Source organism: Litchfieldella qijiaojingensis (genome assembly GCF_014651875.1).
In the GTDB taxonomy this organism is placed as follows: domain Bacteria; phylum Pseudomonadota; class Gammaproteobacteria; order Pseudomonadales; family Halomonadaceae; genus Litchfieldella; species Litchfieldella qijiaojingensis.
Genome location: NZ_BMXS01000028.1, coordinates 1 through 54,664, shown reverse-complemented (window position 1 = coordinate 54,664; position 54,664 = coordinate 1). Strand labels below are relative to the sequence as shown.

General features: G+C 62.6%; 52 protein-coding genes. 25 read left to right on the top strand and 27 right to left on the bottom strand.

Annotation, left to right across the window (positions count from 1 at the left end; translation table 11 throughout):
* Window positions 1-247: 247 nt before the first annotated feature.
* A complete protein-coding gene (locus IE093_RS19685; protein WP_189472218.1) occupies window positions 248-847 on the bottom strand; it encodes a dimethylsulfonioproprionate lyase family protein in 600 nt (199 codons plus the stop codon).
* 46 nt (window positions 848-893) lie between these two features.
* Window positions 894-2,945, bottom strand: coding sequence for an NADH:flavin oxidoreductase (locus IE093_RS19680; protein ID WP_189472216.1), 2,052 nt, complete (start codon window positions 2,943-2,945; stop codon window positions 894-896).
* A gap of 180 nt (window positions 2,946-3,125) precedes the next feature.
* On the opposite strand from IE093_RS19680, the gene IE093_RS19675 reads away from it, so the two are divergent.
* The 6 genes from IE093_RS19675 to hepT all read left to right on the top strand — a co-directional run bounded on the left by IE093_RS19675 (window position 3,126) and on the right by hepT (window position 8,185).
* Complete coding sequence (locus tag IE093_RS19675; protein WP_189472215.1) at window positions 3,126-3,920, top strand: pyrroline-5-carboxylate reductase family protein; 795 nt, start codon at window positions 3,126-3,128, stop codon at window positions 3,918-3,920.
* A gap of 64 nt (window positions 3,921-3,984) precedes the next feature.
* Window positions 3,985-4,749: an electron transfer flavoprotein subunit beta/FixA family protein gene (locus IE093_RS19670; RefSeq protein WP_189472212.1), complete on the top strand. Its 765-nt coding sequence runs from the start codon at window positions 3,985-3,987 to the stop codon at window positions 4,747-4,749.
* A complete protein-coding gene (locus IE093_RS19665; protein WP_189472210.1) occupies window positions 4,746-5,684 on the top strand; it encodes an electron transfer flavoprotein subunit alpha/FixB family protein in 939 nt (312 codons plus the stop codon). Before IE093_RS19670 ends, IE093_RS19665 begins: the two co-directional genes overlap by 4 nt.
* A gap of 145 nt (window positions 5,685-5,829) precedes the next feature.
* Window positions 5,830-7,173 (top strand): exodeoxyribonuclease VII large subunit, encoded by a 1,344-nt coding sequence (gene xseA, locus IE093_RS19660; protein WP_189472208.1) that lies wholly within the window; start codon window positions 5,830-5,832, stop codon window positions 7,171-7,173.
* Between the two features lie 159 nt (window positions 7,174-7,332).
* Window positions 7,333-7,731: a type VII toxin-antitoxin system MntA family adenylyltransferase antitoxin gene (gene mntA / locus IE093_RS19655; protein ID WP_189472206.1), complete on the top strand. Its 399-nt coding sequence runs from the start codon at window positions 7,333-7,335 to the stop codon at window positions 7,729-7,731.
* Window positions 7,724-8,185, top strand: coding sequence for a type VII toxin-antitoxin system HepT family RNase toxin (gene hepT / locus IE093_RS19650; protein WP_189472204.1), 462 nt, complete (start codon window positions 7,724-7,726; stop codon window positions 8,183-8,185). The genes mntA and hepT overlap by 8 nt, the downstream gene beginning before the upstream one ends.
* 35 nt (window positions 8,186-8,220) lie before the next feature.
* Here the strand turns inward: hepT and IE093_RS19645 are convergent, their stop codons facing one another.
* From IE093_RS19645 to IE093_RS19615, 7 genes are all read right to left on the bottom strand, one after another.
* A complete protein-coding gene (locus IE093_RS19645; protein WP_189472202.1) occupies window positions 8,221-8,892 on the bottom strand; it encodes a TetR/AcrR family transcriptional regulator in 672 nt (223 codons plus the stop codon).
* Between the two features lie 172 nt (window positions 8,893-9,064).
* Window positions 9,065-10,444, bottom strand: coding sequence for a two-component system response regulator GlrR (gene glrR / locus IE093_RS19640; RefSeq protein WP_189472200.1), 1,380 nt, complete (start codon window positions 10,442-10,444; stop codon window positions 9,065-9,067).
* A 19-nt stretch (window positions 10,445-10,463) separates the two neighbouring features.
* On the bottom strand, window positions 10,464-10,997 hold the full coding sequence (locus IE093_RS19635) for a hypothetical protein (protein WP_189472198.1): 534 nt from the start codon (window positions 10,995-10,997) through the stop codon (window positions 10,464-10,466).
* Between the two features lie 6 nt (window positions 10,998-11,003).
* Window positions 11,004-12,542, bottom strand: coding sequence for a sensor histidine kinase (locus IE093_RS19630; RefSeq protein WP_229803771.1), 1,539 nt, complete (start codon window positions 12,540-12,542; stop codon window positions 11,004-11,006).
* An 804-nt stretch (window positions 12,543-13,346) separates the two neighbouring features.
* The gene (gene argA, locus IE093_RS19625) at window positions 13,347-14,660 is read right to left on the bottom strand and encodes an amino-acid N-acetyltransferase (protein ID WP_189472196.1); all 1,314 of its coding nucleotides are present in this window, start codon (window positions 14,658-14,660) and stop codon (window positions 13,347-13,349) included.
* 282 nt (window positions 14,661-14,942) lie between these two features.
* Complete coding sequence (locus IE093_RS19620; protein WP_189472194.1) at window positions 14,943-16,208, bottom strand: inorganic phosphate transporter; 1,266 nt, start codon at window positions 16,206-16,208, stop codon at window positions 14,943-14,945.
* Between the two features lie 72 nt (window positions 16,209-16,280).
* Window positions 16,281-16,961 carry a TIGR00153 family protein gene (locus IE093_RS19615; RefSeq protein WP_189472192.1) on the bottom strand — a complete coding sequence of 227 codons (681 nt, stop codon included), beginning with the start codon at window positions 16,959-16,961 and terminating at the stop codon, window positions 16,281-16,283.
* A gap of 102 nt (window positions 16,962-17,063) precedes the next feature.
* On the opposite strand from IE093_RS19615, the gene IE093_RS19610 reads away from it, so the two are divergent.
* Window positions 17,064-17,939, top strand: a complete 876-nt coding sequence (locus tag IE093_RS19610; RefSeq protein WP_189472190.1) for a CYTH domain-containing protein — start codon at window positions 17,064-17,066, stop codon at window positions 17,937-17,939.
* Between the two features lie 23 nt (window positions 17,940-17,962).
* Entirely contained in the window at window positions 17,963-18,832 is an 870-nt protein-coding gene (locus IE093_RS19605; RefSeq protein ID WP_189472188.1) for an ion transporter, read from the top strand.
* 143 nt (window positions 18,833-18,975) lie between these two features.
* On the opposite strand, the gene IE093_RS19600 is transcribed toward IE093_RS19605, so the two are convergent.
* The 3 genes from IE093_RS19600 to IE093_RS19590 all read right to left on the bottom strand — a co-directional run bounded on the left by IE093_RS19600 (window position 18,976) and on the right by IE093_RS19590 (window position 21,559).
* Window positions 18,976-19,773: a 5'-nucleotidase, lipoprotein e(P4) family gene (locus IE093_RS19600; protein WP_189472186.1), complete on the bottom strand. Its 798-nt coding sequence runs from the start codon at window positions 19,771-19,773 to the stop codon at window positions 18,976-18,978.
* Window positions 19,774-19,962: 189 nt separating this feature from the next.
* Window positions 19,963-20,586, bottom strand: a complete 624-nt coding sequence (locus IE093_RS19595; protein WP_189472184.1) for an L-threonylcarbamoyladenylate synthase — start codon at window positions 20,584-20,586, stop codon at window positions 19,963-19,965.
* Between the two features lie 67 nt (window positions 20,587-20,653).
* Entirely contained in the window at window positions 20,654-21,559 is a 906-nt protein-coding gene (locus IE093_RS19590; protein ID WP_189472226.1) for a PHP domain-containing protein, read from the bottom strand.
* A 92-nt stretch (window positions 21,560-21,651) separates the two neighbouring features.
* Here IE093_RS19590 and IE093_RS19585 point away from each other — a divergent pair, with 92 nt between their 5' ends.
* From IE093_RS19585 to IE093_RS19560, 6 genes are all read left to right on the top strand, one after another.
* The gene (locus tag IE093_RS19585; protein WP_189472182.1) at window positions 21,652-21,951 is read left to right on the top strand and encodes a YciI family protein; all 300 of its coding nucleotides are present in this window, start codon (window positions 21,652-21,654) and stop codon (window positions 21,949-21,951) included.
* Between the two features lie 138 nt (window positions 21,952-22,089).
* Window positions 22,090-24,117, top strand: a complete 2,028-nt coding sequence (mnmC, locus tag IE093_RS19580; protein WP_229803770.1) for a bifunctional tRNA (5-methylaminomethyl-2-thiouridine)(34)-methyltransferase MnmC2/FAD-dependent 5-carboxymethylaminomethyl-2-thiouridine(34) oxidoreductase MnmC1 — start codon at window positions 22,090-22,092, stop codon at window positions 24,115-24,117.
* Between the two features lie 129 nt (window positions 24,118-24,246).
* Window positions 24,247-24,930: a TetR/AcrR family transcriptional regulator gene (locus tag IE093_RS19575; protein ID WP_189472178.1), complete on the top strand. Its 684-nt coding sequence runs from the start codon at window positions 24,247-24,249 to the stop codon at window positions 24,928-24,930.
* Window positions 24,920-25,885 (top strand): HlyD family secretion protein, encoded by a 966-nt coding sequence (locus IE093_RS19570; RefSeq protein WP_189472176.1) that lies wholly within the window; start codon window positions 24,920-24,922, stop codon window positions 25,883-25,885. The genes IE093_RS19575 and IE093_RS19570 overlap by 11 nt, the downstream gene beginning before the upstream one ends.
* On the top strand, window positions 25,875-26,831 hold the full coding sequence (locus IE093_RS19565) for an ABC transporter ATP-binding protein (RefSeq protein ID WP_189472174.1): 957 nt from the start codon (window positions 25,875-25,877) through the stop codon (window positions 26,829-26,831). The genes IE093_RS19570 and IE093_RS19565 overlap by 11 nt, the downstream gene beginning before the upstream one ends.
* Window positions 26,828-27,919: an ABC transporter permease gene (locus IE093_RS19560; protein WP_189472172.1), complete on the top strand. Its 1,092-nt coding sequence runs from the start codon at window positions 26,828-26,830 to the stop codon at window positions 27,917-27,919. The genes IE093_RS19565 and IE093_RS19560 overlap by 4 nt, the downstream gene beginning before the upstream one ends.
* 340 nt (window positions 27,920-28,259) lie before the next feature.
* On the opposite strand, the gene IE093_RS19555 is transcribed toward IE093_RS19560, so the two are convergent.
* From IE093_RS19555 to ccmA, 13 genes are all read right to left on the bottom strand, one after another.
* Window positions 28,260-28,526: a YheU family protein gene (locus tag IE093_RS19555; RefSeq protein ID WP_189472170.1), complete on the bottom strand. Its 267-nt coding sequence runs from the start codon at window positions 28,524-28,526 to the stop codon at window positions 28,260-28,262.
* Entirely contained in the window at window positions 28,523-30,568 is a 2,046-nt protein-coding gene (gene ligA / locus IE093_RS19550; RefSeq protein ID WP_189472168.1) for an NAD-dependent DNA ligase LigA, read from the bottom strand. Before ligA ends, IE093_RS19555 begins: the two co-directional genes overlap by 4 nt.
* Before the next feature lie 229 nt (window positions 30,569-30,797).
* Complete coding sequence (gene zipA / locus IE093_RS19545; RefSeq protein WP_189472166.1) at window positions 30,798-32,393, bottom strand: cell division protein ZipA; 1,596 nt, start codon at window positions 32,391-32,393, stop codon at window positions 30,798-30,800.
* Between the two features lie 198 nt (window positions 32,394-32,591).
* Window positions 32,592-36,092, bottom strand: coding sequence for a chromosome segregation protein SMC (gene smc, locus IE093_RS19540; protein ID WP_189472164.1), 3,501 nt, complete (start codon window positions 36,090-36,092; stop codon window positions 32,592-32,594).
* A 2-nt stretch (window positions 36,093-36,094) separates the two neighbouring features.
* Window positions 36,095-37,339, bottom strand: a complete 1,245-nt coding sequence (ccmI, locus tag IE093_RS19535) for a c-type cytochrome biogenesis protein CcmI (protein WP_189472162.1) — start codon at window positions 37,337-37,339, stop codon at window positions 36,095-36,097.
* Complete coding sequence (locus IE093_RS19530; RefSeq protein ID WP_189472160.1) at window positions 37,336-37,806, bottom strand: cytochrome c-type biogenesis protein; 471 nt, start codon at window positions 37,804-37,806, stop codon at window positions 37,336-37,338. The genes ccmI and IE093_RS19530 overlap by 4 nt, the downstream gene beginning before the upstream one ends.
* On the bottom strand, window positions 37,797-38,324 hold the full coding sequence (locus IE093_RS19525) for a DsbE family thiol:disulfide interchange protein (RefSeq protein ID WP_189472158.1): 528 nt from the start codon (window positions 38,322-38,324) through the stop codon (window positions 37,797-37,799). Before IE093_RS19525 ends, IE093_RS19530 begins: the two co-directional genes overlap by 10 nt.
* Window positions 38,321-40,318, bottom strand: coding sequence for a heme lyase CcmF/NrfE family subunit (locus tag IE093_RS19520; protein ID WP_308427216.1), 1,998 nt, complete (start codon window positions 40,316-40,318; stop codon window positions 38,321-38,323). Before IE093_RS19520 ends, IE093_RS19525 begins: the two co-directional genes overlap by 4 nt.
* A gap of 12 nt (window positions 40,319-40,330) precedes the next feature.
* A complete protein-coding gene (ccmE, locus tag IE093_RS19515; RefSeq protein WP_189472156.1) occupies window positions 40,331-40,813 on the bottom strand; it encodes a cytochrome c maturation protein CcmE in 483 nt (160 codons plus the stop codon).
* Window positions 40,803-41,009 (bottom strand): heme exporter protein CcmD, encoded by a 207-nt coding sequence (gene ccmD, locus IE093_RS19510; RefSeq protein ID WP_308427215.1) that lies wholly within the window; start codon window positions 41,007-41,009, stop codon window positions 40,803-40,805. The genes ccmE and ccmD overlap by 11 nt, the downstream gene beginning before the upstream one ends.
* Window positions 41,006-41,746 carry a heme ABC transporter permease gene (locus IE093_RS19505; protein WP_189472154.1) on the bottom strand — a complete coding sequence of 247 codons (741 nt, stop codon included), beginning with the start codon at window positions 41,744-41,746 and terminating at the stop codon, window positions 41,006-41,008. Before IE093_RS19505 ends, ccmD begins: the two co-directional genes overlap by 4 nt.
* A gap of 15 nt (window positions 41,747-41,761) precedes the next feature.
* Window positions 41,762-42,478 carry a heme exporter protein CcmB gene (gene ccmB, locus IE093_RS19500; protein ID WP_189472152.1) on the bottom strand — a complete coding sequence of 239 codons (717 nt, stop codon included), beginning with the start codon at window positions 42,476-42,478 and terminating at the stop codon, window positions 41,762-41,764.
* Window positions 42,465-43,115, bottom strand: a complete 651-nt coding sequence (ccmA, locus tag IE093_RS19495) for a cytochrome c biogenesis heme-transporting ATPase CcmA (RefSeq protein WP_422731004.1) — start codon at window positions 43,113-43,115, stop codon at window positions 42,465-42,467. The genes ccmB and ccmA overlap by 14 nt, the downstream gene beginning before the upstream one ends.
* A 244-nt stretch (window positions 43,116-43,359) precedes the next feature.
* Here ccmA and lexA point away from each other — a divergent pair, with 244 nt between their 5' ends.
* The gene (gene lexA / locus IE093_RS19490) at window positions 43,360-43,830 is read left to right on the top strand and encodes a transcriptional repressor LexA (RefSeq protein ID WP_189472149.1); all 471 of its coding nucleotides are present in this window, start codon (window positions 43,360-43,362) and stop codon (window positions 43,828-43,830) included.
* Complete coding sequence (locus IE093_RS19485; protein ID WP_189472147.1) at window positions 43,830-44,447, top strand: IMPACT family protein; 618 nt, start codon at window positions 43,830-43,832, stop codon at window positions 44,445-44,447. Before lexA ends, IE093_RS19485 begins: the two co-directional genes overlap by 1 nt.
* Window positions 44,448-44,454: 7 nt before the next feature.
* Here IE093_RS19485 and IE093_RS19480 read toward each other — a convergent pair whose 3' ends face one another.
* Window positions 44,455-45,129: a GntR family transcriptional regulator gene (locus IE093_RS19480; protein ID WP_189472146.1), complete on the bottom strand. Its 675-nt coding sequence runs from the start codon at window positions 45,127-45,129 to the stop codon at window positions 44,455-44,457.
* Window positions 45,130-45,341: 212 nt separating this feature from the next.
* Here IE093_RS19480 and IE093_RS19475 point away from each other — a divergent pair, with 212 nt between their 5' ends.
* The 9 genes from IE093_RS19475 (at window position 45,342) to IE093_RS19435 (ending at window position 54,387) form a co-directional block, all read left to right on the top strand.
* Window positions 45,342-45,905, top strand: coding sequence for a chromate transporter (locus IE093_RS19475; RefSeq protein ID WP_189472144.1), 564 nt, complete (start codon window positions 45,342-45,344; stop codon window positions 45,903-45,905).
* Window positions 45,902-46,432, top strand: coding sequence for a chromate transporter (locus IE093_RS19470; protein ID WP_189472142.1), 531 nt, complete (start codon window positions 45,902-45,904; stop codon window positions 46,430-46,432). Before IE093_RS19475 ends, IE093_RS19470 begins: the two co-directional genes overlap by 4 nt.
* 115 nt (window positions 46,433-46,547) lie before the next feature.
* The gene (locus tag IE093_RS19465) at window positions 46,548-47,528 is read left to right on the top strand and encodes a Bug family tripartite tricarboxylate transporter substrate binding protein (RefSeq protein ID WP_189472140.1); all 981 of its coding nucleotides are present in this window, start codon (window positions 46,548-46,550) and stop codon (window positions 47,526-47,528) included.
* A gap of 70 nt (window positions 47,529-47,598) precedes the next feature.
* The gene (locus IE093_RS19460) at window positions 47,599-48,069 is read left to right on the top strand and encodes a tripartite tricarboxylate transporter TctB family protein (RefSeq protein ID WP_189472138.1); all 471 of its coding nucleotides are present in this window, start codon (window positions 47,599-47,601) and stop codon (window positions 48,067-48,069) included.
* A gap of 20 nt (window positions 48,070-48,089) precedes the next feature.
* A complete protein-coding gene (locus tag IE093_RS19455) occupies window positions 48,090-49,601 on the top strand; it encodes a tripartite tricarboxylate transporter permease (RefSeq protein ID WP_189472136.1) in 1,512 nt (503 codons plus the stop codon).
* 20 nt (window positions 49,602-49,621) lie between these two features.
* The gene (locus IE093_RS19450; RefSeq protein WP_189472134.1) at window positions 49,622-51,229 is read left to right on the top strand and encodes a gamma-glutamyltransferase family protein; all 1,608 of its coding nucleotides are present in this window, start codon (window positions 49,622-49,624) and stop codon (window positions 51,227-51,229) included.
* A gap of 65 nt (window positions 51,230-51,294) precedes the next feature.
* Window positions 51,295-52,305 (top strand): tripartite tricarboxylate transporter substrate binding protein, encoded by a 1,011-nt coding sequence (locus IE093_RS19445; protein WP_189472133.1) that lies wholly within the window; start codon window positions 51,295-51,297, stop codon window positions 52,303-52,305.
* On the top strand, window positions 52,302-52,841 hold the full coding sequence (locus IE093_RS19440) for a tripartite tricarboxylate transporter TctB family protein (protein WP_189472131.1): 540 nt from the start codon (window positions 52,302-52,304) through the stop codon (window positions 52,839-52,841). Before IE093_RS19445 ends, IE093_RS19440 begins: the two co-directional genes overlap by 4 nt.
* 40 nt (window positions 52,842-52,881) lie before the next feature.
* Window positions 52,882-54,387 carry a tripartite tricarboxylate transporter permease gene (locus IE093_RS19435; RefSeq protein WP_229803768.1) on the top strand — a complete coding sequence of 502 codons (1,506 nt, stop codon included), beginning with the start codon at window positions 52,882-52,884 and terminating at the stop codon, window positions 54,385-54,387.
* A gap of 83 nt (window positions 54,388-54,470) precedes the next feature.
* Here the strand turns inward: IE093_RS19435 and IE093_RS19430 are convergent.
* The coding region (locus IE093_RS19430; protein ID WP_189471660.1) for a sodium ion-translocating decarboxylase subunit beta at window positions 54,471-54,664 on the bottom strand (194 nt) is incomplete at its 5' end.

Below are 54,664 nucleotides of genomic sequence, written 5' to 3'. Positions count from 1 at the left end.
GCGACGCTTTCGAGGCGCCTCCCATACGCTTAACTCACTCATGGTAGGTGTCCACTAAGGAATAGGTGGACACCTACCGTCATCGAAGTCGGGGCTCAGCGGAAGGTGTGTTTACCGGACGCATACGGTCATCGTAGTCTTGCCTCAGGCCCAAGCGCAGGCCGGTGTGCTGAAAGGTCAAAATCACAGATTGCGTCGGTCGGGATAGAATGCGATGTGGATTCCATTGAGATGGATTGACAGCTGCCTACTCAGCGACCCACAAGCACCAGATTGCAAACAGAGGCGCCTCGCAAGACTTCATGGCATGCGTGATTCCAGGTTCGTTATACAGAATTCCGCCCATTCCAGGCTCGAACCAAGATCCCTCCCCCTGACGAAAATATCCGGATGACAGGACGAGATAAACTTCCTCGGGACTGTGCCTATGATCCGGATATCGAACATGCGGCGCCATCAACGTGGCCCCCACCCACACATCATTCCGATCCTCGAAGCCGCCCGGACCGGCAATCATCGTATTCGCATGGCCATCCGCGAAGTTGTCACTTGCAGACAGTCCGACCGTGCTGCGACGGCGCCAAGTGAGTGATGGTTCGAGAGCCTCGAAGGCATTGGCGACCCGGGCAAGGGAGGGCGACGCCGAACGAACCTCTGCCAGGGCGTCGCCAAGATAGCCCGAAACGGGAAGTCTCGCCCCCTCGCCGGTTTTACACCTGGCGGGTCTTTCCAAGGCGGTGAAGATTTTCTCGATGGACCGGGATGCCGCTGGAATCGAACGGTCCGCCGCCATTACCTCATGAACGCTATCGAGGTAGTTCTGCAAAGCATAGGGGCGAGTTTCCATGGGAGTCGTCTCTTTTCCAGCGGTCTGTACCAGTCTGTTTTCGGCGTTACAGGTCCTTGACCAGCCGCAAAGCATCGTAAATGGCGGCATGGGTGTTCCGGGACTCGACGGCATCGCCGATCCGGAATAACTGGAACCCACCGTCCGTATTGCGGATGACGGCCTGGGGCCTGCCCACGATCAGGTCTTCGTAGTTCACCTCGCCACCATTGCTGGAATGCGGCTTCAGCTCGAAATAGATGTCGGCCATCGGCGTGATACCGTAATTGACCACCACCTGGTCGATACGCCGCTCATGATCCAGGTCCAGCTGATCTTGAGATACATAGTCACTGGTGATCTTGGCCAGCAGCTCGCTGCCATCCCGCTGCACGGACTTCAGCCGGTAGGTGGGCGTGAAGGTGACGTTGGGGCGCTGCAGGGAACGCATGTACGGCACGAGATTCATGGCCATGATCTCCGCCGAGAAGGTACGGTCCGGTGTCATGATCTCGAGCTGTGCCCCGGTGGCGGCAATGATCTCCGATGCCTGCATGGCGGCATGATCGCCGGCATCGTCGAACACCAGCACCCGATTGCCCGGGGGCACGTGTCCGGAAAGGATATCCCAGGTGTTGACCACCAGGTCGTGCCCCACCTCGGGCCGGTCTTCCAAGGGGTAGCCGCCGGTGGCCACGATCACCACATCCGGCTTCTCGGCGAGCACGTCCTCGACCTCGGCCCAGACGTTGTAGCGGATCTCGACGCCAAGTGCCTCGCAGCGCGCCAGGCGCCAATCGATGATGCCCATCATCTCGCGGCGGCGCTCACTCTGCGCCGTGAGACGCACTTGCCCGCCGGCATCGCTGGCGGCTTCCAGCACCACCACCTCATGCCCCCGCTCGCCGGCGACGCGGGCGGCCTCCAGCCCCGCGGGCCCGGCACCGATGATCACTACGCGACGCTTCTGTGCCGCCTTGGGGATGGTGTGGGGCATGGTGGTTTCCCGCCCGGTGGCGGCGTTGTGGATGCAATAGGCGGCACCGCCCTGGTAGATGCGATCGAGACAGTAGTTGGCACCGACGCAGGGACGGATCTCTTCCTCGCGCCCCTCCATGATCTTGCGCACGATGTGCGGGTCGGCCATGTGGGCGCGGGTCATGCCGATCATGTCGACCTTACCCGACGCGATGGCATAACGGGCCGTGGCGACATCCTGGATCTTGGCGCCATGGAAGGTGGGGAAATCCACCTGGCGACGGATCTCTCCGGCAAAGTCGAGGTGCGGGGCGCTGGGCATGCCCTGGATGGGGATCAGGTCGGTGAGCCCCGGGTCGGTGTCGATATGACCGCGGACCACGTTGAGGAAATCGACCAGGCCGCTGTCTTTCAGGCGCTGTGAGATCTGCATCCCGTCGCTGGCCGTCAGCCCGCCCGGCAGCATCTCATCGCCGGTATAGCGCACGCCGACGATGAACTCCTCACCGACCCGCTGGCGAATGGCGCGCAGCACGTCGAAGGTGAAACGCAGCCGGTTGTCGAGATCCCCACCATAAGGCGCCTCGAGGGTATTGGTCAGCGGTGACCAGAACTGATCCATCAGGTGGCCGTAGGCCTGCAGCTCGATGCCATCGAGGCCAGCCGCGTACATGCGTTCGGCGGCATCGGCATAGTCGCGGATCAAGCGCTCGATATCCCAATCCTCGACCTGCTTGGGAAAGGCGCGGTGGGACGCTTCGCGGTGGTGCGAGGGCGACACCGCCGGCAGCCAGTCGCCCTTGTCCCAGCGGGTGCGCCGGCCCAGATGGGTCAACTGGATCATCACCGCGGTGCCATGCTCATGGCAGGCATCGGTCAGCTCACGCATCCAGGGCACCACCTCGTCCTTGTAGGCCAGGATATTGTTGAACACCGGCGGGCTGTCCTTGGCCACCGCCGCCGAACCGGCCGTCATGGTCAGGCCAAGGCCGGCCTTGGCCCGCTCGACGTGGTAGGCACGGTAGAGCTCCTTGGGCATCCCGTCCTCGGGGTAGGCAGGCTCGTGGGACGTCATCATGAGCCTGTTCTTCAAGGTCAGGTGCTTGAGTTGAAAGGGTTGCAACAGCGGGTCGTTAGCCATGGTCGGGCCTCAATCTTGTTGTGGACTTGACAAAGTTAGCGATAGGTGTACACACTTGTCAAGCAGATGTACATCAGTGTACATATAAGCCAAACAAAAATCAGATAGGGCAGGCCGTCATGAGGCGGTGAAACCGGCTATCGGCGAGATGTCGGTTTATGGCAAGAGGAGGTTGAACGCATGTCGCAAGGCGCAGTGATCGGCATCATTGGTGGTCATGGGTGGATGGGGCGAGCACTCGGCCTTTCCCTGCTGGAACAGGGCGTCGTGTCCGCCGGCCAACTCGTGGTCTCATCGCGTTCCGGGAGCGGCAACGCTTACCGCGACTGGCCCGACGTCCGTTGCGTCAAGGATAACCGTGAGCTGGTCGACCTGGCGGATGTCATCGTGCTGTCCGTGCGCCCGGAGGATCTCGCCAGCATCAATATCGAGGCACATGACAAATTGGTCATTTCCCTGTTGGCGATGGCCTCCTTGCAGGAGGTCTCCAGCCAGGTAGGAAGCCGCCGGGTGGTGCGTGCCATGCCGAACGCAGCGGCGGAAATCCGTCGCGCCTATTTTCCGTGGTATGCCTCACAACAGGTTACCGAAGCCGACAAACGGCTCGTTCAGGCGTTGCTGGAGAGTTGTGGAACGGCACGGGAACTTTCCACAGAGGACGATCTCGATTACCTGACAGCCCTGAGCGGTGCCGGGCCAGCCTACCCCGCCTTGCTGGCCCAGTCGATGCTGGAGCACGCCAGGCAGATGGGCATCGCCGACGATATCGCCCTCGAGGCCGTCATGCAGACCCTGGTGGGCGGCAGCCTGTTGCTGGAAAGGCTAGGCAGCGACCCCGGCGACATGGTGGAGCGGCTGATTTCCTATGACGGCACCACGGCCAAGGGGCTGAGAACGATGATCGATGAGGGTATCGGCCAGGCGATTCATCGTGGCCTCGATGCGGCTCATCGGGCAGCAAGCGGCTCACGATAAGACGCCAGCCATAAGCTCTACAACCTACTGAAAACAATCAATCCAAAGTCCGGGAGAGTATGGAATGAAGATCCTCGTCGCGGTCAAACGCGTCATCGACTACAACGTCAAGATCCGGGTCAAGCCGGATAATTCCGACGTCGACCTCACCAACGTCAAAATGGCCATGAACCCCTTCTGCGAGATCGCCGTGGAAGAGGCGGTGCGCCTGAAGGAGCGTGGCGTGGCCAGCGAAGTGGTCGCGGTCACCGTCGGCCCCAAGGCCGCCCAGGAGCAGTTGCGCACCGCGCTGGCCTTGGGCGCCGACCGCGCCATCCATATTAATACCTCAGCCGAGACCGATGAGAAGGTCGAGTCGCTGGCCGTGGCCAAGCTACTGCAGAAGGTCGTCGAGGAAGAGCAACCGCAACTGGTGATCCTCGGCAAGCAGGCCATCGACACCGACAACAACCAGACCGGGCAGATGCTCGCCGCACTGACCGGGTTGCCGCAGGGCACCTTCGCCTCCGAAGTTAAGGTCGAGGGCGACAAGCTACAGGTCACCCGCGAGATCGACGGCGGGTTGCAGACCGTCGCCCTGAGCCTGCCGGCCATCGTCACCACCGACCTGCGCCTCAACGAGCCGCGCTACGCCAAGCTGCCCGACATCATGAAGGCCAAGAAGAAGCCGCTGGCGACCCAGACGCCGGCGGAACTGGGCGTCGAGGTGGCCTCCAAGGTCACGCTGCTCAAGGTCGAGTCACCGGCCGAGCGCCAGGGCGGCATCAAGGTGGGCTCGGTGGACGAGCTGGTCGAGAAACTGAAGAACGAAGCAAAGGTGATTTCATGAGCATCTTGGTTCTGGCCGACCATCACGATGGTCAACTCGGTTCTGCCACCGCCCATGTGGTGGCCGCGGCCCAGCAGATGGCCAAAGAGAGTGGCGGCGATATCGACGTGCTGGTCGCCGGGGAGAATGTCTCGGCGGTGGCCGAGACCGCCGCCCAGCTCGATGGCGTGACCCGGGTGCGCGTGGCGGATAATGCCGTCTACGCCCATCAACTGGCCGAGCCGCTGGGCGACCTGCTCGCCGCGCTGGCCGATGACTATTCTCACGTGCTGGCCAGCGCCTCGACCACCGGCAAGAACGTGCTGCCGCGGTTGGCCGCGCTGAAAGACGTGTCGCAGCTCTCCGACATCATCGGCGTCGCGAGCGCCGATACCTTCCAGCGCCCGATCTACGCCGGCAACGCCATCGCCACGGTGCAGAGCGCGGACCGCCTCAAGGTGATCACCGTGCGCACCTCCGCCTTCGAGGCGGTGAGCGAGAGCGGCAGTGCCGCGATCGAGACCGTCGACACCGTGGTCGACAACGCCCTGTCGGCGTTCGTCGGCGAGGAGCTGGCGCAGAGCGAGCGCCCCGAGCTGGGCGCGGCCAAGGTGGTGATCTCCGGCGGGCGCGGCATGGGCAGCGGCGAGAACTTCAAGCTGCTCGACGGCATCGCCGACAAGCTGGGTGCCGCCATCGGCGCCTCGCGCGCCGCGGTGGACGCCGGCTTCGTGCCCAACGACATGCAAGTGGGGCAGACCGGCAAGATCGTCGCCCCCGAGCTCTACATCGCCGTGGGCATCAGCGGGGCGATCCAGCACCTGGCCGGCATGAAGGACTCCAAGGTGATCGTGGCGATCAACAAGGACGAGGAGGCGCCGATCTTCCAGATCGCCGACTATGGCTTGGTCGCCGACCTGTTCGAGGCGCTGCCGGAGCTCGAAAGCAAGCTGTAAACAACCCCGAGCTTGCCGATGCCATATGGCATGACAGCATGGATCGTACCGAGACCGGCTAGGAGGCGGGGTTTCGTATACCCCGCCTCCTGAGCAGCCACAAGATGTTAGGCTAGGCGGCACCACTACCGAGGATGCCTGGTCCATGCCCCAACCTATCGAACCCGCCCTTTCCGTCAGCGAGCTCAACCGCCGCGCGCGCCTGTTGCTGGAGCGCGACTTCGGCCAATGCTGGGTGGAGGGAGAGCTGTCGGGAGTGTCGCGGCCGGCCTCGGGGCATGTCTATTTCACCTTGAAGGACGACCGCGCCCAGTTGCGCTGTGCCTTGTTCCGCAACCGCGCTCGCTTCGTGGCCACGCCGCTCAAGGATGGCGACCGGGTGCGGCTGCTTGGCAAGCTGTCGATCTTCGAGCCGCGCGGCGACTACCAGTTGATCGTCGATGCGGTGCAGCCGGCCGGCCAGGGCGATCTGCTGGTGGCCTTCGAACAGCTCAAGCAGCGCCTCGCCGCCGAGGGGGTGTTCGCCAATGCCCGCCCCCTACCCTTCCCGCCGCGTCACCTGCTGGTGATGACCTCCCCTACCGGCGCGGCGATTCGCGATGTGTTGGCGGTGCTCGCGACGCGTTGGCCACTGTCCCGGGTCAGCGTGATCCCGGTGCCGGTACAGGGCCGCGAGGCGGCGCCGGCAATGATCCGCTCCTTGGCACTGATCAACCGCGACGGGCGCTTCGATCCCGACCGCGACGCGCTGTTGATCACGCGCGGCGGTGGCAGCCTGGAAGATCTGTGGGCATTCAACGACGAGCACCTGGCACGGGCGATCTTCCATTCGCGCTTGCCGGTGATGTCGGCGGTGGGTCACGAGGTGGACGTGACACTGGCCGATTTCGCCGCCGACGTACGCGCGCCCACGCCATCGGCGGCGGCCGAACAACTGGTGCCCGACCGGCGCGACCTCGCGCACCGTTTGAGCCAGCTTGGGGCGCGCCTGCTGCGTGCCCAACGCGGCCGCCTCGATATCGAGGCACAACGTCTCGATCACCTGCGTGCACGGCTGCGCCATCCCGGTGAGCGCCTGGTCCAGCAACGCCAGCACCTCGATCAGCTCGAAGGGCGATTACAACGCGCCATGTACGCCAGGCTGGCATTGAATCGCCAGCGCCAGCAGCATGCCCAGGCGCGCCTGCTGGCCTTCGATCCCCGCCAACCCCTGCGCCAGGCCCAGCAGCGCTTGGCACATGCCCAGACGCGGCTGCATGCCGCCATGCCACGCCAGTTGGAGAACCACCGGGCACGACTTTCGGCCGTGGTACGGGAACTCCAGGCGGTGAGCCCACTGGCAGTGCTGAGCCGCGGCTATGCGATCCTAGAGGACGATCAGGGCCAGGTCATTCGCCGCGCCCTGGATACCCAGCCCGGCCAAGGTCTGACTGCCCGCCTGGGTGAAGGTCGCCTCAGAGTGGAAGTGAAGCGGCGGTTTTCCCGCTGAGCACGGCGACCGCCAAAATTACCGAGCGGTAATTTCAGATGACAGACCTCTCAATACGAACCTTAAAATTACCGAGCAGTAATTCGATGGGCCCCTGCCTTTCCCCTCGCGCGCTGGCAGCGCCATAATGGCGAGTACCTTCAGCACAAGGGCATCTCTATGCCGGAAGATCCCACTCTACAACGCCTCATCGACCTTGCCAGGCAGCACGACGATGTGGCCGCGTTGTGGTTGTATGGCTCGCGAGCCAGGGGGAGCCACCATGCAGGGAGCGATTACGACCTGGCTGTCGTGTTTACCGACTGGATGGAGCCAGCACTGGATCGAAGGCTTCGTCCGGAATTGCTTGCCTTGGACTGGCAGGAAGCATTGGGGTTGCCCGAAGGTCGACTGAGCGTCGTCGACCTAGCCATCGCGCCGATTCCGCTGGCCTGGACCGTCCTGAGCGAGGGCCGCCTGATTCTGGATCTGCATCCGCAACTACGCATGCAGCAGGAAACCCGTATCATGTCCCGATGGGAACTGGATTATCTGCACCAACGGAAACGATATGAATGAAACACATCCTGGCACGGCTTACCTCGACGCCTTGGACAATCACCTGAAAGAATGTCAGGCCGATGTCGAGATCCTACGCGACATTTTGAGTCAGCGCCCATGGTCTCGCCTGGAACAGCATGCCGCGGAGAGAACCCTTCAGGTCCTTATCGAGAGCTGCATTGGAGTTGCCAAACACTGGGCGAGACAGGAAACGGGCTACACAAGCGGCGAAGCCATGGCTGCGTTCCAACGCTTGATGGATAAAGGGGTCATCGATACGAGCACGCCCTGGCGCAAGATCATCGGGCTTCGCAACGTACTGGTGCACGATTACCTGGAGGTCGACGACGAAATCGTGCGTGATGTTATCGAGCAGGATCACTATCAGGAGCTGTTGCGTTTCTCCCATGATGCCATTGTGGCTTTGCGACAGTCGCCAAGCGGCTCCACTCCCCCAACGCCGCAGTCTTGATGGGTCCTTGTCGATGGCACCGTGAGAATTCGAGCTCACATCTCCTTGCCGATAATCTCCCCTTCCTGGATATCACCTTCCGGCTCATAGCCATGCCGGGCATGGAAGCGTTTCAGCTCGCGCGGTTGCGGCGCCCGGCCAGTGAATATCTCTACATAGGCGGGAATACGCCGCATGCGAACCTCGAGCGCTTCCTGGGTTTTCATCGAGATATAGCCGATCTGGGTAAGGTAGATGGTGCGGGCCCGCACGTTGGCCGCCAGCGTTTCGTACTCGTGATGCACGAACATTCGTGTCAGTGCCTCGATGCGCGTTTCGTCGGCGGCATCGATTTCCCTTGACACCTCGACAGACTGTAGCGCCCAACTGCGCATCGCGAATTCCAACTGCGAGTCGAACAGCCCGGGATCCAGCCAGCAGTCGAAGACGTTGAGAATCGCCTCGGCGATGCTTTCGGCATAAGCCTCGGTCTGCCGCACCAGGCCTTGAGTATTCTTCTCGCGCCAGCGTTCGATCAAGGCGCTCAATAATGCCTCACGATCCTTGAAGAACCAGTAGAAGCTGGTTCTCGAGACATTGAGTCGTTTGGCCAGCGGCAAGATCTTTACGCTATCCACGCCGGATTCAAGCAGCAACTCGAAGGCCGCATCAAGCCAGGCGTCGCGGGAACCTCTCCATTTGGTGTCATGGTTGTCGGCGGGTTGCATCAAGAGGGTCTCTTCGGTCAGGGAACGCAGCGCGGCAGAAAAGCGCTGGCTACAAAACCGTAGTGTACATTAGTGTCTATTTCATGTACACAAAGGAACACCGTCATCATTGGTCAACGATTCCGGCGATCTACGACGACTTGAGACTGGTCAAGGACCTGTGGCGGTATCCTTATGATGACATGTGATACGCCCTGCCCATGGGGGCTTCGCCACCGGGCTTGAAGGCACCGGGTTCGAGTTCATGCCGGGCCAGCAACTTGTAGAAGTCGGTACGGTTGCGCCCGGCGATACGCGCTGCCTGGGTCACGTTGCCCTCGGTGATCTTGAGCACCTTAATCAGATAGCTGCGTTCGAAACTGGCACGGGCTTCGTTGAACGACGGCAGTGCGTTCTCCTCGGCGGTCAGCGCCTGGGCGACCAACGCCTCGGGGATGATCGGCGAACTGGTCAATGCCACGCACTGTTCCACCACGTTCACCAGTTGGCGGACATTGCCCGGCCAGGCCGAGGAAGCCAACAAGTTGAGCGCTTCCGGCGAAAACCCTTTGACGAAGGGCTTATGACGCTCGGCCGCGTGGCCAACCAGATATTTGGCCAGCAGCGGCACGTCCTCGGCACGCTCCTTGAGCGCCGGCAGCTTGAGGTTGACCACGTTGAGGCGGTAGTAGAGATCCTCACGGAAATCGCCCTCGCGCATGGCGCGGTCCAGGTCGCGGTGGGTGGCCGAGATGATGCGCACGTCGATGGGCACCGAGGTGGTCGAGCCCAAGGGGCGAATCTGGCGCTCCTGCAGGGCGCGCAGCAGCTTGACCTGCAGGGTGAGCGGCATGTCACCGATCTCGTCAAGGAACAGGCTGCCACCGTCGGCGGCCTGGAATAGCCCCTGGTGCTGACTGATCGCGCCGGTGAAGGCACCCTTGGCATGACCGAACAGTTCGCTTTCCAGCAGTTGTTCCGGCAAGGCACCGCAGTTGATGGCCACGAACGGCTTGGATGAGCGCGGACTGGCCCGATGGATGGCCTTGGCCAGCAGTTCCTTGCCCGACCCCGAAGGCCCGGTGACCAGCACACTGACATCCGAGGCGGCGACCATGCGCGCCTGCTCTAGGATACGTTCCATCTGCGGGCTGCGAGTGATGATGTCGGCACGCCAATCACTATCGGCATCGCTCGCCCCAGGGGCCTGACTCAATGCCTCGTCAATGGCGGCGAACAGTTCGTCGCGATCAACGGGTTTGGTCAGGAAACTGAACACCCCCTGACGGGTAGCGCTTACGGCGTCGGGAATCGAGCCATGCGCGGTGAGGATGATTACCGGCAGACCGGGTGCACGGCGCTGGACCTCCTGAAACAGCGCCAGGCCGTCCATTTCGTCCATGCGTAGATCCGATAGCACCAGATCGGGACGTACCTGCCCCAGGCATTCCAGCGCCTGGCGGCCACTCTCGGCAGTGGTGACGCGAAACCCCCGGCTCTCCAGGCGCATGCCCAACAATTTCAACAGGCTGGTATCATCGTCCACCAGCAGAATATGGGCGACTTGCTTCACGTTCCAACTCCAACATTGCTCAGGGTGATTGCTGGCGCAAATTAATGCTCTGCTCGATGGCCGTCAGCGCCTCGAGCTTGTCGGCCAGCTCCTCGTTATCCGCGGCCAATTGGCGACGCTCCGCCTCGCTGCTGACGAGACGCTCGGTCATCGCCCTCCGGCCTTCCAATTCATTGAGCCAATAGCGCAGCAGCGGCTGCAGGTCACTGGGTGCCGCATGCAGGTCGGCCCGCAGGATTTCCGCGGCCTGATCCCACTGGCGCTCGCTACCCCATGACAGCACCACCGCACGCGCCAAACGCGAATGACTGTCTTCGCCCTGCAACTTCTCGAGCGTCTGCTCGCGCCATTCGCGGTCCCCGCGCTGCGAGGCCAGCCCGTAGCCAACCCAGGCATCGACCAGGCAATCACTTTCCTTCAAGGTCGGAATGGCTTCCTCGCATGCCATCTCTTCCATTGATTCCTGCTCAGCCATGTCGGACGTCTGGGGTAGCCACTGACAACCTGCCAACAGGGCTACTGCCAACAGGCCCATCGGAATACGGTAATGCATAGGACATCAATTCCTTGCGTTGACGCTCTCGTCCGCTGTCAGCGATAGCGCCTTATTCGTATCATCTGCCTTGAGTCGCGGCGGGTGCCAAGGGAGAGTCAAGCGGAAACACACAGGCAACGGATCGTCGTCGGCCAACTCCAGGCAACCGTGCTGCGCTCGTGCACAGTCGGCCGCCACCGACAACCCGATGCCGGAGCCCTTCAGCGGCCCCTTGCGCTGCGCCCGCCCTTGATAGAATGCCTCGAAAAGCCGCGACTGGTCCTCTGGCCGAATCGGTTCGCCGCTGTTGGCCACCTCGAGTATCAACGAGGTACCGAAACGACGTCCGCGTATCTCCAGCCGTCCGCCATCTTCACCGTAAGCAATGGCATTGGACAGCAGGTTATCCACGATGCGCCCCGTCGCGGTGCGATCCGCCTGCCACTCCAGCGGCCCGTCGAACCACCTCACCTGCATGCCCTTGTGCTCGAGCGCCAGCTGATGTTTGGCCAGCATCTCCTTGACCACCGTGGCGACATCGAAGCGTTCGACTTCGATGCCACGATTGTGCTGGAGCAGGTTGTAGTCCAGCAATTGTTCGATCAGTCTCTGCAACTCCTCGCCACTGGCATCGATCAGTTCGACGATCTCGCGCTGGTGTGGCGTCAATTCGCCCGCGACCCCATCGCTGAGCAAGGCCGTCCCCTCCCTGACACTGGCCAGCGGGGTCTTCAATTCATGCGACATGTGACGCAGGAACTGCTGCTTCTGGGCCTCTAGTTCGGACAAGCGCGACGACAACCAGTCCAGCCGGTCGCCCAGGCTGACCAGCTCTGCCGGCCCTTGGATGTGCTGTTGGGTCGTCGTCTTCGTCGCGCTGCCCAAGCTCAGGATGCGGTACTCGAGCTGGCGAATCGGGCGAATGATCAGCCATGTAAATAGCAGCATCAGCACTAGACTCGCCGAGACTAGCGCCGCGGTCTGCAACCACAAGCGGGTCTGCACGTTGCCGGCTCGCTCGCGAATGCCGTCGATCCGGCTGTCGATCTGGCGATTGGTGGCGTCGCGCATGGCATTGGTATGCGCGGAGAAAGTGGCAAAAACCGGCAACTGCTCGCGGAACTCCTCCAGGGGCAGTTCGGGCAACGCCTTGAGTTCCTCGAGTTGGTCGATCAGCGCCAGTACATGAGGGTCATCGGGCAATAGGCGACGTTGCTGCATCAGCAGCTCGCCGAATTCGTCGGCACGTTCGAGGTAGATGTTGAGCAGGTCTTCTTGCTCGACCACGGCATATTGGCGGGCGCTGCGCTCCATCTCGAGTGCCAGCGAGGACAACGCGCGGGCGCGGCGAGTTTCTTCCATCGCCTGACGGGCACTGACATCGGCCAGACGCGTCAGTTCGGAAAGCGCCTGACCAGCCTGAAACATCAACACGCCCAGCGGCAACATGACGACAATGAACGCCAACAGAACCAGTTGCAGCAAGGATCGTGGGCGCCAGCGGCGCGAGGCCTGAGTGGTCATGACCAGTGTTCTATGCAGTAGTGACAGAGGCAAAGTCATGCAAGTTACCACTCAGAATAACAGAGTTGTCTCGTGTGCCCGAGCTTTTCCCTCTTGCCGTCCTGAAATCGGCAGAAAAAAAGAGGGCCGGCATGGCCGGCCCAAGGTACGCAGGGAACTGAAGGGTATGAGAATGCCTAGAACTGTCTGCCTGGCCAGACACTTATCGGCATTCACAATGGGCCCGAGGCCCCGAAGCCATGTCCATGACGTTACGCCTGCCAGGGGCTGTCATCGACATGCGGGCAGCGAACCACCCGGCTTCGTCCTGTGAAGCGTCGCCTCAGCCGAAATTGACGGCGGCGCTTGCTGAATTCGATCCCCCGAAGGGGAGAGGCGTCCTTGCCAGGGCATCCTTGCCCTTCTGGTACTCTTCCTTGCCTGTCGGCGGTACCCGTCTCATCGCAACCTAAGTCACACATCGCGTGGAGCAGACGCAGATCGACTCTTCTGACCAGGTTGCACAGGGTGGTGGCCTGTCCCGTCCGAGTCGATCAGGAAGTGATTCGAGCCGTTTTGAATCGCTTCCCGTTGCTCATCCTATATATTGCGAAGGGCATGCCATCTTTTTTCAAAAACCATGAAAAACAATTAGTTATTAAACAAAAAAATGGCACGCAAAAGACAGAACGTGCCAGAGCCCTATCAAACGGGGGTTTACGGAGGCAAAAATGTCGCCAAACGCCAACACGCTTTTAGGATAAAACTAAAACATGTTTAAAAACAGTAAGTTACATCGTTGCCATTTGGAGACACTCACAATGGCATGTATATCGCCGGCAACAGTGCCCCACCAATGGCATCTCAGGCCAAGGTCTTGATGAGGATCTTCGACTTGCGCGCATGATTGTAGGTATCGCGCTTGAGCGGTGGCAGTGCCTTGATCTCGGCCAGGCGAAAGCCATGTTCGAAGAACCAGTGGGTGGTATGGGTGGTGAGCACGAAAAGACTGGTCAGCCCCCGGCGCCGCGCGCGACGCTCGACTTCCGCCAGCAACAATTCGCCACGCGCGCCGCCGCGGTAGTCGGCATGCACGGCGACGCAGGCTAGCTCGCCCATGGTATCGTCGGCGAAGACATGCAGGGCGGCGCACCCGATGACCATGCCATCGCGCTCGATCACCAGATAGTCGTCGATCTCGTGCTCCAGGCGTTCACGGGAGCGCGCCACCAGCATGCCGCGCCGCTCCAAGGGCTCGAGCAATTCGAGCAAGCCGGCGATGTCGCCGAGTTCGGCCGGACGGAGCTGTTCGTAGCGATGTTGGGTGATCATGGTACCCACCCCATCGCGGGTGAACAGTTCCCCCAGCAAGGCATCGTGGTCGTGCCAGGAGAGCAGATGGGTACGCGCCACGCCATGCCGGGCGGCTGCACAGGCAGCCCCCAGGTGGCGCGCCAGCTCGCTTCCCGGTATTGCCTGGTGGCGCAGCGGTTCGGCTTCGGCGGGCGTAAGCTGGCGTTGCAGCGCGCCGCTTTCGTCGTGCAGACCATCGGCCTCGCCGAGCAGAATCAGTTTGTCGGCGGATAACGCCACTGCGGCCTGTTGCGCGACCTCGGCGGCGTCCAGGTCGAATACTTCGCCGGTACTGGAGAAGCCCAGCGGGGGTAGTAGCACCAGGGATCCCTGCTCGAGCAGCCCCTGGATGGCATTGGCCCGCACCCGGCGCACCTCGCCGCTATGATCGAAATCGATGCCCTGCCGCACGCCCAGCGGCTTGGCCATCACCAGGTTGCCGGACACCGCCGTCAACTCGACGCCATGCAACGGCGTGTTGGGCAGGCCCAGCGACAGCCGTGCTTCCAACCACAGGCGTTGCTCGGCGGCAATCCGCTCGACGTGACTCATGATGGCCGTATCGGCCACCCAGCGTCCGTCATGGCGGGTCGGTTCGATGCCCGCCACGGTCAGCGCCTCCAACACCTGCGGGCGAATGCCGAACACCACTACCAGCCGCACGCCCAGGGTATGCAACAACGCCAGATCCTGGATCAACTGCTCGCCTCGACCCTGCGCCATGGCCTCACCCTCGATCAGGATCACGAAGGTTCGCCCACGGTGTGCATTGATGTAAGGCGATGAATTACGAAACCAGTCGACGAAAGGAAAGCGAGTCTTCAAGGGCCGCACTCCGGCAGCAGTGGTGAATGAAACGTCATGTAAGTGTATCGCTAACGACTATAACAGAGGCCACAAAAAGGCGGCACCACCCGAAGGTGGTGCCGCCTTTCGGGCTCCGGGCTCCGGGCTTTGGGCTTCGGGCTTCGGGCTTCGGGCTTCGGGCTTCGGGCTTCGGGCTTCGGGCTTCGGGCTTCGGGCAGAAGTCTCGCTCGTAGCCCGTTGCTCGTGGCTCGTGGCTCGTGGCTCGTGGCTCGTAGCCCGTTGCTCGCCGCTCGTGGCCCGTTACCCAAACATCCCCTTGAACATGAAGAAGAACAGGATCGCCAGGGTAGCACCGGCCGGCAGCGTGATCAGCCATGACATGACGATGGTGCCGATCACGCGCATGTTGAGTGCCGCCATACCACGTGCCAGTCCCACGCCGAGCACCGCGCCGACCAGGGTGTGGGTGGTGGAGATCGGCAAGCCGGTGCCCGAAGCCAGCACTACGGTGGTGGCGGCGGCCAAGGTGGCGGCAAAGCCACGACTCGGGGTCAGTTCGGTGATGCCTGTGCCCACCGTGGCGATGACCTTGTGGCCATAGGTGACCAGGCCGACGACGATGCCGCCACCGCCCAGCACCAGCACCCACCAGGGCACCAGAGCGGTAGGATCGATCACTCCCTCGCTATAGACCACACTGATGACCGCCGCCAGCGGCCCCACTGCGTTGGCGACGTCATTGGAGCCGTGGGCGAAGGCCATGGCACAGGCAGTGAACAGCATCAACACACCGAAGACACGTTCGACACCGCCGAAGCCGAAGACATCGTCGTGACGCTTCTCGGAACTGACGCGTCTTTCAAGGAAGCCTCCCAGTCCCATCACCAGGAAGCCGAACAGGATGGCATACAGCGCACTCTCGCCGAAGCCAAGATCGAAGCCGACGTACTTGAGCCCCTTGTTGAGGGTCACCATGGCGGCGATGAAGCCGACCAGGAAGATATACATCGGCACGTAACGCTTGGCCGATGAAACCGGGTTGCGGCTCTCGAAGATCAGATACTGGATCGTCTTGAACAGCATGAAGGCGATGGTGCCGGACATCAGCGGTGACACCACCCAGCTTGCGGCGATCTGGCCGACCTTGGCCCAGCCCACGGCTTCCAGACCCAGCCCCGCCATGGCAAAGCCGACGATGGCGCCGACGATGGAGTGGGTGGTCGACACCGGCCAGCCGCGCATGGAAGCGATCAACAACCAAGTCGCGGCGGCCAGCAACGAGGCCAGCATGCCATATACCAGCAGTTGGGGATCGTCTTCGAGCAGTGAGGGATTGATGATCCCCTTACGGATGGTTTCGGTGACCTCGCCGCCGGCCAACCAGGCCCCCAGGAACTCGAAAATCACGGCGATGATAATCGCCTGCTTGATGGTGATGGCCCTGGAACCCACCGACGTGCCCATGGCGTTGGCCACGTCGTTGGCCCCCACGCCCCAGGCCATGAAGAAGCCGAAGGCACAAGCCAGGATGATGAAGGTATCAGCGTGCTGCACAATGATCGACATAGGGAATGGATCCTATGTGGGTGTAGACAAGTCGGGTGGAAAGCATTAGCCCGCTGATGTCAGCGGGCTAGTTCATCGGGCGGTCAGGATCTGCAGGCGGCTGCCGACACGCTCGGCGCGGTCGGACAGTTCGCCGACCCAGTCGATGATCTTGTAGAGGAAGATCACGTCCACTGGCGGCAACTCACTCTCCAGCTCGAATAGCAGGCGGCGAATCGCCACCTGCTGGTCGTCGGCCTGATGTTCCAGTACATGCAGCTCACGAATCAGGTTCTGCATGACATCGGAGACATTACGGCCGAAGCCGGATTCGAGCAGGTCCTTGAGCTCTTCCAGCGCTTTCCTTGCCTGGGCGACCGAGGCCACGGCCGTGTGCAGATAGTTGCGCATCGGTTGCGCCAAAGCCTCTGGCATCTGCATGCGCCGGCCCAGCATGATGCCGGTGATATCGCGGGCCTTATTGGCGATCTTGTCCTGCACACTGATCAGGTCGAGCAGATCGGAGCGCGACACGGGCAGGAACAGGGTATTGGGCAGATTGAGGCGCAACTCGGTCTTGAGTTCGTCGGCCTCGTGTTCGAGACGCGTGATGGTTTCACGATGACGGGCCGCGGCCTCCCAGTCACCGACCAGTGCCGCCTCGTAGAATGGCAGCAATTCATCGGCACATTCATTGGCCTTGACGATGTGGGCAAGCAATGGCTGGAATGGCGAGCGACCGAACATCGCCGAAAATGGGTTGGTAGTTACCATAAGACGCTTATGTGCTTGAGGAATGGCGGCGCTTAGTATAGTGACTGAGTGCACTGTCGTCATGAAAAATTCACCGAATCGTCATAAAGAGGGTCATCACCCATGAGCCAGGAAATCGAACTCAAGCTTGCCCTGGCCGATGCCAGCACCCCACGGTTGGCCGACCACCCGTTGCTGGCGAAACACATACCTACCGTCACCGTGCTGCGCAACACTTACTACGACACCCCGGAAGCAACCCTTGAGCAAGCCCGGGTAGCCTTGCGCATACGGCGCACACCGAGTGCCCGGCTGCAGACCCTGAAGACCAGTGGCCAGGGACGCGGTGGGCTGTCGATACGCGGCGAGTGGGAATGGCCTATCGATGGTGACGAGCTCGACCTCAAGGGGCTGGCCGAATTGCCGCCCATGCGGGATCTACCCTCCGGAACGTTGGTTCGCCTGGCACCACGTTTCGTCACCGATTTCCAGCGCCAGACCTGCGTGCTCGTTGTGGACGGCAGCCGCATCGAACTGGCTCTCGACCGGGGCGAGATCCGCGCCGGAGAGCGACATGCGCCGATCAACGAGTTAGAGCTGGAACTCAAGGAGGGGGAAAGCGAGGCTTTGTGGCAGTTGGCCGAGCAGCTTGCCGAGTGGGTGCCCTTGCGACCCGCCAATGCCAGCAAGGCGGCACGTGGCACGGCATTGTTGACGGGGCACTGGCCACTGGAGCGGCCAAGTTCCGCCGCAGAATATGTCGAGTACGTCATCGCTGCTCTCGACGCCTACACCGATAGCGGCGATAGCCACTTCAAGAGCGAAGCGCACCATGCCCTGATGCACCTGGCCACCCTGAGCGATGCCCAAGCCAACTCGCAAGTACGCCAACTGGCCAGGAGTCTCGCCAATCGTTTGGCACGCGCGGATTGGCTGACCCTCGCTTTCGGTCAGGAATTCCTTGCCCTCACCCGAGCCGCATCTCGGGACGCTGAATGACTCATCGAGCACAGGAGAACAGCGTGCAACAGACCCTGAAACCCGCGGCAGAAGGCTTGCGGACCCGCGTTTTCCAGATCATCTTCGAGTCCGACACGCCACTGGGCAAGGGCTTCGACGTTGCATTGATCATTGCGATCCTGGCCAGTGTCGGCGTCGTGATGCTCGACAGCGTAGCCGCTTTCCGAACGCAATACGGGACCTGGTTCTATTGGTTGGAATGGGGTTTCACCCTGCTCTTCACGCTGGAACTAGCCGTGCGTCTGTACTGTCTGGAACGGCCATTCCAGTACCTTAGAAGCTTTTACGGCATCATCGATGTGATCGCCATTTTGCCCACCTGGCTGATGCTGATCGTGCCCGGTGCGCATTCACTAGTGGTGGTGCGCCTGTTGAGGGTGTTGCGCATCTTCCGCGTGCTGCGCTTGATGCAGTTCGTCGGCGAAGGGCGGTTGTTGCTCGAAGCTCTCAGGCGCAGCGTGCGTCAGATCTTCCTGTTCTTCTTCAGCATCTTCATGCTGGTGACCATCTTCGCTTCGGTGATGTATCTGATCGAGTCACCGGAAGCCGGCTTCACCAGCATCCCGCAATCCATTTACTGGGCCATCGTTAGCCTGACCACGGTAGGCTACGGTGACGTCGTCCCCATCACACCGCTGGGTAAGGCCATCACCGTGATACTGATGCTCATCGGCTATTCGATCATCGCCGTGCCCACCGGGGTATTTTCCGCACAAGTGATCCGTTCGATCCGTGAGGAACGCTACTCCGACGAGGCCTGTCCTGGCTGCGGTCACGATCGCCACGAAAAGCGCGCGAAGTACTGCCTGCAGTGCGGCACCTGGCTCGATGAGGAAAGCGAAGATCCCAATGCCACGGGACCCCAGGGCTAACTACGACAGCGCGCCCCCCGTCGACAAGACGTGAGGGCGCGTTATTGGCATGATACCTCGCCTTGCTGGCTAAAGTTCTAAGTTTTGCCCGAAAGTCGGCGAGCGCAGCCGGTTTTCAGACAAAGCGTAGTGAATCAGGAAGGTCACTCGGTCCGCAGGGGCGCATCCCACTCCTCTAGGGTGGCATCGCTCCATTTGCCATAAGTGGCATTGGGGAAAACGATCCAGTCACTGCCGAAGCGTTCGGTGTTCTCCGTGACCCGCTGACGTTGCGTATCGAGCGGAACGCCGGCGAAATCGTGGGAGAAATCGTGCAGCGTGTCGCCTAGCTGCATGACCACGGTGTGGTTCTCTGCCACGGAGTCGCGCCGCTCCTGCTTGGGCGGTCCCAGCAACAGCACGTTCGATTCGGATACCTGTGGCAATCCCAGCGTCTGCAGGGTTTCCATGGTGGCGTTCTTGTTCTCGTCGTAACGATCAGAGACATAGTAGATCGCCACGTCGTTCTCGTCGGCGAAATCGAGGAATTCCTTGGCGCCCGGGATCAAGCGCGGCTCACCTTCCCTTTCCCAGTGTTTCCAAGTATCCCAGGTCGTGTAGTCGTGGCAGTTGGCCATATCCCGAGCCAACAAGGCACTGTTGTCCAGCACGGTCTCGTCCAGGTCGGTGATGATTGCCAGGTCGGCATCCTCACCGTGTTGGGCGATCTGCTGCTCGAGTCGTAGGGAGGCCAGAGTGAAGCCTTGACGCTGAAGGGCCGCCACTTCGGCGGACTGCTGCTGATAGCGCAGTCCCATGGTATAGGCGGCTTGCGCGCAAAGTGTCGGCTCGTCGGGATTCGTGGCCGGCTCTGCTGCCCCAGCGGTAGCGGCTGTCGAGGCCATCGCCAGACCAGCCAGGAAGACAGCAGGAAGTTTGTTGTTGCTATGACGCGTCGCCATCAAGGATCTCCTTTGAATCATCAAGGGGAAAAGACTGCCAAATGACCGTAGTTTATTTTTATTGATCATTCAAATTAATTACGACTCGACGCTTCCTCTTGACGAACATCCGGCTGACAAGCGCCATGAAAAAATGCGCCCGGCCAAAAGCCGGGCGCGAGCGATGCATGACAGCAAGTGGTTTGGGGGCTACATCTGGAAGGGGCTGATATCTCCCCGGCCTTCGCGGATGACCACCGGTGGCAACTCTCGCAGGTCGATGACGCTGGTGGGTTCGAGGTGACAGGCACCGCCGTCGATGATCAGGTCCAGGTGGGCGCCGCAGCGGTTGCGAATTTCCTGGGGGTCGGTCATCGGCAGCTCCTCGCCATCAGGAATCAAGGTCACACTCATCAGCGGCTCGCCAAGCTCCCTGAGCAAGGCAAGGGTAATGGGATGATCCGGCACCCGTACGCCGATGGAACGACGCTTGGGGTGCAGCAACAGGCGCGGCACCTCGGTGGTGGCATTGAGGATGAAGGTATAGGGCCCCGGCGTGTGAGTCTTGAGCAGACGGAAGACGGCGTTGTCGACCTTGGCGTAGGTACCGATCTCGGATAGGTCCGAACACACCAGGGTGAAGTTGTGGCGGTCATCCAATGAGCGCAACCACTTGATTTTCTCGATCGCTTTTTTCTCTCCCAAATGGCAGCCAAGGGCATAACCGGAATCGGTGGGATAGGCGATCACACCGCCCTGTCGGATAATGGCCGTGGCTTGGTCGATCAGACGCTTCTGGGGATTCTCGGGGTGCATCTGGAAGAACTGCGTCATCGTCGGTCTCTCCTTGGCGACTCTAAATCGGGAATGGCGGCCATGTTCGTTGTTATTTCGTACCAGCCTAGTTCAGTCTGGCCGCGAATGTGGACAGACGCGGATGCGTCCACACCGGCGCCACCGCGGTGCGCGGTACCGGGCTCATGGCGCCTGGCGCCACAGGGCCGCCCGGAAAATGGAAGTCACTGCCCAGCGAGCCGTAGAGGCCTCGTTCATCGAGCTGACGAGCCAGGTCCCGAGTCGCATCGGCGTTCTGGAATCCACTGATCAACTCGGCGGCCTCGCCGCCGGCTTCGCGGAAGGCATCGAGCAGCAGACCACGCTTGCGCCGGGTCAAACCATAACGCAACGGATGCGCCAGCACGGCCACTCCGCCCGAGTCGACGATCCACTCCACCACCTCGGAAAGATACGGCCAATGCGCCTTGACGTCGCCGGGCTTGCCACTGCCCAGATGTTTCTTGAAGGCCGTGGCGATGTCCGGCACCAATCCGGCGTCGACCAGAGCTCGGGCGAAATCCGGCCGCCCCAATGGACGCTGCTCGCCGGCCTGTTCCCGGGCACGGGCCAATGCATTGCTCAACCCCACCTTCTCGAGACGCGCCGCAATCTCCTCGGCACGCGCCTCACGAGCCTGTGCCTGCGATTCGAGCCCTGTGGACAGGGCACCCTGGGCCTCGCCAGGCAGCAACCCCACTACATGGATATTGAGGCCTTGCCACTGCGACGACAGCTCGGTGGCCGGCAGCAAGCGAATCCCCAGCGCCTCGGCGGCCGACGCGGCGGCTGCGACACCGGCCACGGTGTCGTGGTCGGTGAGCGCCATATGAGTCAGACCACGCCGATGGCAAAGTGCCACCAGATCGACAGGCGACAAGGCACCATCGGAGGCGGTGGAATGCATGTGAAGGTCGACTCCCTGGCATTCGGCCAGGCTGGCAGGCAGTTCGGAGTGCAAGATCATTGGCATGACGCCGGCAAGCGTCTTTGTCAAAATAGGTTCACCATGGTGCGCGCCCAGCGCGACCCGGTCAATCCTGGCCTTAACGAGGAACCACTGCGATGCTCTATGCGATCATCAGCGAAGATGTGAAGAACAGTCTGGAAAGACGGTTGGCGGCACGTCCCGACCATTTGGCACGACTCGAGAAATTGCGCGACGAAGGCCGGCTGGTGCTGGCCGGTCCGCACCCGGCCATCGATGCCGAGAACCCGGGCGAAGCCGGCTTCAGCGGCAGCCTGGTGATCGCCGAATTCGACGACCTGAACAGTGCCCAGGCCTGGGCTGATGCCGACCCCTTCGTGATTGCCGGGGTCTACGCGAAGGTGACGGTGAAGCCGTTCAAGAAGGTTCTTCCTTAGTTTTCCACAGGCGGTTTTTTCACAGGGACTGTGGAAAACTCTGTTGAAATGGCGCGGACGACTTGCGCCAGGCGTGATGGCCTGGCGCTCCGTGCTTATCGGCCATTTTTTGATCAGTTCTCGCCCCTGGAGACACCTTTGCCTGCCTCGCCCGACCATTCCGCGTCCCTGCCACCACTGACCGCCCTCGAACCCGCCCATCTCGACTGGCGCCAGAACGATGCCGACGGCCTGGAAGCGCCCCATTCCACAGCCTTCGACGATGTCTACTTTTCGCGCCACGACGGCCGTGCCGAAACCGAACACGTATTCATCGAAGCCAACGATCTACCGCGACGGTTCGCCGCCTGGCGGGAGACACGCCCCTTCGTGATCGGCGAGACCGGCTTCGGCACCGGCCTCAACATGCTCTGCGCCTGGGCCTGCTTCGAGAGGCACGCTCCCACGTCGGCACGGCTGCACCTGGTGTCCACCGAGAAGTATCCCCTGACTCGTGAAGACCTGGTGCGTGCGCTTGCCGCCTGGCCGGACCTGACCACCAAGACACAGCGCCTGGTCGAGCAGTGGCCCGAACCGGTGGTCGGCGTGCATCGCCTATGGCTCGACGAACGGGTGACGCTGGACCTGCACTTTGGCGATAGCGCCGAGCGCCTGGCCCAGCTCGACGGGCACGTGGACGCCTGGTTCCTGGACGGCTTCGCGCCCGCCAAGAATCCCGGCATGTGGCACCCGGCACTGTTCGAAGCCATGGCCAGGGTCAGTCGCCCCGGCGCCACCTTCGCCACCTTCACTTGCGCTGGGCCGGTCAAGCGTGCACTGAAGGCCGCCGGTTTCACCTGGCGCAAGGTGCCCGGCTACGGGCGCAAACGCGAGATGCTCGCCGGGGAAATCGCCACACCGCCCGAAGACCAGGCACGTCGCCTCACCCCCTGGTTCACGCCACCTGCCGCCCACCCGGCACGGTACGTAGCGGTGATCGGTGCCGGCTTGGCTGGCGCCAGCGTAGCGGCCGCCCTGTCACGTCGTGGCCTCGACGTGACACTACTCGACCGCAAGGGGCCTGGCGCCGGTGCCTCGGGCAATCGCCAGGGAGCGCTCTACATCAAACTGGCGGTGCAGACCAATCTTCACAGCCGCGTGTATCTCGCCGGTTTGCTGCACAGCCGGCGCTGGTTGGCCACGCTCGACCCCGAGCGCCGCCTGTGGCGGGACTGCGGCGTGCTGCAACTGGCCACCAGTGACAAGGAGGCCAGCCGTCAGGCGCGCTTCCTCGATGCCCATCGCCTTCCCGTGAGCGTGGTCGAGGGTGTGGACGCCGCAGGCGCCAGCCAACGCGCCGGCATCGTGCTGGACCATGGGGGGCTCGACTATCCGCAGGCCGGCTGGGCCTGTCCTGCCGCGCTCTGCGAACGGCTCGCCACCACCCCTGGCATTCGTTTTCGACAAGCGAATGTCATGGGTCTGGAACCTAGTGGGACGGGCTGGTCGCTATGCCTCGAAGGCGGGGAAAGGTTGTCGGCCGATCAGGTGGTGGTCGCTAACGCCGAACTCGCCAACCGCTTCGCTCAAACGGCGACGCTGCCGCTACAGCCTGTCCGTGGCCAGGTCTCGGCACTGCCCTTGCCGCCAGGAGTGCCCGAACTCCGGCGCGTCATCTGCGCCGGCGGCTACGTGCCACCGGCGCTCGGCGGCGTACTCAGTTTCGGTGCCACCTTCACGCCAAACGATAACGCCAACGATATCCGCGAAGCAGACCATGCCGCCAACCTCGAAGAGTTGGAGCGCACCCTGCCCCATTTCGTGCAGGCATTGCGCGCGGCCGGAGTCGAACTCGAGCCTGCCAGGCTCGAGGGGCGCGCTGCCGTGCGTGCCGCTAGCCCGGACAAGACGCCCTATGCCGGGCCGGTCCCCGATACCGCACGCTGGCAAGTCGATTACGCCGCTCTGAGCAAGGACGCCAAGCGCATTCCGGCCATTCCCGGCGCCCATCACCGGGGGTTGTGGATCAGCGCCGCGCATGGCTCGAGAGGACTGGCCAGCGCGCCGCTATGCGCCGAATTGATCGCATCACGGATCTGCGACGAACCGCTGCCGCTGGAGCGCCAACTGGCCGACCACCTGCATCCGGGACGGCGGATTATCAGCGAGCTGATCCGCGGCAGTTAGTGTTCTCACTCGGCCAGCTCCGCCAAGGCGTCGCGCTTCCCAACTAACGACAGGCCTGCCAAGACGAGGCAGGACCCGGTGTTTTTATCCTTCTTGAAATTAATTAAATGTTGATTTAAATATTAAGACATGAAGACACCCAAACCTCGCGCTCGTCGTCAGGCCAAGCAAACGAAAGCGCGGCGGCCGGGTCGTCCCAGCGGTGACGGCAGCGATCAGCGCGAACATCTGCTCGATGCCGCCCTCGAGCACTATGCAAACCATGGCGTCGCCGCGGCCAGCCTGCGCGGTATTGCCGAGGCAGCTGGCGTGACGCCAGCCATGGTCAGCTACTATTTCGGCGGCAAGGCAGCCCTGCTCGACGCGGTGATCGAAGAGCGTTTGCTGCCGGTGGTCGGCGAGATCCGCAGCCATCTGGAAGCCCAAGGCGATGACGCTGGCGCCTTGGTGAGCGGTTTCGTCAGTGGCATGCACGCCACCATCGCGCATCACCCCTGGCTGCCCAGGCTATGGGTGCGAGAGGTGCTCAGCGAAGGCGGTACCCTGCGCGAACTGCTGGTGAACCGTATCGCGGAGCAAGTCCCCAGGCGTCTGGCCGAATCCTTCTCGCGTGCCCAACAGGCCGGCGGGCTCAACACCGATCTCGATCCTCGCCTGCTGGTGGTTTCGCTGATCGGCCTGACCCTGTTCCCACTGGCTGCCGCTCCCTTGTGGCGACAGGTGTTCGACAGCGAGGACCTCGATAGCACCGCGCTCGAACGTCATACCCTGGCCCTTCTGGCGCGCGGCCTGGAGGCCGATCATGCTCCTTGAACATCGGCATTGGCCGGCTTGGCTGCTGGCACTGCTGATACTGGCCGGTTGCAGCGATTCTCCCCCGGTCTTGCCGGGTACGCTGGAATGGGACCGCATCGCACTGCCCGCCGAAGTCTCCGAACCGGTATTGCGCTGGGCAGTCGACGAAGGCGACCGCGTGAGCGCGGGCGACGTGCTGCTCGAACTCGATGGCCGCCGCCTGGAAGCCCGTCTCGAGGCGGCACGCGGAGACCTTGCCCGGACCGAGGCACAACTGGCCGAGCTGACTCACGGCCCCCGCGAAGAAACCATCGATGCCGCCCGCGCCGATCTCGAGCGCGCCCAAACCGCCTTGGAACAGGCTGAACGAGACTACCGGAGAAGCAGTGAGCTGCGACGCCAGAATGCCATCGCGCAGGCCACCTTCGAGCAGGCCCGTGCCAGCCGCGACCAGCTCCGCGCCGAGGTCGCGGCCCTGGAGGCCCGGCTACGCGAGCTAATCCGCGGTGAGCGCCCGGAACGCATCGCTCAGGCGGCTGCCGAGGTGGCGGCTGCCAAGGCACGCCTGGAGGAGTTGCGGCTCGATCGTGAAAGGCTGATCGTACGAGCACCACGCAACGGCCGGGTCGATGCCCTGCCCTTCCATCCCGGCGACCAACCGCCGGTTGGTGCCACCTTGGCCAGTCTGTTGGTGGGCAAAACACCCTATGCGCGGATCTTCGTCCCAATTTCACAGCGCGCGACCCTGGCCCCTGGCGATCGGGTACGCATTCACGTCGAAGGCATCGAAGCACCATTCGATGCGCATCTGGAAAGCATCCGCAGCGAACCTGCCTTCACCCCCTTCTACGCGCTGGTGGGCGACGATGCCAGCCGCCTGGTGTATCGCGCCGAGGCCAGGCTGGAGGGAGAGGCGGCTCGTCGCTTGCCTGCCGGCCTGCCAATCAGCGCGGAGCTTGCCGATGACCGGTGATGATAACAGCGCACCGGTGATCCGGGTGCGCGGTCTCAGTAAGCATTTTGGCCCCGTGGTCGCTGTTGACTCGCTCGACCTGGACGTGCATCCACGTGAGGTATACGGCTTTCTCGGCCCCAATGGCTCGGGCAAGTCCACTACCTTGCGTATGCTGTGCGGTCTGCTGCATCCCACCAGCGGCGAGATCGAGGTACTCGGTATGCGTCTGCCGAAAGAGGCCGAAGGCCTCAAGCGGCGGCTCGGCTACATGACCCAGAACTTCTCGCTCTACCGCGACCTCAGTGTCGCCGAGAACCTGGGTTTCCTGGCTGCCGTCCACGGCTTGTCGCGCGAACGGACCCGCCAGCGTATCGAGGAACTGCTGGACCGCTACTGGCTAACGGAATTGCGCCACCAGCTTGCCGGCACCTTGAGCGGTGGCCAGAAACAACGCCTGGCACTGGCTGGCGCGGTGCTGCACGAGCCCGACCTGCTGCTGCTGGACGAACCTACCAGCGCGGTCGACCCGCAGTCTCGACGCGAGTTCTGGGAGTCGCTGTTCGAACTTACCGACGCCGGCACCACCATCCTGGTCTCCACCCATTACATGGACGAAGCCGAACGCTGCACGCGCCTGGCGATCCTCGACCGCGGGCATCTGGTCGCCGACGACAGCCCCCAGCGACTTATGGAAGCGTTGCCCGGCCGCCCGTTGCTGGTGGAGTGCGACCGGCCACGCCAAGCCCAACAAGTGCTCGAGAATCAACCTGGGGTAATCGCCCTAGCTCAGATCGGTGCCTCGTTGCGCATGCTGGTCGAGGATGAGGGGCTGGAGAAGCCACTGAGCGAACGACTTCGAGCGGCCGGTATCGAGGCACGACTAGTACCCGACACCGCCAACCTCGAGGACGTCTTCGTTGCCGCCACCCGACAGCCACGGCAAACGGCGGGAGAAGCGCCATGAAACTACGACGCATGCTGGCCATCGTGCTCAAGGAGTTGCGTCAGCTGCGTCGCGACCGGCTGACCTTCGCCATGATCGTCGGCATTCCGGTGATGCAACTGGTGCTGTTCGGCTACGCCATCAACCTGGACGTGCGCCACCTGAATGCCGCGGTGATGGACCAGGCCGATACCGCCCGTTCCCGGGAGTTGGTGGCTCAGCTCGAGGCCACCCAGGTGATCGACCTCAGCTACCGGGTCGCAACTCCCCAGGAGGTCGACGACCTGATGGGCCGCGGCAAGATCAATGTGGCCGTGGTGTTGCCCGTGGACTTCGAGACGCGCCTGGAGCGCGGCGACCGTCCGGCGCTGCAACTGGTGGTCGACGGCTCCGATCAGGTAGTGCAGGCCTCGGCGCGTCAGCTCGCGCGCTTCCCGGTCCCTGACGCTGAGGGTTGGACAGAACAAGTTGCGCCGATCGAGGTAGTCAACTTCTACAATCCCGAACGGCGTGCCCCGGTCAATACCGTACCCGGGTTGATCGGGGTGATCCTGACCATGACCATGGTGCTGTTCACCGCCATTGCCCTGGTGCGCGAGCGTGAGAACGGCAACCTGGAGATGCTGATCGCCACCCCCGTTTCGCCCTGGGAGCTGACGCTTGGCAAGGTGTTGCCCTTCGTCGGCATCGGTCTGATCCAAGTCACGGTGGTACTGGTCCTGGGACGCTGGCTGTTCGCGGTGCCGGTGCGCGGTTCGCTGCTCGAGCTATACCTGGCGGCACTGGTGTTCATTCTCGCCAGCCTGTCGCTGGGCATCTTCCTGTCGACGCTGGCACGCAGCCAGTTTCAGGCCATGCAGATGGCGTTCTTCACCTTTCTGCCGCAGATCTTGCTGTCGGGTTTCATGTTTCCCTTCGCTGGCATGCCCAAGGTCGCCCAGTGGCTGGCCGAGCTGCTGCCGTTGACCCACTTCCTGCGCCTGGTGCGCGGCATCATGCTGCGCGACGCCGCCCTGCTCGAACTGTGGCCGGCACTGGCCGCGCTGGGGGTGTTTACGCTGGTGATGCTGAGCGTGGCGGTGGCGCGAACGCGGAAAAGCCTGGATTGATCCCTCGGCAAAACAGCCTTCGTGGGAATGCCGGCCTGGCGGCCGGATCGCGCAGGAAACCTGCGCTCCCACGAAAGCATCGGACCATTGCAAACCCGGTGGGAGCGTAGCTCCGCTGCGCGAGGGGGTTGGTACCACCCAGGAATGCCGGCCTGGCGGCCGGATCGCGCAGAGAATCTGCGCTCCCACGAAAGCATTGGACCATTACGGACCCTGTGGGAGCGCAGCTCCGCTGCGCGATGAGTTTGGCACCGCCCGAGAATACCGGCCTGGCGGCCGGATCGCGCAGGAAACCTGCGCTCCCACGAGGGGTAGGGCCTTTGCGAGCCCCCCCCAGTGTTTAATCTTCCGCGTCATCGGCCAGGTCGCGGCCGAAGGCGCGCCACTGGGTCAGTGTCATCACCTCGGTGGTCTCGGTCTCGAGATCGTGGGCAATGACCAGTTCGCCACGTTCGAGCTGACGCTTGAGTTGAGCGACCCAGCCGCGCATGCCTTCGCCGGTGTCGGTGGTGTCATAGCCCTGGCGGGTGACGAAGACTTCGAGCAGGGCGTTCAGGGTCTCACCCGGCAGCATGCGGTAGGGAACTTCGACGAAGCGGCCGCTCATGTTGCCGCCTCGCCGCGTTCCCAGGCCGCCAGCCGCTGCAGGAATTCGGTTTCGTCAAGCACCGGCACGTTCAGTTCCTCGGCCTTGGTCAGCTTGCTGCCGGCACCAGGCCCAGCCACCACGCCAGCGGTCTTCTTCGACACGCTGCCGGCGACCTTGGCGCCCAACGCCTGCAACCGCGCCTTGCCCTCGTCGCGGGTCATTGATTCCAACGTGCCGGTGAGCACCCAAGTCTGCCCCGCAAGAGGCTGTGGCCGCTCGCCGATCTCCTCTTCTTCCCAATGCACGCCTTGGGCGATCAGGTCATCAATGGTCTCGCGGTTATGGGCCTGGCGGAAGAAGGTGTGCACATGCGCGGCAACCACTGGTCCTACGTCTTCGACGGCCTCTAGAGCTTCCATCTCGGCCTGCATCAGCGCCTCCAGGGTGCCGAAATGGCGTGCCAGGTTACTTGCGGTGGCCTCGCCCACCTCGCGTATGCCGAGCGCATAGATAAAGCGCGGCAAGGTGGTGCGTTTGGCTTTCTCCAGTGCCGCAACCAGGTTCTCGGAGGACTTCTTGCCCATCCGCGGCAGCTCGGCGAGCCGATCTGCTTCCAGACGGAACAGGTCCGCAGGTGTCTTGACCCAATCGCGTTCGATCAGTTGGTCGATCAGCTTTTCGCCTAGACCATCGATATCCAGGGCACGGCGACTGGCGAAATGCTTGAGCGCCTCCTTGCGCTGGGCAGGACAATACAGACCACCTGAACAGCGCGCCACCGCTTCACCCTCGAGGCGCTCTATCTGCGAGTCACAGACCGGACAACGGTTGGGAAACACGATCTCGCGGGCATCCGACGGTCGCTGTTCCTCGAGTACTCTCACCACCTGGGGTATCACGTCACCGGCGCGGCGGATGCTGACCATATCGCCGATCATCACTCCCAGTCGCGCGATTTCATCCTGATTGTGCAGGGTGGCATTGGATACCGTGACCCCGGCCACCGATACCGGCTCCAACCGTGCCACTGGTGTAATAGCACCGGTACGCCCGACTTGGAACTCGACGTCATTGACCCGCGTGACCTGCTCCTGGGCGGGGAACTTGAAGGCGATTGCCCAGCGTGGGGCACGGGCAACGAAGCCCAGTTCACGCTGCAAGCGCAGGTCATCGACCTTGATCACTACACCGTCGATATCGTAGCCAAGGTCATCTCGCTGCTCACCCAGCGCGTGACAGTAGTCGATCAGCCCCTGGCTGCCACGCACCACCTTGAGCTGGACGCTGGTACGAAAGCCATAATCACGCAGCCGCGCCATCAACTCGCTATGCGTCGTGGCACCGGGATCGGGCTCGGTACGCGCCACTTGGTAGGCACTGAATTCCAGCGGCCGGGTGGCGGTGATTCTTGGGTCGAGTTGGCGCAGGCTGCCGGCAGCGGCATTGCGCGGGTTGGCAAAGACCTTGCCTCCCTCTTCACGGGCCTTCTCGTTGAGTGCTTCGAACCCTTGATGACTCATGATCACCTCACCGCGCACCTCGAGCAGGGTCGGGATACGATCGCCACGCAGCTTGAGGGGGATCGAGCGCAGGGTGCGCAGGTTGGTGGTGATGCCCTCGCCGGTGCGACCGTCGCCCCGGGTGGCCCCGCTGACCAGCATGCCGTTTTCGTAGACTAATGATACCGCGGCGCCGTCCAGCTTGGGTTCGCAGCAGAATTCGAGCGACTCGCCATCACACTCCAGCCGCTCGCCAAGGCGCTTTACGAATGCGGCAAGCTCCTCCTCGTCGAAGGCGTTGTCCAGCGACAGCATGGGCACGGCATGTTGGATCTCGGGAAAGCCCTCGGCGGGTGCCGCCCCGATCCGCTGGGTGGGAGAATCAGGTGTCACCAACTCGGGGTATTCGGCTTCGATCTCCTGCAAGCGACGCAGCAGGCGATCATACTCGGCATCGGGAATCGCCGGGTCGTCGAGCACGTAGTAGCGATAGTTGGCGTCCTCGAGCGCACTGCGCAGGCGCGAGACTTCGTCGAGAGTGTCCTTGTCAGGCTGGGTCATGCGATCCTGTCCCGGTCGAATCCATAAAGGCTCGAAGCTCGAAGCTCGAAGCTCGAAGCTCGAAGCTCGAAGCTCGAAGCTCGAAGCTCGAAGCTCGAAGCTCGAAGCTCGAAGCTCGAAGCTCGAAGCTCGAAACCAATCATCGGGTCGAAGTCTACCAACAAAACAACAACCCCGTGATCTCTCACGGGGTTGTTTTTCTTACTTTCTTATCACTTCAAACTTACAGCTAGGTTGCCTGATAGCGATGCAGCCGATGGCGCCGCTCGAACTCCTGGACGCGCTGACGGGCAAACCCCACGGTCTGGGCGGTCATCACACTGTGGTTCTCATCCTTCAACTCACCACCCAGATGGCGCACTACCACCATGGCCGTCTCGACCATCGCTTCGAAAGCTGCAGCGGTATCAGCAGCACCGGGCAGCGGCATCAGCAACGTGATGCCCGGAGTGGTGAAGTCGGCCATCGTCTCGAGCGGGAAGGTCCCAGGCTTGAGGACATTGACCATCGAGAACTGCAGCTCGCTATGCGGGTCCTCGGTCTCGAAGCGGTGGAAGATTCCCATCTCGCTGCTGTAGCGCAGACCACAGGCCAGCATCAGGTCGAGCAACGCTGCGCCGGAGAAGCCTTCCTCGTCGCGCGACATCACGCTGATGACGATGACTTCCTCGGCATGGCTCAGGGTTTCGCGGGCATGTTCGGCGCTGACATCGTGGCGCAGAGCTTTCTCGACGATCGGGTGCGGCGTAACCACACCATCCTGTGGCATGGCTTCTTCTTCCTGGATTTGCCAGGTCTCGGCCGAAGTATCCTCGCGATATTCTCGATCTGTTGTCTCGGTGGTATCACTCGCCGACCGGCGAGACGGGGTGAACAAAGGATCGTCGTAGTCGTCTTCGACCAGGGAACGCTCCTTTTGGCGCTGGCGTTGTTCCGCCTCATGCGCCTCGCGTTCGGCTTTTTCCTGCTGCCGACGACTGGCCTCGCGAGCCTTGCGTTCGGCCTTCTCCTGCTCACGCTTGAGCTTATCCTTCTTGCGCTGTGCCTTGCGTTCGGCCAGGCCCTTCTGCAACGAAGCCCCGAACCGCTGCATGGAAGCCCCCATCTTGGCCGACCCGGATTTCAGGGAGTCGGTCATGCCATCCAGGTCGACGAGCCGATAGCGTTCGGCATCGAAATGTTCGTCGTGATCATGCGGATCGGCCGATAGGCCGGAAACCACCGGCTCTCCATTTCGCCGTGCCTCGTCATCGGCCAGCGCCGACAGCGTCGGTTCGCTGCGCTCGGTATGCAGTGGCTCGCTCGGCTGCGGTTGTGCCTCATCCGCCGAAGGTTTGGGCACCGACTCGGCGGCGGGACGTTCGCTCATCTCGGCAGCCGGTGGCGCCGAAGAGGCACTCCGACGGGATTCATTGTCGGTGCTGGTGGCCTTCTTGGTACTGGTGGCCTTGGCCTGTGCCTTGTCGGACACTGCGGAGGATGACGGCGTTTCGTCCGCTGCCATTCCCTGGTTACGCCAGCTGGCCAGCACCTTGGACGGCCCAGGATGTTCCTGCCGCTGCAGCTTGGGTTTGGACCCGCCCGAGCTATAGGACGCCGGCTTGACGACGCGCGCCCCTCCATTGGGCAATTCCCAGTTGATCTCGGCGTCTCGAGCCGCCTGCTCGGGATCCGCCACCTCCCCCTTGCTCGAACCGGTCGTGTCGTTATCGACCTGGTCCAGTCGGGGCACTCGACGCTGGCGTTGCAGGCGACGAACACCATCGATCACGATGATGGTCACCAGAGCCAGCCCCAGGATGATCAGCCACTCTCTTAGTTCCATGGGTCGTCTTGCCTGTTTGCTAAGGCGCCATGCCTGAATAAGTCGTTCGACACCAGCATAGCGCGATTACCAAAAAAAGGGCCACTTTTTTTGAATGTCAAGTTATCACTTGGCCCTAGCGCAACCACCCTTCTATTGTCCCCGATCTGCATTGGTCTCCTTCCTTGGTAACCCCTTTGATGATTTCGTGCAAGTCGTTCAGGCCTCGGCCAGCACTGCCGCCTCTTCTATCCCTACCGATACCAGACGCGACACCCCCGGTTCCTGCATGGTCACTCCCATCAAACGTTCCGCGGACTCCATGGCAATCTTGTTATGAGTGATGTAAATGAATTGCACCGTTTCCGACATTTCTTTCACCAAATTGGCATAGCGTCCCACATTGGCATCATCAAGTGGAGCGTCAACTTCATCGAGCATGCAGAACGGTGCCGGATTAAGTTGAAAGATAGCAAATACCAATGACAACGCAGTGAGGGCTTTTTCTCCCCCGGAAAGCAAATGAATAGTGCTGTTCTTCTTGCCGGGAGGGCGTGCCATGATCGCCACCCCCGTTTCCAGCAAATCCTCGCCGGTCAGCGTCAACCATGCGGTTCCCCCTCCGAAAACCTTGGGGAAAAGTGCTTGCAGACCGGCATCGACCTGATCGAAGGTCTGCTTGAAACGCGTGCGCGTTTCCTGATCGATCTTGCGGATCGCGCGGTCTAGCGTCTCCAAAGCCTCGCTGAGCTCGGCATGCTGGGCCTCCAGGTAATCACGCCGCTCGGCCTGTTGATCGTATTCCTCGATGGCCGCCAGGTTGATCGCCCCGAGGCGGCGGATCTTGTCAGCGAGCCCCTCCAGGCGGCTCTGCCAAGCTGATTCGGTGGCATTGGGATCGAGCCCCTCGGCCAACTGGGCGGCATCGTGGCCCAGTTCATCGAGTTGCTGCTGCTGGACATCGGCCTTGAGCGCCAGGGCCTGGACCTGCATGCGTCCTTCCTGCAGACGCTCGCGAATCCCTTCCAGGTTGCGCTCATGCGCTTGACGCGCCAATTCCTCGTTGCGCAACTGTTCGGCAAGCCCCGCTGCCTGGTCGCGGCAGGCATTCAGCGCCTGCTCCTCCTGCGCGCGCCGATGCAGCAGCTCGTCGAGCCGCTCGCGTTCGTCCTCTTCGGGTTCGCGCAACATCTCGCGGCTTTCCTCGAGCTCCGCGCACTTCTCCTCGAGCCGTTGGCGCGACTGTTCGGAGCGGCCTTGTTGCTGCGACAACCCTTCGCGCTCGGTGGTAAGGCGTTGATGCTCCAGCGCCAGTCGCTGCGCCTGGTCGGCCAATGGCCGTTGGCGGCCTCGCAAGCTGGCCAAACGTTCCTGGGCGGTGCGTCGTTCGCTCTCCAGTGTCTCGCGCTGGGCACTACTGTCCTCGAGGATGGCCATGGCTGACTGCCAGCGATCGCGCGCGGCTTCCAGCTCCATGGCCCGTTCTTCGTGCTGTGCCTCGAGGCGCTCGAGTTCCTCGTCGAGCTCCCGGGCGCGAGCGTCGAGATGCTCCAGCCGGGTAGCCAGGTTGGCTTCCTGCAAGACGAGCTGTTGACGCTGCTGGTCCTGATCGCGCTCCTCCTGGCGGCACTGTTCGAGGGCTGCCTCGATTTCCTGGCCACGCGCCTTGACGGCCGCCAGACGATCGTCGTGCTGGACCAGGCGTGTTTCAACGCGATCCAGCTCCAGCGCCACCTCGTCGCGCCGCCGCCGACTGGCGAGCAGGCTATCGGCGACTTCGGCCGCGCCACGACGGCGCGCCCAGCCACGCCCCAGCCACAAGCCGTCGGGTGTAATCACGCTCTCGCCGGGGGGCAGTTCAGCCTGCATGGCCCAGGCGGCGTTCTGGGAATCGGCACAGCGAATACCGGCGAGCAACACGCTGGCGCCTCCGGCATTGTGGACCCGAGCGGCCAGGGAATCCTGCCGGAACTCGACGTGGGAGGCACCATCCTCGACCAAGGGCAGTTCGCCCGCTGCCAATGTGGCCAGAACATCGCGCGAGGAGTCCAGTGGAGTGACCCGAGCATTGAGCCAGGCTGACAGCACCCAGGACACGACGTCCTCCCAGCCGGGATCGACCGCCAGCCGCTCGCCCAGCCTTGGCGCCCGCTGCAGGTCGTGCTCGGCCAGATGCGTATCCAGGGCTTCGTCGTTATCGGCCAGACCCGCCTGGATCAGGGCATCCAGCGACGCCAGTTCACCCTGCAACGTGCTGCGTGTCTGGCGATCATCCTCGCGGGCCTGCTCCAGGCTGGCCAGCTCTTCCTCGACGACCTGACGCTGCTCGCGTAACGATTCGCGACGCGCCTCGAGCGTCTCGCGGGCCAATTCGACCTCGGCTAGCCGCTCGGCCAACTCGCTGCGTTGCTCGCGCAACTCGCTGACATCGGGCAACTCCTGCGACTGTTGGCGTCGACGCTGGATCTCCCCGGCAAGCGACTCCAGGGCTCGTTCGAGCCCCCTCACCTGATCCTGGGCGCGCTCGGCATCATGATTCGCCTGGCGCAGGGCGTCGCTGAAGGCAGCCCAGCGTTCTGCACTCTCGGCGTCGGCCACTTCGGCCTCCTCGAGTGCGTCCTCGAGCTGGGCCAGGTTCTCGTCGACCTCCTCGCGTTCCGGCCCTAGCGTCTCGAGGCGTTCGTCGAGGGCCTGCAAGCGTTCGTTGTCCGCTTCGCCGAGTTGATCGAGTTCGGCCAGTTCGCGCCGTGCGCTTTCCAAGTCACGGGCGAGTTGCTGGTCACGCGACCGGGCATGCTCCAGGCTCTGCTCGAGGCGCGCGATCTCGGCGGTGGTGTCGTAGAAACGCCGTTGATGACCTTCGAGTTGTTCAGCCAGACGATCATGCTCGACGCGCGCCTCTTCGAGGCGAGACTCGCACTGCCGCTGACCGAGGATCTCGCGCTCGACCTGGATCTCCAACTCGCGTACCCGGCCTTCCTGCTCGTCCTGCTGGGCACGTAGGCCACGGGCACGTAATAACGCCAGCTCGCCCTTGAGACGGTATTCCTCTTGCTTCAGGGACTGGTAGCGCTTGGCCGCCTCGGCCTGGCGCTTGAGGCGTTCGAGCTGCTTGTCAAGCTCCTCGCGGATGTCGTCCAGGCGCTCCAGGTTCTCCTGGGTACGACGCATGCGATTCTCGGTTTCGCGACGGCGCTCCTTGTACTTGGAGATGCCGGCGGCCTCCTCGAGGGTGGCGCGCAACTCCTCGGGGCGTGCCTCGATCAGTCGCGAGATCATGCCCTGACCGATGATCGCGTAGGAGCGCGGCCCCAGGCCGGTGCCGAGAAACAGGTCGGCGATATCGCGGCGACGGCACTTCTGGCCGTTGAAGAAATAGGTCGATTGAGCGTCGCGGGTGACCTGACGCTTGACGGCGATTTCGGCGTACTGGGCGTAGAGGCCGCCCATGCTGCCGTCACGGTTGTCGAACAGCAGCTCGATCGACGCCTGTCCCACCGGCTTGCGACCAGTGGAGCCGTTGAAGATGACGTCGGTCATCGATTCGCCACGCAATGTCTTGGCCGAGGATTCGCCCATCACCCAGCGCACGGCATCGATGACATTGGACTTGCCACAGCCATTGGGGCCGACGATGGCGGTCATGTTGCCATCGAAAGGCACCGTCACCGGGTCGACGAAGGACTTGAAACCGACCAGCTTGATGGACTTGAGACGCACGGTTATTCGACAACCCTGTCGATGACAACGTCGATGGGCTCGCCATCGGTATCGCCCACCGCTACCCCCTGGCGGTCGCCGAACAGGTCGCCGGCCTGGGGTGTGGCCTGCCCGCTGGTCGACACCCTGACCATGAGGCGCGCCTCTTCGACTTGGGAAAGCCGTGCCGCGTCGCTCATGGCATGACTGTCGTCAAGGGTCACGGTGAGTGGCAACTCCGACAGCGTAGTCCTGGCTACCGCCAGCGGTGGCAGTTCACCCTCCATGTCACGCGCCACCACGAACACGGTGGCGTCGTCGTCGAGCAAACCACGCAGCTCGGCATCAAGACTGACCCGCACCTGAATGCCCGGACCACGGGACTGCGCCGTCTCGAGTTCGTCGGACGCTACCCCCAGGCGGCGCTGCGCAACGGCGATGCCTTCACGCAACGCCCTGGCCGAACCGGGATCGTCGAAGCCGGCGATCGCCCGCCGCCAGTGCTCGATGGCCTGTTCATAGCGACCTTCGTCGAAAGCGTGGATCCCCAGCATGCCAAGCACGAGGGGTTGTCGCGGGTCCTTGTCGAGCGTTTCGTCGACCAACGCCTGCACCTCATCGGTCAAGGTCCGGTTGGCAACGAAGAATCGTATCTGGGCAAGCTCGCCAAGCAAGGCGGGATGGCGACCTTCCAGTTCGATCAGCCGCTCGAGCGCATCGATCGCCTCGTCTCCCTGGCCGCTGTCGCGATACAGGGGGTACAGCGACGACCATACATTGGGGTTGTCGGGCTGACGCGCGGCCTCCTGTTCGAGTCGCTCGATCATCATAGGCAGGGAGCGCTCCGGGTTGTTGCGCACTTCCTGCTGCACCGTGAACAGCCTCAGGTCACCCTCGGCACCCTGTTGCTGGTACCAGAGCACGCTAGCGATCACCACGGCGACCATGACCAGAGGCACGGCCAGTCGCCCGGACAGCGGCGACTTGAGCGGGCGACGCTGCGTCGCCTCGGTATCCTCGAGAAGGCTACGCTCCAGGTCCAGACGGTCTTCGTCAAAGCGCGCCTGATCGATTTCGCCTCGCGCCAAGGCCGCTTCCAGGGATGCAAGACGACGACGAAAGATCGCCACGTTCTGGTCGGCGGTACGGTCGTTGGCCTCGAAGTCCTGCTGGGCCGCGTGCAGTGTCCGGGCACCGCGCAGGGGCGATACCAGCAGCCACAGCGCGAGTACCAGAAGCAGGCCGAAAGCTACCCAAAGCAACGTCATTCGGTCCTCTCGCGTTTGATCAGGGCATCGAGCCGGGCGCGCTCGTCAGCCGACAACTGGCGCACCGACGCTTGGCGGCGAGAGCGTACGATCAGCATCACCACCACGCCACCGACGACGACCAGTGCACCTGGCAAGCCCCACAACAGCCAGGTGCGACCTTCCAGGCGTGGGTTGTAGAGCACGTAATCCCCGAAACGATTGACCATGTGATTGCGGATTTCAATATCCGAGCGACCATCCTGCAACAGCGTGTAGACCCGCTCGCGCATGTCGGCGGCAACCGGGGAATTGGAGTCGTCGATGGCCTGGTTCTCGCACTTGGGGCAGCGCAGCGACGCAGTCAGGTCGCGGTAGCGCTGTTCGAGCACCGGGTCGTCGAATTCACGCACCTCGACGGCGCCCAGCACCAGGCCAACGACCAGCAACAATGCCAGCAAGGCCAACCCTCGTCGGATCACTGCCATTTGCGTACCTCCGGCAGAATCGTCTGTTCGACGTCCTCGGGCTTGATGTAGCCCGTGTGGTGATAGCGTATGATCCCGTCACTGTCGACCAGGAAGGTCTCCGGCGCCCCGTAGACTCCCAGCTCGAAGCCGAGATCGCCTTCGGGATCGAAGATGTTGACCTCGAAGGGGTTGCCGAACTCCTCGAGAAACTCGCGCCCCTTGGCTCGGGTATCCTTGTAGTCGACACCGACCAGTCGCACCCCGCGCTCGGCCAACGACAACAACTGCGGCATCTCCTGCTTGCAGGTTGGGCACCATTCCCCCCACACGTTGACCAGGGTCACTTCGCCCTGGAACAGGGATTCGTCGACCACTGCCTCAGGATCTTCCAGGGTCGAGAGCTCGAATGCCGGGAACTCCCGGGCCAGCAGAGCCGAATCGCGGTGGAAGGGATCCAGCGACAGGCCCAGGTAAAGAAACCCGGACAGCAGCAGAAACCCCGCCAGGGGCAACAACAGCAACAAACGCCGCTTCATGCCGGCACCTCGCGAGTCGAAGGCGCCTGCTGTGACGTCTGTGGCTGGCGCTTCAGCCTGTAGCGGCGATCGACCACCGCCAGTATACCGCCGGCGGCCATCAATAGAGCGCCGAGCCACAACCAACGCACGAAAGGCTTGAACTGGATACGCATTGCCCAGGCGCCATCCCCCAGATCCTCGCCCATGGCCACGTAGAGGTCACGGAACAGGCCGGGGCGCAGCGCCACCTGGGTCATTGGCATGCCGCGCGCGATGTACAAGCGCTTCTCCGGCACCATGGTAAAGGAGCGCGAGCTGCCATCGCGGCTGACCTCGATGAAAGCCGTGTCAGCCAGATAGTTGGGGCCACGGCGACTGCGCAGGTCGTTCATGGTGAAGGTATAGCCCGCGACCTCGACGCTATCCCCCGGCGCCAGGCGAACATTGCGCTCGACGGTGTAGTTGGAGACCACTGCCACGCCGATGATGGTCACCGCCACGCCCAGGTGGCCAAGCACCATCCCCCAGTAAGCAAGCGAAAGCCTGCGCAGGCCGGCACTCGGCGATCCGGCTTGACGGATCTTGTCGAACAGGTCGCGCACCATGGGCAGCACGATCCACAGCGCCGCCACCAACCCCAACGACACCCACAGGTTCCACTCTCCGCCGACCACCAGCGGGGCCAGGATACCGATGACCAAGGCCGCCAGACCAGCCAGACTCAGGCGCCGGAACAGCTCGCGAGCCGACATGCGCTTCCAGCGCGAGCTGGGCCCCAACCCCATGAACACGCACAGGATCACGGTCAGCGGCACGAACAAGGTGTTGAAGTACGGAGGCCCTACACTGATCTTGCCCAGCCCCAAGGCATCGAGCAGCAACGGATAGACGGTGCCCAGCAGCACAGTAACGGTCACGATCACCAGCAGGATATTGTTGATCAGCAGCAGGGCGTCTCGCGACATCCAACTGAAGGGCACGACATGCCCGACCCGCGGTGCACGCAGGGCGAACACCAGCAGCGACAAGCCAACGGTGATGCCCAGCAGCGCCAGGATGAACAGGCCGCGCGAGGGGTCATTGGCGAAAGCGTGCACCGAAGTCAGCACGCCGGAACGTACCAGGAAAGTTCCCAGCAGCGACAGCGAGAAAGTCAGGATCGCTAGCAGCACTGTCCAGCTCTTGAAGGAACCACGCTTCTCGGTCACCGCCAGCGAATGCAGCAATGCCGTGCCGGCCAGCCAGGGCAGCAACGAGGCGTTTTCCACCGGGTCCCAGAACCACCAGCCACCCCAGCCAAGTTCGTAATAGGCCCACCAGCTCCCCAGTGCGATACCCACGGTGAGGAAGGCCCAGGCGATATTGGTCCAAGGGCGCGCCCAACGCGTCCAGGCGGCATCCAGGCGGCCACCCAGCAACGCAGCGATGGCGAAGGCGAACACCACCGAAAAGCCCACATAGCCCATGTAGAGCATCGGAGGATGGATGATCAGGCCGAAGTCCTGCAACAGCGGGTTGAGGTCGGCACCGTCTTGGGGCACCGAAGGCAGCAGCCGCGCGAAGGGGTTGGAAGTCACCAGTACGAACAGCAGGAAACCGGTACTGACCATCCCCATCACGCCCAGCACCCGCGACACCATGTCCTCGGGCAGGTTGCGCGAAAAACGGCTCACCGCGAACGTCCAGCCCGCCAGCATCAGGCTCCACAACAGCACCGAACCTTCATGGTTGCCCCATACGGCGCTGAACTTGTAGTACCAGGGCAGCATGGAGTTGGAGTTGTTGGCGACGTTGGCCACGCTGAAATCGTCGAGCATGTAGCTCGCTGTGAGACACAGATAGGCGAACACCACGAACAGGAACTGCCCGGCCGCCATGGGCCGGGCGAAGGCCATCCACAAGGGACGGCGAGTGGCGGCACCGGCCAGTGGCATGACCGCTTGGAAGAACGCCATCAACAAGGCGATCACCAAGGCAAAGTGGCCGATTTCGGGAATCATCTTGGTCAGCATGGCAACTCCGGGCTAGTCGGCGCCTTCGACTTTCATGCCAGTGTACTTATCGGCATAGTCGGATGGCGAATATCCCGCCGCCTCCAGGGCTTCGGCGACTTCGCTGGGCATGTAGTTCTCGTCATGCTTGGCCAGCACTTGGTCGGCACGGAAATGGCCGCTTTCACTCAATTTTCCGACCACCACCACGCCCTGTCCCTCGCGGAACAGGTCCGGCAGGATACCGCTGTAATGGACATCCAGTTCTTCGACGAAATCGGTGATGACGAACTCCACGTCGAGACTATCGGGATTGCGCGAGACGCTGCCCTCCTTGACCATTCCGCCAGCGCGGATCTGACGCTCGATGGGGGCCTCGCCGGCCGCGATCTGGATCGGGCTGAAGAACAGGTTGATATTGGCTCGCAACGCGTAAAGGGTAAGCCCCACGGCGATCGCGGCCAGCGATACCAACCCCAGGATCACGAACAATCGTTGCTTGCGTTTAGGCGTCATTGACTTCTTTCCTCGGCATCTCGCTCATGGCACGCCGTTCGCGACGTTTGAGGTCGCGCAACAGGCTGCGCCGCTCGACCCTGGCATGGATCAGGGAGCCGAGCATCAGGGCCGCCGTCATGCACCATGCGGCCCATACGTAGGGGGCATGCCCTCCCATCGCCAGAAATTCCTGCAGGGAATCGAAGGCCATCATCCCTCCTCCCGCGCCAAGTCTCGCACCCAGCGCTTGTTTGACTCCCGGCGCAGAATTTCGCTGCGGGTGCGCATCAGGGTCAAGGCGATGAAGAAACTGTAGAACCCCAGCACCATCAGCAGCAGCGGCCACCACATTTCAGCGGGCATCGAGGGCCGCGAGGTGATGGTGAAACTCGCCGGTTGGTGCAGGGTGTACCACCAGTCGACGGAATACTTGATGATCGGGATGTTGACGACCCCGACCATGGCTAGCACCGAGGCTGCCCGGGAGCCGCTATCGCGGCTGGCGAAGGCACCGCGCAGGGCGATCACGCCGAAATACAGGAACAGCAGGATCAGCATCGAGGTCAATCGCGCGTCCCACATCCACCAGGTCCCCCAGGTCGGCAGGCCCCACACCGCGCCGGAGAACAACGCGATGAAGGTCATCGCCGCCCCCAGCGGCGCCATCACCGCCGCCGCCATATCGGCGACCTTGATCTTCCACACCATGAATACCACCGCGGCCAGCGCCATGCCGACGAAAATCGACTGTGCCAGGAAGGCCGCCGGAACATGCACATAGATGATACGGAAGCTATTGCCTTGCTGATAATCCGCAGGGGCGAAAGCCAGCCCCCAGACGCTTCCCACCAGTATCAGCATGGCGGCAGCGGCCCAGAACCAAGGCTGCAGGCGCTCGCTGATGTCGTAGAACCACTTGGGAGAACCAAGCTTATGAATGAAGGCCCACATGCCCCATCTTACCTCTCAACCATTGATACTGATGCGCAACGCTGCGGCAATGGCCCAAGGCGCCAGCATCAGAGCCGTCGCCAGCAACGCCCCGAGGATTGCCAGGTGCGCCGCACCGCCATCACCGAGAATCGCCGCCTGCACCGCACCAGCCCCGAAAATCAATACCGGAATGTAAAGCGGCAACACCAGCAACGACAGCAATACACCGCCCCGGCTCAGTCCCACCGTCAGCGCCGCGCCAATGGCACCGATCAAGCTCAGGCTGGCACTACCCAGTGCCAGCGACAGTGCCAACATCAGATAACTGCCCGCCGGCAGTGCCAGCATCAACCCCAGCACCGGAGCCATCAACGCCAACGGCAAACCGGTCAACAGCCAGTGCACGGCCACCTTGGCCAGCACCATTGCCGGAAGCGGCTGCGGGGCCAGCAGCAACTGTTCGAGGCAACCATCATCGAAGTCGGCACGAAACAGCGAATCGAGTGACAACAACGTCGCCAGCAGTGCCGCTACCCATAGCAGGCCCGGAGCGATCGACGCCAGCAACTCGGGGTCCGGGGATATGCCCAGCGGAAAAAGCGTGATCACCAACGCGAAGAACACCAGCGGATTCAGGACCTCGCTGCGCCGGCGCAGCATCAGGATCAGGTCACGCCGTACGGTCGCCGCTATTGCGACCCCGAGCCCTCCCTTGGGTTCAATGGCCCGCATCGATTCAGTGGCCTGCATGTACCGCTCCCCGGCCCAGTCGGATACGCCGCAACTCTCCCAAGGGTGTCAGGTCATGATGCGTGGTCAGTAGCACACTGCCTCCTCGCCGCGCATGTGCCAGCAGCCGCTGCTCGAACTCTGCGACGCCATCGCGGTCGATGGCGGTGAAAGGTTCATCGAGTATCCACAAGGGGCGCTCGATCAACTCAAGTCTGGCCAGGGCGATGCGTCGCTGCTGCCCTGCCGACAACTGGGCGGCGGGAATGTCCTCGAACCCCATCAGACCGACCGCCGCGAGCGCTTTCATGCGCGCGTTCTCGTTACCGGTCTCGCCGGCCAGCGCCTGATACCAGGCCAGGTTCTCCAGCGGCGTCAACGCTGCTTTCACTCCCGGGGCGTGCCCCATATAGAGGAGGTTGGCGAGAAAGTCGCCACGCACTTGGCGCATCGGGGAACCGCACCAGTAGAGTTCGCCACGGTAATCGGCCAATTGCCCCGAGAGGATCTTCAGCAAGGTAGTCTTGCCGCTGCCATTGGGGCCCTCGATGCACACGATTTCACCGCTACCGACCTCGATATCCAGGTCGGCGAACAACCAGCGATCGTCACGTTCACACGCCAGGTGTCGCGCCTCCAGGCGGAAGGTCACCTTCATCTCCAAGCCGGGGAATCCGCCCGGCACTTTACATGGAAAGCCACCGCCTCGCCAGCGCAGCGGCTGTGTCAGCCAGTCGCAGCAAGGCATGTCAGCTATTCCATCATGCCATTTTTGTCCTGGATCATCTCACAACCTTACACCGGCTGGGCTTGCCAGCCGCGAGCGGGCTGCTATGATGCGGGAAGTGCTGTAAATATCAACAGGTCTCCACGCGCCTTGCCGCACTCCAGGGAGAACACACATGCCGCACACCACACCGCATTACCTGCACCGCCTGGCCAACCTACCACTGACCGACGCCTGGGAAGAGATCGACGCCACCGACTTGATCGAGGTTCCGCTATTGGGACGCGTCTCCGCCGGGCTGCCGATCGAGGCCTGCCCCGACCAGTCCAGCGTCTACGTTCCCTCGCGCATGGTGCGGCGCAATACCTACGCCCTGCGGGTGTGCGGCGACTCGATGATCGATTGCAATATCCACGACGGCGACGTGATCATCATCGAACGACAAGAGAGCGCCGAAAACGGCGAAACCGCAGTGGTTATGATCAACAGCCAGGAAGTCACCCTGAAGAAACTGTATATCGAGAAATCCGGTGTGCGTCTGCAACCGGCCAACGAAAGTATGCCTCCTATCTACCTAAAGAACGACGATATTCAGGTGTTGGGACTCGTCATGGGAGTGATGCGACAATCCGCCAGTGCCGCCTGATGTCTTATCCGATCCCCGATCTCCCCTCCGGCGAGTGGCAGGAAAGCGAGCTGGAGGTGGAAAAGAGCCGTTTCATCACTTGGGTGAATCATGCCCCTGAGGTCGCTGACTTCGAGGCGTTGCTGTCGCGTGCCCGCGAACGACATCCCAGTGCCAGCCACCATTGCAGTGCCTTTATCGCCGGCCCCCCGGGTGAGCAGCAGGCCATCGGCTTCTCGGACGACGGCGAACCCGGCGGCACCGCCGGTCGCCCCATGTACCAAGTGCTCGAAGGCTCCGGGATGGGGCAGATCGGCTGCGTGGTAATCCGCTACTTTGGGGGTACCAAGTTGGGTACTGGGGGTTTGGCCCGCGCCTATTCCCAAGCGGTCGCGCAGGCCCTGGAATCGCTGCCGACCCGCGTCTTCACCCCACGTATCTCACTGCGCTTGAAACTCGATTTCGCCGGCGAAGCAGAAGCCCGTGCTTGGCTGACCAGCCAGAACGTGCCTATCGAACATGCCGACTACGCGGCCGATGGCGTGGTGTTGACGGTGGCCTGGCCAGACGAAAAAGCCCGTGATATCAGCCCGCTGAAGGCGCGGTTACGCGGCCGGCTGGAGTGGGTGTCCGACTGAGCCGACCTCACTCCAGACGCCCCTCGCAACTGCCCAGCGCCACCTGGTAGGACAGCTCGATGTGGTGCTCGAGAAGGGCCCGGGCGCCCTTGACGTCGCGGTTCAGGGCCAGCTCGACCAGTTCGCTGTGCTGGCCATCCAGGGTCCGACGGATCTCCGGCACACCCGGCGCCATGCGTCGATAGCGATCGAACTGGTCGTGCAGCTGGTCGATGAAACGTAACAGCCACACCGAACCGCACGGCGCCACTAGGGTGCGGTGGTAGCGAGCATGCAGCAGCTCCCACTGGTCTACCTCAGCGGAGGCCATGTCGGCGCGCTTGAGGCGATGCGCCGCCGCCAGCAGCTCCGACTCCCATTCCGCGTCGCCATGCTGGATCGCCCGCTCCAGCGCCATGCCCTCCAGCTCGCGGCGCATCTCGGCAATATCGTCGAGCTCCTCGCGAGCCAGCCGCGGCACGCGAAACCCGCGCTGGTTCTCCTGGATCAACAGTCCATAGGCCGCCAGCCGGTTGAGCGCCTCGCGTAGGGGGCTCAAGCCGACCGCATACCGCTCCCTCAAGGAGCTGATGGCGATCTTCTGGCCCGCTTCGAAACGGCCATTGACCAAGTCCTGGCGCAGGGTATCGAAAATACGACTGCCCCTCGTCGTGGCGGCCTCCTCCCGCTTGGGTACTGCCATTGCTGCCTTCCTCGCTCATCTTCGCTCATCATAGCTTGACGCAACTTTGCCAAACAATTTATATTCTAGCTCAAATAATCGATTTTTCATACAAAAAGACGATTCTTTATGAATAAATCTGCAAGTCATGTCAGCATCCTATTTGTGCCACTTCCAGCGCCAGTCGTCGGGCGCAGCGCGCTCCCGGAGACGATCTCTCGAGGAAGCGCGTGATGTCGGCCAGCCAGCGTCGCCTGTTCTGGGCCTTCCTGCGTATCGGGCTGTTCGGCTTCGGCGGCGGCCCGTCGATGATCCCGCTGATCCGCGCGGAAGTCGTCTCCCGCCATGGCTGGCTCGACGACGATGAGTTTGCCGACATTCTGGCCATCGCCAACACGCTGCCCGGCCCCATCGCCACCAAGATGCCGGGCTATATCGGCTATCGGGTCGGCGGTATCGCAGGTTGCCTCACTGCCGTCATCGCCGTCATCGGTCCCACCATCGTTGCCATGATCGCCCTACTCGGTCTGTTCAGCCGCTATCGCGACGTGACCTGGATCCAAGGTATGGGTCAGGGAGTCGTGCCGGTGGTGATGGTGATGATGGCGCAACTGACCTGGGACTTCTGGCAGAAATCCCGCCTCACGCTGGGCTGGCTGGTCAGCCTGGCGCTGGCGACATGTGCCGGCGGCTTGATCTACTGGCTTGGCGTGCACCCCGGTTGGATCATCGGTGCCGTATTGATCACCGCACTGCTGCGGCCTACCCCCAGAGCGGTCAAAGGAGTGGCCCGATGATCTATTGGCAACTGTTTCTGGCCTTCTTCATCCCCAACATCATCGGCTATGGCGGTGGTCCGGCGATCATCCCCCTGATCGAGGCCGAGGTGGTCGGCCGCTACGGTTGGATGGGTGCTCAGGAGTTCGCCGAAACCCTGGCACTGGGCAACGCCCTACCCAGCCCCATCGCCACCAAGATGGCCGGCTACGTGGGCTATGACGTGGCCGGCATCGGCGGGGCCGCCGTCGCGGTGTTCGCCACCGTGGTGCCATCGCTGCTGCTGATGCTGGGGGCCCTGGGCCTGCTCTATCGCTATCGCGAGTCGCCGCGCGTCAAGCGCATGAGCCAATGGGTACGCCCGGTGATCGCGGTGATGATGGCCTGGCTCAGTTGGAGCTTCTTCAGTGAGGGCCTAAGCGGTGCGGGACTGATCCACACCCTGCTGATCGGCATCGTAGCGGCTATCGCCCTGTTGCGGTTCAGGGTCCATCCGGCCTTCGTGGTCATGGCGGCCCTGATCTATGGAGGGCTTTTTCTCGGTTGACCACACATCCCGCACGGCCCGCAACGACAAGAAATATCCGATGACGGGATCACGCGCTCACACGCCGTCGATGAACGGCTTCCACCATCACACCACAACACAAAAGGTGTTCGACATGACGCGTAACAAGCTGACTTTCACTACTACCATTGCCGCCATCGGCCTCGCTTCAAGCCTGGCGCTGACATCCACGGCCCAAGCCGACTATCCTGAACAGGATATCCGCCTGGTAATCCCCTATGGGCCGGGTGGCGCCACCGACATCATCTTTCGCCTGATCTCCCAGGAAGCCGAAAAGCATCTCGGCGAGTCCGTGGTGCCGGTCAACATGGCCGGGGCCGGCGCGACGCTGGGATCGCGCCACGTCAAGGACGCCCATCCCGATGGCTACACGCTGCTCGGCAGCCACGACACCATCGCGCTGTCGAAGCTGGCAGGAACCGTGGATTATTCCTACGATGCCTTCGAACCCATCGCCCTGCTGACCCAGACCATCAACATCCCTACCACCCATGCCGACCACCCGGTGCAGAGTGCCGACGAGATCGCCGACTACGTCCGCGAAAACCCCGGCGAAGTCCGCTTCAGCATGATCCCAAGCTCCACCGATCATTTCTTCTGGGCGCAGTTCTTCGATGCCGCCGGCATCGACATGGCCGACGTGCGGCTGGTCGGCTATCCCGATACCGGCGAACAGGTCTCGGCGTTGATGGCCAAGGAAATCGACTTCGCCATGTTCAACCTCCCCTCCGGAGGCGCCTTCTACGAGGACGGCACCTTCCGCCCGCTCGGCGTGGCTCATCCCGAGCGTCTCGATGGCCTGCCAGACACGCCTACCCTGCGTGAGCAGGGCATCGAGCTCGATCACTCGACCAGCCGTGGCCTGTTCGCGCCCAAGGGAACGCCTCAAGAAGTGCTGGACAGCGTCGCCGAGGCCTACAGCAAGGCGCTGGAGAACGAGACGCTGCAGGGGCGGATCGAGAGCGAATTCGGTTCCGTGGCGCGCTTCCTGGCCGGAGACGACTATCGCGAATTCCTTGACCAGAACGAAACCGGGCTGACTGCCGCCGCACAAAGCATCGATTTCCAGAACTAAAGCGACTCACGTCGCCGGCCCTTCCGGCCCACCGGAAGGGCTCACACTGGAATCCTCGGGAGTTCTCGACATGTATCGACTCACCAAAGACCGAGCACTGGCACTGGCCATGCTGCTGCTGATCGCCATCATGCTGGTGGAGTCCGGCAACATTCCGGAAAAGACCAGCTGGCAACCATATGGCTCGGCATTGTTCCCGCGCATCCTGCTGTCCGTGATCGGCGTGCTGGCGGCCGTAATCCTGATCAAGTCGCTGTTGACCCAACCGTCGCCGACCGGCGCCTTTTGGCCAGCGATCAAGGCCTACCTGTCCAACAATCGCAAGATCCTGCTGTTGTTCGCGCTGTTCGGCCTGTACGCCGCCCTGTTGCCACTGGTCGGCTATATCGCCGCTACGCTGGGATTTCTCCTGCTGTCGCTTGCCCTGCTGTTGGGCATCGACTCGAGGCGCAAGTGGACGATCATCCTGGCCGTCAGCGGCACGCTAGTGCCTCTGGTCTATGTCGTCTTCCGCTTCGGCCTCAACGTCTGGCTGCCCTGACCTTATCGGAGTGAGAAACCATGGCTGACTTCTTTCTGCAAGCCTTGAATCAGGTCGGCAACCCGGCAGTGCTGGCTCTGATTACCATCGGCGTGATGTTCGGCATAGTCGGTGGCAGCATCCCCGGCTTCACCGTGACCATGGCGATTCTGGTGGTCTTCCCCTTCACCTTCGCCATGGATCCGGTCAGCGGCGTGGCACTGATGATTGGGGTCTTCGTGGGCGGTTATTCGGGTGGCATCGTCTCGGGCGTCATGCTCGGCATCCCCGGCACGCCCTCCTCGATCACTACGGTCTACGACGGCTACCCCATGGCCCAGAACGGTGAACCTGGTCGTGCCCTGGGGATCGGTATGCTGGCCTCCTTCTTCGGCACCGTGATCAGTGTGGGGGTGCTAGTATTCTTCGGGCCGCTGATCGCCGGCTTCAGCATGAATTTCCGCCCCTGGGAGATCACCGCGCTGATCGTCTTCGCCTTGACCCTGGTGGCCGGCCTGTCCAACGGCGCGCTGCTCAAGGGACTGCTGGCGGCGGCGCTGGGACTCCTGATCACCACAGTCGGTTACGACCGCAACAGCAACCTGCGCTTCGACTTCGGCTTCGAACCCTTGAACTCCGGCTTCGAGATCCTGCCAGTGATGATCGGCGTATTCGCCTTCTCGCAACTCATGAGCAACCTCGAGCAACTGAGCGACGAGCGCGCTACGAGCCAGCGCGTCGATACCAAGGTGGCAATTCCCTACCGCCAGATCCTGGTGGACCTGGCCGGGCAAAAGCTCAATACCCTGCGCTCGTCGTTGATCGGCAGCCTGGTGGGGGCATTGCCCGGCACTGGCGGCACGGTCGCCAATTTCATCAGCTACGACCAGGCCAAGAAGTTCTCGCGCCATCCGGAGCGTTTCGGCAAGGGAATTCCCGACGGTATCGTGGCCTCGGAGTCGTCCAACAACGCGGTGGCCGGTGGCGCCTTTATCCCCACCCTGGCATTGGGCATCCCTGGAGACCTGCCGATGGCGATCATGATGGGGGTGCTGATCCTTCACGGCATCACCCCCGGGCCACTGATGTTCGAGCAGAATCCGATACTGGTTGGCGCCATTTACGTCAGCCTGCTGTTCGGTGCCGTGATCATGGTCATCTGTCAGCTCATGCTGGTGCGCTGGTTCGCCAAGATCTCGTTGATTCCCCAACAGATTCTAGTACCGGTGGTACTGATGCTGTGCGCCATCGGCGCCTATGCCCTGAACAATAACCTGTTCGACATCTGGGTGCTGTTCGGCTTCGGCATCGTCGGCTACCTGCTGTGGAAGGCCGCCGTTCCCCTGACCCCGCTGATTCTCGGCGTGGTACTGGGTAATAACCTCGAGCGCCAGCTCTTCCGCGCCCTGGAACTGGACAGCAACTGGCTGACCTTCCTGACTCGACCGCTGTCGGCGCTGTTCCTGGCGCTGGCCGTAGCCTCGGTGGTGTTCTCGATCCTCCAGAACCGCAAGATCAACCGCAATCTCAAGGCTCAGGGCAGCGATGCGTGAGCCACGTCAAGGAGCAAGCAATGCAGCATGATGCCCTCTACTACTCCGGCCCGTCGCGACGCATGGTCACCTTCGGCAGTCGTGGCATGGTTGCCACCTCACAGGCATTGGCCGCCCAGGCGGGCCGTGACATATTGGGCCAAGGCGGCAATGCCGTGGACGCGGCAATCGCCACTGCCGCGGCCTTGACCGTGACCGAGCCGACCTCCAACGGTCTCGGCAGTGACGCCTTCGCCATTGTCTGGATCGACGGCAAGTTACACGGTCTCAATGCCAGCGGCCCGGCGCCGCAGAGTATCTCGATCGACGGCGTGCGCGCCCTGGGCCATGAGCGGATGCCCGTGCATGGTCCCCTACCGGTCACAGTTCCTGGAGCCCCTGCGGCCTGGGCAAGCCTGTCGAAGCGCTTCGGCAAGCTGCCGTTCCCTGAGTTGCTGGCCCCGGCCATCGAGATTGCCGAACGGGGCTTCCCGGTCTCGCCGGTGGTCCATCAGATGTGGGCCGAAGCCTTCGAGGATTACCGCGCCCACGACGACACCGCCTTCGCGCCGTGGTTCGACACCTTTGCGCCAAATGGCCATGCTCCGCGTCCCGGCGAGATGTGGCAGGCACCGGATCACGCTGCCTCACTCAGAGCCATTGCCGATAGCAACGCCCGGGCATTCTACGAAGGAGAGCTGGCAGACAAGATCGACGCCTTCTTCCGCGAGCACGGTGGCTTCCTTCGCAAAGAGGATCTAGCCGCTTACGAGCCGCAGTGGGTCGACCCGATCGCCACCCGTTATCGCGACCACGATATCTGGGAGATTCCGCCCAACGGTTGCGGCATGATCGCCCTGCAGGCGCTCGGCATGCTCGAGGCCCTGGGCGAGGAGGGCCGCGACCCGGTAGAGACCCTGCACCGGCGCATCGAGGCCACCAAACTGGCCTACGTCGACGGCCTGCGCTATATCACTGATCCCGGCGAGATGGGCCCGAGCGTGGAGCAGATGCTGTCTCCCGACTACCTTGCGCGGCGCGCCGGGCTGATCGGCGAACGCGCCCTGGATCCAGAACCCGGCAATCCGATCATGGGAGGCACCGTTTACCTCGCCACCGCCGATGGCGACGGCAACATGGTGTCGTTCATCCAGAGCAACTTCAAAGGCTTCGGTTCCGGCATGGTGGTACCGGGGACCGGCATCAGCATGCAGAACCGTGGCTGGTCGTTCTCACTGGACCCCGAGCACGCCAATTATCTGGCCCCGGGCAAACACACCTACCACACCATCATTCCAGGGTTCATCACCAGGAACGGTCAAGCCGTGGGACCGTTCGGCGTGATGGGCGGTTTCATGCAACCGCAGGGTCATGTGCAGGTGGTCAGCGCCATGCTCGACGACCACCTCAACCCACAGGCCGCTCTGGACCTGCCGCGATGGAAATGGACCGAAGGCCTCACCGTGGAGGTCGAACCCGACTTCCCCGACCACCTGGCCCAGGCGTTGATGCGCCGCGGACATCGCATCGTCAAGCGTGCGGATTCCCTGAGCTTCGGCCGCGGCCAGGTCATCCTCCGCGACCCGAACAGCGGCGTGCTGTGCGGCGGCACCGAACCACGCACCGATGGTGCCGCCATACCCTTTTGACCTTTGGAAGTGCACGGCATGCCCGTTGGGCATGCCGGTCATTCACAACGACAAGGAGAAGCCTTATGTCGACTCCGTTGAAACCCATCCTCGATAACGCCAAGATCCCACAACCATCGTGCTGGCGCTACCTTGCCGGTTCACTGGCGGCCATCAGCCTGGGTCTCGCGACCCTGGCGGGCGCGGCCCAGGCAGCCGACTATCCCGAGAAGCCGGTCGAGTTCATCGTCCCCTGGTCACCAGGTGGCGGCAGCGACACCTTGATGCGCATCGTTTCCAACCACATCGAGTCACATCTGGCGCAACCCATGCCAGTCATCAACATGCCCGGCGTCAGCGGCACGGTAGGCCTGGCCGAACTCGCCCAGCGCGAAGCGGACGGCTACACCGTGGGTCAAGTACACGACGGTTTCCTGGTCTCGCACCACACTGGCTTGACCCAGCACAACTGGGATGACTACGAGCCCGTGGCTGCAATCACGGCATCGCCACAGTATGTCACCGTGAACCCCGACCGGGGCTGGGAAACCTTCGAAGATTTCGTCGAATACGCCCGCGAGAATCCAGGAGAAGTGCGCTTCGGCGTCACACTGGGTGGCGTCCCCCACCTGCATGCCGCGATGATCGAGGAGGCCGAGAATCTGTCCTTCCGATATGTCGGCTTCGAAGGCACTGGGCAGCGTATCCGCGCCTTGGTCGGCGGTCATATTGACGCTGCCATGGGGGACATCGCCTCCAGCCACCAGTTCGTGAATAACGGCGACCTGCGTTTCTTGGCCGTGGGACACAATGAACGCATGCGTCAGACGCCCGACGTACCGACCCTGCAGGAACTCGGCTACGACGATCTCAACCTATCGATCCTGCGTGGCGTGATCGCTCCCCAGGGCACGCCGCAAGAGCGCATCAACGTGCTCGCCGGCGCCCTGGAAGCCATGGCTACCGAAGAGGACTTCGTGAGCAGCGTCAACAACGCCGGGGCGGAAGTCCAATTCATGGCACCGGATGAGTACCGCGCCCACCTTGAGGTGTTGGACGACACCGTGGAACGCCTGGCCGGAAATCTCAAGCAATGAGCAGCTCCACCCCCCAAGCCCGGTCGCCTGGCGACCGGGTCTGTCAGAAGGAGGCACGCGCCAAGGCCATGGGGCATATCGTCCTCAATGGCCTGATGGCGGCCCTGTTCGCATCCCTGTTCGTGCGTGCCGGCGACCTGCCCTCGTCGATGTGGGAACCCCTGGGCTCGGGCACCTTTCCGCGCCTGATCCTCGCGGTAATGATGGTCTTCAACCTGCTGATCATCGCCAAGGAAGGACGTCGCTACATGGCTTGCCAGCCATTGGCGCCGCATGCCGTGCGTGACTGGCTTTGGCGACATCGGCTGGCCTTCGGGGTGCTGGGCCTGTTCACTCTGTTGACACTGGCGGTGCCGCTGGTCGGCTTCCGCTGGGCAAGCTTGCCGTTTCTCATCGCTTGCCAGTTCTTGCTCGGAGCCCGGCGTCCGAGAGCGCTGCTGATCGCACTGGTGATCGCCGTGGTGATGTCGTTCGGTGTTGACGCCCTGTTTCGCCATGTCTTCACCATTTCACTGCCGCGTGGGGTGTGGGGATGATCCACCGCCAGTGGCCGAATGCTGATTCGGGAGCCAGACCATGATGGAAGCCATACTCTCCGGAGCAGAGCAGCTGTTCAATCTTCCCACCCTGCTGACCATGTTGGTGGGTGTGACTGCGGGTGTGATCGCCGCCGCCATCCCCGGCTTCACCATCACGATGGCTATCGTGCTGACCTTGCCGTTGACCTTCACCATGCCACCGCTGCAGGGTGTGGCGACCATGCTGGCGGTGTACATAGGCGGCTATACCGGTGGCATGATCAGTGCCGCCCTGTTAGGGATTCCGGGCACCCCCTCGGCAGTCGCCACCACCTTCGATGCCTTCCCCATGGCCCGCCGGGGCGAACCGGGCCGGGCCTTGGCCATCGGTATCTGGGCCTCGTTCTTCGGCACACTGATCAGCTCGATCGTGCTGATCCTGGCGGCGCCACCTCTTGCACTTATCGCCGTCAAGTTAGGTGCCTGGGAATACTTCTCGCTGGTGATCTTCGCCCTGACCATCGTCGCCAGCCTGGTGGGACGCTCGATGATCCGTGGCCTACTCGCTGGTATGCTGGGCCTGTTGATCGCCACGGTTGGCGCCGATCCCCTGATGGGCGTGACACGCTTCACGTTCGATCTGAACTTACTGTCGGCGGGCATCCCGTTTTTGGTGGTGCTGATCGGTATCTTCGCCGTCAGTCAGTTGCTGAGCGAGGTGGAGAATCCCGAGCAGATCAAGCAGGGCAAGGCCTTGATCGCCTCGCGCATCACCTTCCATCCCCTCTCCGCCTTGCATGAGGTCGTGATGCACCCCATCAATCTGGTGCGCTCGTCGCTCGTCGGGGTATTCATTGGCGCCGTGCCGGGCGCCGGAGGCAGTATCGCCAACCTGCTGGCCTACGACCAGGCCAAGCGTGGGTCGCGCACACCGGAAGCCTTCGGCACCGGGTGCAGCGAAGGGGTGGTGGCCTCGGAGTCGGGCAATTCGGCGACCTCGGGGGGCGGGTTGATCCCGCTGATTGCGCTCGGCATCCCGGGCAGCGCGGTGGATGCCGTCCTGATGGCCTCTCTGATGGTACACGGTATCGGCATCGGCCCGCGCCTGATCCTCGATCATGCCGATACGGTCTACGGCATGTTCATGGCCATGTTCCTGGCCGGGGCCATGATGCTGATCGTCTGTCTGCTCAGCATGCGCCTGTTCCTGAAGGTCACCAACGTGCCCAAGTCTATCATCGTGCCGGTGGTGATGACCTGCTGCCTGGTGGGGGCCTTCACCCTCAACAACCGCGTCACCGATATCTATCTGCTGCTGGGTATTGGTGTGTTCGGCTATATCCTGGCCAAGCTCGACTACCCTCTGGCACCGCTGGTATTGGGCGTGATCCTGGGGCCGATTGCCGAAACCAATCTGCGCCGCGCCCTGATGACCGACGACAACTGGACACTATTCTTCACGCGACCAGTATCGCTTGCCCTCCTGGCCCTGGCGGTGATCTCCGTGATCCTGGCGATCCGCTACCGCATGAAGCAACGACACCAGGCAGCCGCGCTGGGGTAGCGGACACCGGCCATGACGGCAGAACGGCGCCCATCGAGACGCCATTCTTCCGTTCAGGACTAGGGAACCATCGACCAGGCATTTCAACCCAGATATTTGATCATCACCCCGGCGGCCACTGCCGAGCCGATGACGCCGGCCACGTTGGGTCCCATGGCGTGCATCAGCAGGAAGTTGTGGTGGTTGTACTCGAGCCCGATCTTGTTGGAGACCCGCGCCGCCATGGGCACCGCCGAGACACCCGCCGACCCGATCAGCGGGTTGATCGGCATCTTGC

Coding starts and splice junctions, on each gene's coding strand:
- IE093_RS19685 (WP_189472218.1), bottom strand. CDS start 847: ATGGAAACTCGCCCCTATGCTTTGCAGAACTACCTCGATAGCGTTCAT.
- IE093_RS19680 (WP_189472216.1), bottom strand. CDS start 2,945: ATGGCTAACGACCCGCTGTTGCAACCCTTTCAACTCAAGCACCTGACC.
- IE093_RS19675 (WP_189472215.1), top strand. CDS start 3,126: ATGTCGCAAGGCGCAGTGATCGGCATCATTGGTGGTCATGGGTGGATG.
- IE093_RS19670 (WP_189472212.1), top strand. CDS start 3,985: ATGAAGATCCTCGTCGCGGTCAAACGCGTCATCGACTACAACGTCAAG.
- IE093_RS19665 (WP_189472210.1), top strand. CDS start 4,746: ATGAGCATCTTGGTTCTGGCCGACCATCACGATGGTCAACTCGGTTCT.
- xseA (WP_189472208.1), top strand. CDS start 5,830: ATGCCCCAACCTATCGAACCCGCCCTTTCCGTCAGCGAGCTCAACCGC.
- mntA (WP_189472206.1), top strand. CDS start 7,333: ATGCCGGAAGATCCCACTCTACAACGCCTCATCGACCTTGCCAGGCAG.
- hepT (WP_189472204.1), top strand. CDS start 7,724: ATGAATGAAACACATCCTGGCACGGCTTACCTCGACGCCTTGGACAAT.
- IE093_RS19645 (WP_189472202.1), bottom strand. CDS start 8,892: ATGCAACCCGCCGACAACCATGACACCAAATGGAGAGGTTCCCGCGAC.
- IE093_RS19635 (WP_189472198.1), bottom strand. CDS start 10,997: ATGCATTACCGTATTCCGATGGGCCTGTTGGCAGTAGCCCTGTTGGCA.
- IE093_RS19630 (WP_229803771.1), bottom strand. CDS start 12,542: ATGACTTTGCCTCTGTCACTACTGCATAGAACACTGGTCATGACCACT.
- IE093_RS19620 (WP_189472194.1), bottom strand. CDS start 16,208: ATGTCGATCATTGTGCAGCACGCTGATACCTTCATCATCCTGGCTTGT.
- IE093_RS19615 (WP_189472192.1), bottom strand. CDS start 16,961: ATGGTAACTACCAACCCATTTTCGGCGATGTTCGGTCGCTCGCCATTC.
- IE093_RS19610 (WP_189472190.1), top strand. CDS start 17,064: ATGAGCCAGGAAATCGAACTCAAGCTTGCCCTGGCCGATGCCAGCACC.
- IE093_RS19600 (WP_189472186.1), bottom strand. CDS start 19,773: ATGGCGACGCGTCATAGCAACAACAAACTTCCTGCTGTCTTCCTGGCT.
- IE093_RS19595 (WP_189472184.1), bottom strand. CDS start 20,586: ATGACGCAGTTCTTCCAGATGCACCCCGAGAATCCCCAGAAGCGTCTG.
- IE093_RS19590 (WP_189472226.1), bottom strand. CDS start 21,559: ATGCCAATGATCTTGCACTCCGAACTGCCTGCCAGCCTGGCCGAATGC.
- IE093_RS19585 (WP_189472182.1), top strand. CDS start 21,652: ATGCTCTATGCGATCATCAGCGAAGATGTGAAGAACAGTCTGGAAAGA.
- IE093_RS19575 (WP_189472178.1), top strand. CDS start 24,247: ATGAAGACACCCAAACCTCGCGCTCGTCGTCAGGCCAAGCAAACGAAA.
- IE093_RS19570 (WP_189472176.1), top strand. CDS start 24,920: ATGCTCCTTGAACATCGGCATTGGCCGGCTTGGCTGCTGGCACTGCTG.
- IE093_RS19565 (WP_189472174.1), top strand. CDS start 25,875: ATGACCGGTGATGATAACAGCGCACCGGTGATCCGGGTGCGCGGTCTC.
- IE093_RS19560 (WP_189472172.1), top strand. CDS start 26,828: ATGAAACTACGACGCATGCTGGCCATCGTGCTCAAGGAGTTGCGTCAG.
- IE093_RS19555 (WP_189472170.1), bottom strand. CDS start 28,526: ATGAGCGGCCGCTTCGTCGAAGTTCCCTACCGCATGCTGCCGGGTGAG.
- ligA (WP_189472168.1), bottom strand. CDS start 30,568: ATGACCCAGCCTGACAAGGACACTCTCGACGAAGTCTCGCGCCTGCGC.
- zipA (WP_189472166.1), bottom strand. CDS start 32,393: ATGGAACTAAGAGAGTGGCTGATCATCCTGGGGCTGGCTCTGGTGACC.
- ccmI (WP_189472162.1), bottom strand. CDS start 37,339: ATGACGTTGCTTTGGGTAGCTTTCGGCCTGCTTCTGGTACTCGCGCTG.
- IE093_RS19530 (WP_189472160.1), bottom strand. CDS start 37,806: ATGGCAGTGATCCGACGAGGGTTGGCCTTGCTGGCATTGTTGCTGGTC.
- IE093_RS19525 (WP_189472158.1), bottom strand. CDS start 38,324: ATGAAGCGGCGTTTGTTGCTGTTGTTGCCCCTGGCGGGGTTTCTGCTG.
- IE093_RS19520 (WP_308427216.1), bottom strand. CDS start 40,318: ATGCTGACCAAGATGATTCCCGAAATCGGCCACTTTGCCTTGGTGATC.
- ccmE (WP_189472156.1), bottom strand. CDS start 40,813: ATGACGCCTAAACGCAAGCAACGATTGTTCGTGATCCTGGGGTTGGTA.
- ccmD (WP_308427215.1), bottom strand. CDS start 41,009: ATGATGGCCTTCGATTCCCTGCAGGAATTTCTGGCGATGGGAGGGCAT.
- IE093_RS19505 (WP_189472154.1), bottom strand. CDS start 41,746: ATGTGGGCCTTCATTCATAAGCTTGGTTCTCCCAAGTGGTTCTACGAC.
- ccmB (WP_189472152.1), bottom strand. CDS start 42,478: ATGCAGGCCACTGAATCGATGCGGGCCATTGAACCCAAGGGAGGGCTC.
- ccmA (WP_422731004.1), bottom strand. CDS start 43,115: ATGAAGGTGACCTTCCGCCTGGAGGCGCGACACCTGGCGTGTGAACGT.
- lexA (WP_189472149.1), top strand. CDS start 43,360: ATGCCGCACACCACACCGCATTACCTGCACCGCCTGGCCAACCTACCA.
- IE093_RS19485 (WP_189472147.1), top strand. CDS start 43,830: ATGTCTTATCCGATCCCCGATCTCCCCTCCGGCGAGTGGCAGGAAAGC.
- IE093_RS19480 (WP_189472146.1), bottom strand. CDS start 45,129: ATGGCAGTACCCAAGCGGGAGGAGGCCGCCACGACGAGGGGCAGTCGT.
- IE093_RS19475 (WP_189472144.1), top strand. CDS start 45,342: ATGTCGGCCAGCCAGCGTCGCCTGTTCTGGGCCTTCCTGCGTATCGGG.
- IE093_RS19470 (WP_189472142.1), top strand. CDS start 45,902: ATGATCTATTGGCAACTGTTTCTGGCCTTCTTCATCCCCAACATCATC.
- IE093_RS19465 (WP_189472140.1), top strand. CDS start 46,548: ATGACGCGTAACAAGCTGACTTTCACTACTACCATTGCCGCCATCGGC.
- IE093_RS19460 (WP_189472138.1), top strand. CDS start 47,599: ATGTATCGACTCACCAAAGACCGAGCACTGGCACTGGCCATGCTGCTG.
- IE093_RS19455 (WP_189472136.1), top strand. CDS start 48,090: ATGGCTGACTTCTTTCTGCAAGCCTTGAATCAGGTCGGCAACCCGGCA.
- IE093_RS19450 (WP_189472134.1), top strand. CDS start 49,622: ATGCAGCATGATGCCCTCTACTACTCCGGCCCGTCGCGACGCATGGTC.
- IE093_RS19445 (WP_189472133.1), top strand. CDS start 51,295: ATGTCGACTCCGTTGAAACCCATCCTCGATAACGCCAAGATCCCACAA.
- IE093_RS19440 (WP_189472131.1), top strand. CDS start 52,302: ATGAGCAGCTCCACCCCCCAAGCCCGGTCGCCTGGCGACCGGGTCTGT.
- IE093_RS19435 (WP_229803768.1), top strand. CDS start 52,882: ATGATGGAAGCCATACTCTCCGGAGCAGAGCAGCTGTTCAATCTTCCC.